This is a genomic window from Rubellimicrobium roseum (genome assembly GCF_006152145.1).
In the GTDB taxonomy this organism is placed as follows: domain Bacteria; phylum Pseudomonadota; class Alphaproteobacteria; order Rhodobacterales; family Rhodobacteraceae; genus Rubellimicrobium; species Rubellimicrobium roseum.
Genome location: NZ_VDFV01000030.1, coordinates 1 through 48,282, shown reverse-complemented (window position 1 = coordinate 48,282; position 48,282 = coordinate 1). Strand labels below are relative to the sequence as shown.

At 70.0% G+C, this 48,282-nt stretch carries 42 protein-coding genes; 21 read left to right on the top strand and 21 right to left on the bottom strand.

Features of this window, described 5'->3' with window-relative positions; genetic code table 11:
- Positions 1-48 precede the first annotated feature (48 nt).
- Both FHG71_RS23630 and FHG71_RS16125 read right to left on the bottom strand, forming a co-directional pair.
- A complete protein-coding gene (locus FHG71_RS23630) occupies positions 49-213 on the bottom strand; it encodes a hypothetical protein (protein ID WP_218014121.1) in 165 nt (54 codons plus the stop codon).
- Positions 214-1,280: 1,067 nt separating this feature from the next.
- Positions 1,281-3,053, bottom strand: coding sequence for a hypothetical protein (locus FHG71_RS16125; RefSeq protein WP_139082732.1), 1,773 nt, complete (start codon positions 3,051-3,053; stop codon positions 1,281-1,283).
- Positions 3,054-3,403: 350 nt separating this feature from the next.
- On the opposite strand from FHG71_RS16125, the gene FHG71_RS16120 reads away from it, so the two are divergent.
- Complete coding sequence (locus FHG71_RS16120; RefSeq protein ID WP_139082731.1) at positions 3,404-4,795, top strand: phosphohexomutase domain-containing protein; 1,392 nt, start codon at positions 3,404-3,406, stop codon at positions 4,793-4,795.
- Between the two features lie 10 nt (positions 4,796-4,805).
- Here the strand turns inward: FHG71_RS16120 and FHG71_RS16115 are convergent, their stop codons facing one another.
- From FHG71_RS16115 to FHG71_RS16105, 3 genes are all read right to left on the bottom strand, one after another.
- The gene (locus FHG71_RS16115; RefSeq protein ID WP_139082730.1) at positions 4,806-5,552 is read right to left on the bottom strand and encodes a metallophosphoesterase; all 747 of its coding nucleotides are present in this window, start codon (positions 5,550-5,552) and stop codon (positions 4,806-4,808) included.
- Between the two features lie 78 nt (positions 5,553-5,630).
- On the bottom strand, positions 5,631-6,620 hold the full coding sequence (locus FHG71_RS16110; protein ID WP_139082729.1) for a ribonuclease Z: 990 nt from the start codon (positions 6,618-6,620) through the stop codon (positions 5,631-5,633).
- On the bottom strand, positions 6,617-7,366 hold the full coding sequence (locus FHG71_RS16105; protein ID WP_139082728.1) for a DUF4336 domain-containing protein: 750 nt from the start codon (positions 7,364-7,366) through the stop codon (positions 6,617-6,619). The genes FHG71_RS16110 and FHG71_RS16105 overlap by 4 nt, the downstream gene beginning before the upstream one ends.
- Before the next feature lie 116 nt (positions 7,367-7,482).
- Between FHG71_RS16105 and FHG71_RS16100 the strand changes: the two genes are divergently transcribed.
- Positions 7,483-8,316: an SDR family NAD(P)-dependent oxidoreductase gene (locus tag FHG71_RS16100; RefSeq protein ID WP_139082727.1), complete on the top strand. Its 834-nt coding sequence runs from the start codon at positions 7,483-7,485 to the stop codon at positions 8,314-8,316.
- Here FHG71_RS16100 and FHG71_RS16095 read toward each other — a convergent pair.
- The 8 genes from FHG71_RS16095 to adh all read right to left on the bottom strand — a co-directional run bounded on the left by FHG71_RS16095 (position 8,313) and on the right by adh (position 13,419).
- Positions 8,313-9,272 carry a DUF808 domain-containing protein gene (locus FHG71_RS16095; RefSeq protein WP_139082726.1) on the bottom strand — a complete coding sequence of 320 codons (960 nt, stop codon included), beginning with the start codon at positions 9,270-9,272 and terminating at the stop codon, positions 8,313-8,315. The two genes, FHG71_RS16100 and FHG71_RS16095, sit on opposite strands and share 4 nt — an antisense overlap.
- 145 nt (positions 9,273-9,417) lie before the next feature.
- Positions 9,418-9,603, bottom strand: a complete 186-nt coding sequence (locus tag FHG71_RS16090; RefSeq protein ID WP_139082725.1) for a hypothetical protein — start codon at positions 9,601-9,603, stop codon at positions 9,418-9,420.
- 1 nt (position 9,604) lies between these two features.
- Positions 9,605-9,790, bottom strand: a complete 186-nt coding sequence (locus FHG71_RS16085; protein ID WP_139082724.1) for a hypothetical protein — start codon at positions 9,788-9,790, stop codon at positions 9,605-9,607.
- A gap of 11 nt (positions 9,791-9,801) precedes the next feature.
- A complete protein-coding gene (locus FHG71_RS16080; RefSeq protein ID WP_139082723.1) occupies positions 9,802-10,074 on the bottom strand; it encodes a hypothetical protein in 273 nt (90 codons plus the stop codon).
- 101 nt (positions 10,075-10,175) lie between these two features.
- The gene (locus tag FHG71_RS16075; RefSeq protein WP_139082722.1) at positions 10,176-10,535 is read right to left on the bottom strand and encodes a response regulator transcription factor; all 360 of its coding nucleotides are present in this window, start codon (positions 10,533-10,535) and stop codon (positions 10,176-10,178) included.
- On the bottom strand, positions 10,532-11,401 hold the full coding sequence (locus FHG71_RS16070; RefSeq protein ID WP_139082721.1) for a S1C family serine protease: 870 nt from the start codon (positions 11,399-11,401) through the stop codon (positions 10,532-10,534). Before FHG71_RS16070 ends, FHG71_RS16075 begins: the two co-directional genes overlap by 4 nt.
- Before the next feature lie 70 nt (positions 11,402-11,471).
- Positions 11,472-11,828, bottom strand: a complete 357-nt coding sequence (locus FHG71_RS16065) for a DUF779 domain-containing protein (RefSeq protein ID WP_139082720.1) — start codon at positions 11,826-11,828, stop codon at positions 11,472-11,474.
- 73 nt (positions 11,829-11,901) lie between these two features.
- Positions 11,902-13,419, bottom strand: coding sequence for an aldehyde dehydrogenase (gene adh, locus FHG71_RS16060; protein WP_139082719.1), 1,518 nt, complete (start codon positions 13,417-13,419; stop codon positions 11,902-11,904).
- Positions 13,420-13,613: 194 nt separating this feature from the next.
- On the opposite strand from adh, the gene FHG71_RS16055 reads away from it, so the two are divergent.
- Together FHG71_RS16055 and FHG71_RS16050 are read left to right on the top strand one after the other, a co-directional pair.
- Positions 13,614-15,683: a 4Fe-4S binding protein gene (locus tag FHG71_RS16055; RefSeq protein WP_139082718.1), complete on the top strand. Its 2,070-nt coding sequence runs from the start codon at positions 13,614-13,616 to the stop codon at positions 15,681-15,683.
- On the top strand, positions 15,683-16,558 hold the full coding sequence (locus FHG71_RS16050; RefSeq protein ID WP_139082717.1) for an FAD:protein FMN transferase: 876 nt from the start codon (positions 15,683-15,685) through the stop codon (positions 16,556-16,558). Before FHG71_RS16055 ends, FHG71_RS16050 begins: the two co-directional genes overlap by 1 nt.
- 76 nt (positions 16,559-16,634) lie before the next feature.
- Here the strand turns inward: FHG71_RS16050 and FHG71_RS16045 are convergent, their stop codons facing one another.
- Complete coding sequence (locus FHG71_RS16045) at positions 16,635-17,537, bottom strand: substrate-binding periplasmic protein (protein WP_139082716.1); 903 nt, start codon at positions 17,535-17,537, stop codon at positions 16,635-16,637.
- 4 nt (positions 17,538-17,541) lie between these two features.
- Positions 17,542-18,231, bottom strand: coding sequence for a cytochrome c-550 PedF (gene pedF, locus FHG71_RS16040; RefSeq protein ID WP_139082715.1), 690 nt, complete (start codon positions 18,229-18,231; stop codon positions 17,542-17,544).
- 177 nt (positions 18,232-18,408) lie between these two features.
- On the opposite strand from pedF, the gene FHG71_RS16035 reads away from it, so the two are divergent.
- The 9 genes from FHG71_RS16035 (at position 18,409) to FHG71_RS15995 (ending at position 29,184) form a co-directional block, all read left to right on the top strand.
- Complete coding sequence (locus tag FHG71_RS16035) at positions 18,409-19,593, top strand: ABC transporter substrate-binding protein (RefSeq protein WP_139082714.1); 1,185 nt, start codon at positions 18,409-18,411, stop codon at positions 19,591-19,593.
- Positions 19,594-19,688: 95 nt separating this feature from the next.
- Positions 19,689-20,651 (top strand): YVTN family beta-propeller repeat protein, encoded by a 963-nt coding sequence (locus FHG71_RS16030; RefSeq protein ID WP_139082713.1) that lies wholly within the window; start codon positions 19,689-19,691, stop codon positions 20,649-20,651.
- A gap of 2 nt (positions 20,652-20,653) precedes the next feature.
- Positions 20,654-21,376 (top strand): ABC transporter ATP-binding protein, encoded by a 723-nt coding sequence (locus FHG71_RS16025; protein ID WP_139082712.1) that lies wholly within the window; start codon positions 20,654-20,656, stop codon positions 21,374-21,376.
- The gene (locus FHG71_RS16020; protein WP_139082711.1) at positions 21,373-22,164 is read left to right on the top strand and encodes an ABC transporter permease; all 792 of its coding nucleotides are present in this window, start codon (positions 21,373-21,375) and stop codon (positions 22,162-22,164) included. Before FHG71_RS16025 ends, FHG71_RS16020 begins: the two co-directional genes overlap by 4 nt.
- Positions 22,165-22,247: 83 nt before the next feature.
- Positions 22,248-22,784 carry a tetratricopeptide repeat protein gene (locus tag FHG71_RS16015; protein WP_139082710.1) on the top strand — a complete coding sequence of 179 codons (537 nt, stop codon included), beginning with the start codon at positions 22,248-22,250 and terminating at the stop codon, positions 22,782-22,784.
- A 344-nt stretch (positions 22,785-23,128) separates the two neighbouring features.
- Positions 23,129-24,895, top strand: a complete 1,767-nt coding sequence (locus FHG71_RS16010) for a PQQ-dependent methanol/ethanol family dehydrogenase (RefSeq protein WP_139082709.1) — start codon at positions 23,129-23,131, stop codon at positions 24,893-24,895.
- A gap of 135 nt (positions 24,896-25,030) precedes the next feature.
- Positions 25,031-25,726, top strand: coding sequence for a response regulator (locus FHG71_RS16005; protein ID WP_139082708.1), 696 nt, complete (start codon positions 25,031-25,033; stop codon positions 25,724-25,726).
- 68 nt (positions 25,727-25,794) lie between these two features.
- A complete protein-coding gene (locus FHG71_RS16000; protein WP_139082707.1) occupies positions 25,795-26,964 on the top strand; it encodes an FIST N-terminal domain-containing protein in 1,170 nt (389 codons plus the stop codon).
- Between the two features lie 3 nt (positions 26,965-26,967).
- A complete protein-coding gene (locus tag FHG71_RS15995) occupies positions 26,968-29,184 on the top strand; it encodes a PAS-domain containing protein (protein ID WP_139082706.1) in 2,217 nt (738 codons plus the stop codon).
- On the opposite strand, the gene FHG71_RS15990 is transcribed toward FHG71_RS15995, so the two are convergent.
- A complete protein-coding gene (locus FHG71_RS15990) occupies positions 29,135-29,716 on the bottom strand; it encodes an SRPBCC family protein (protein WP_139082705.1) in 582 nt (193 codons plus the stop codon). The two genes, FHG71_RS15995 and FHG71_RS15990, sit on opposite strands and share 50 nt — an antisense overlap.
- Before the next feature lie 3 nt (positions 29,717-29,719).
- Positions 29,720-32,854, bottom strand: coding sequence for a PAS domain-containing protein (locus tag FHG71_RS15985; RefSeq protein ID WP_218014120.1), 3,135 nt, complete (start codon positions 32,852-32,854; stop codon positions 29,720-29,722).
- A 303-nt stretch (positions 32,855-33,157) separates the two neighbouring features.
- Here FHG71_RS15985 and FHG71_RS15980 point away from each other — a divergent pair, with 303 nt between their 5' ends.
- The 5 genes from FHG71_RS15980 (at position 33,158) to FHG71_RS15965 (ending at position 39,306) form a co-directional block, all read left to right on the top strand.
- The gene (locus tag FHG71_RS15980) at positions 33,158-34,387 is read left to right on the top strand and encodes an aminopeptidase (RefSeq protein WP_139082703.1); all 1,230 of its coding nucleotides are present in this window, start codon (positions 33,158-33,160) and stop codon (positions 34,385-34,387) included.
- A 381-nt stretch (positions 34,388-34,768) separates the two neighbouring features.
- Positions 34,769-36,325 carry an OpgD/OpgG family glucan biosynthesis protein gene (locus FHG71_RS15975; RefSeq protein ID WP_139082702.1) on the top strand — a complete coding sequence of 519 codons (1,557 nt, stop codon included), beginning with the start codon at positions 34,769-34,771 and terminating at the stop codon, positions 36,323-36,325.
- Positions 36,325-36,477 (top strand): hypothetical protein, encoded by a 153-nt coding sequence (locus FHG71_RS23625; protein ID WP_176559452.1) that lies wholly within the window; start codon positions 36,325-36,327, stop codon positions 36,475-36,477. The genes FHG71_RS15975 and FHG71_RS23625 overlap by 1 nt, the downstream gene beginning before the upstream one ends.
- A gap of 2 nt (positions 36,478-36,479) precedes the next feature.
- Positions 36,480-38,156 (top strand): glucans biosynthesis glucosyltransferase MdoH, encoded by a 1,677-nt coding sequence (gene mdoH / locus FHG71_RS15970; RefSeq protein WP_139082701.1) that lies wholly within the window; start codon positions 36,480-36,482, stop codon positions 38,154-38,156.
- Entirely contained in the window at positions 38,149-39,306 is a 1,158-nt protein-coding gene (locus tag FHG71_RS15965) for an OpgC family protein (protein WP_139082700.1), read from the top strand. The genes mdoH and FHG71_RS15965 overlap by 8 nt, the downstream gene beginning before the upstream one ends.
- Here FHG71_RS15965 and FHG71_RS15960 read toward each other — a convergent pair.
- Together FHG71_RS15960 and FHG71_RS15955 are read right to left on the bottom strand one after the other, a co-directional pair.
- Entirely contained in the window at positions 39,303-39,932 is a 630-nt protein-coding gene (locus FHG71_RS15960; RefSeq protein WP_139082699.1) for a nucleoside/nucleotide kinase family protein, read from the bottom strand. The genes FHG71_RS15965 and FHG71_RS15960 overlap by 4 nt on opposite strands.
- A complete protein-coding gene (locus FHG71_RS15955) occupies positions 39,932-40,780 on the bottom strand; it encodes a sugar phosphate isomerase/epimerase family protein (RefSeq protein WP_139082698.1) in 849 nt (282 codons plus the stop codon). Before FHG71_RS15955 ends, FHG71_RS15960 begins: the two co-directional genes overlap by 1 nt.
- 1,095 nt (positions 40,781-41,875) lie before the next feature.
- On the opposite strand from FHG71_RS15955, the gene FHG71_RS15950 reads away from it, so the two are divergent.
- The 3 genes from FHG71_RS15950 (at position 41,876) to FHG71_RS15940 (ending at position 44,838) form a co-directional block, all read left to right on the top strand.
- Positions 41,876-42,517: a sulfotransferase family 2 domain-containing protein gene (locus FHG71_RS15950; RefSeq protein ID WP_139082697.1), complete on the top strand. Its 642-nt coding sequence runs from the start codon at positions 41,876-41,878 to the stop codon at positions 42,515-42,517.
- 132 nt (positions 42,518-42,649) lie between these two features.
- The gene (locus tag FHG71_RS15945) at positions 42,650-43,609 is read left to right on the top strand and encodes a glycosyltransferase (RefSeq protein WP_176559451.1); all 960 of its coding nucleotides are present in this window, start codon (positions 42,650-42,652) and stop codon (positions 43,607-43,609) included.
- Entirely contained in the window at positions 43,606-44,838 is a 1,233-nt protein-coding gene (locus tag FHG71_RS15940) for a glycosyltransferase (protein WP_139082695.1), read from the top strand. Before FHG71_RS15945 ends, FHG71_RS15940 begins: the two co-directional genes overlap by 4 nt.
- Before the next feature lie 390 nt (positions 44,839-45,228).
- On the opposite strand, the gene FHG71_RS15935 is transcribed toward FHG71_RS15940, so the two are convergent.
- Both FHG71_RS15935 and FHG71_RS15930 read right to left on the bottom strand, forming a co-directional pair.
- A complete protein-coding gene (locus FHG71_RS15935; RefSeq protein ID WP_139082694.1) occupies positions 45,229-46,896 on the bottom strand; it encodes an alpha-amylase family protein in 1,668 nt (555 codons plus the stop codon).
- Between the two features lie 21 nt (positions 46,897-46,917).
- On the bottom strand, positions 46,918-47,952 hold the full coding sequence (locus FHG71_RS15930) for an SDR family oxidoreductase (RefSeq protein WP_139082693.1): 1,035 nt from the start codon (positions 47,950-47,952) through the stop codon (positions 46,918-46,920).
- Positions 47,953-48,282: the final 330 nt, after the last annotated feature.

Genomic DNA, 48,282 nt, shown 5'->3' with positions numbered 1-48,282 from the left:
CATGGCCGCCCAGATAAGCAGGCAGACCCGCCGCGCGAGCCCCCTCGCTCATGGGTTACGCAACAACGCCAGGTTGTTACGATCGTTGGTGATGCCGCGCGGGCCGTCTTGTACGATGGTGGCACCGGTCGCGTAGAGAATGGTTGCGGCCTGCGCGCCACCGGTCATTCCCAACGCTAACGACAGCGCCAGTAACCCTGCTTTCAGTTTCATCATTTACTCCACATAGTTGACGTTGGATGGGCGACACCACTCTCACTCCGATCCGTCGTTATCGGCACCAGCGAGCAGCAAAGAGGATAAAGCTTGTTAAAATCTTGACGTTGACGCTGTAGACCCCTGCGACGGACCTGGTCCGTCGGGGCGGCTTCCCGAGCCGACGTTGGAGGGAGGCATTCGTGATCGAACGCGTCTGATCTGGCCGCCATCGCCGGTGGTCGTGAACCCGGCTGGCGGCCAGCGGCTTCGGGCGCCTCAGAAGTACGGTCCCACGAGCGCACCGATGGCGGGGCCGCCGCGAAGGTGCGAGGCTTGGCCCGGTCCAAGGAAAGGTCGGCCCCCGCTTCCTTCGCAGCGCTGTCGCATCCTTGATCGGCTCCAGGCCCCTGAACTCGGGCACGCCCAGCCCGGCGTGTCATGGCACGATCAGCGAGCCACCTTCGATTGTCTCCGGCGAGGAGAGCGAGGGCGCCGTCGACGACCGCGACCAACGGGAGATCCGCCGCAGGTCACTGATCTTGGAGCCCACCCAGGTGTCCGAATACGGCCGTCGCGCATCTTGGCATCGGCCGGGCGAGCAGGCCATCCGTGCCGCACGAATATCCGGACAAGACACGAGAGGAGGTCATGGAGAGAGCGCCGCATCTGCGCCGAAGACACGCCTTCGGCCACGTGCGGATCGTCGGAAGCTTGGCGCCCTGCCACGACATCGAATCTCCGACTCCGACTCGCCCTGCAGTCGGGCTCCCAGGGTCAATCACCGCTCCACGCAGGCAGCCGTGGTCGGGCTCATCGGTCATGTGATCGCCTCCGTCCCGTTCTGCAGGCGGGAGACGCGCCCGACAACGGCCATGAGGTCCGGGGCAAGGTCCACCGGCTTGGTCGGCTTCCTGGCCAAGTCTCCAGAGTGGTGGACAGCTTCCCCTGCCCCATAGCGCCCACGCGGGCCAGAGGCGTCACGTGGTGCTCAGAGGCAGGGCACAACCCACGAACAGCCTGTCTCGCGTGATCGGTCAGGTTGCGCCTGGCCCTGTCGTGCCAGGGCCAGGCCTCGGCGGATTTCAGGCCATCGCCAACGCTCGCGAGTTGTAGAAGGACAGCGCCTCGGCCTCGGTGTCGAACTGCACCAGTTGGGCGTCGCGCAGCCGGAACACATGCGCCCCGCTGTTGCTGTTGATCCGCATGGCGATCGACCCGGTGGCGCCGGCCCTCGCGACACCGCCCATGGTGGTCCATTGGCCAAGCGGCGCGCTCAGGGCCGCGAATCCCGAGCTGAGCGTCGTGCCGCCCACGAGCGTGATGCTCGACGGCGCGCCACTGACCTGCTTCCAGTCCCAGGTGTAGACGTACCAGCGGCCATCCGTGACCCCGCCCAGGTTGAGGAACACCTGCTGATTGGCGCTTTGGCTGAACTGCGCGGCCTGCGGGTCGAAGGCCCCGTCGATGACCTGGGTGGATTGCAGCGGCTCCGTGCTCGGGCTGTCCGCCGGGATCGCCGTCGTGCCGCCGAAGGAGCGCGAGGCGCGCACCACGCCCGAGCCGGGCAGGCTGCGGGTCTGGTGGGTCCGGGGCGGGGCCCGATGGGCGGCGGCGAAGCTCCCGGCGGCGCGGGCGGAGCGGATCAGGCTGTCCACGACGACGGCCGCCCGCAGCCCGTCCACGTTCGCCCGCGTGATCTGAAGCACGCCGCCGTTGATGACCTCGATCTGGGTCTGGTCGTCGAAGAAGCAGGCGTCGAGGACCACCCTGGAATTGTCCACGGTCAGCTTGCGGATGGCCGAGGTTTCGATGAGCACGGCGGCGGCATCCTTGAGGTAGAAGTCGCGCGGCGCGTAGCTCAGGCCGTCGATGGTGACGTTGCCGCCGGTGGCGTTCTTCTCGCCCCAGAAGTTGCGGAACACGAGCGGCGTGTAGCTGGAGGCCCAGGCCGCGACGAAGACCCCCATGCCGGGGTTGTCCTCGACCACCAGGCCGTCGAACTCCGTGCCGCCGGTGCCCACCTGCGGGCTGTTGATGTAGATGGCGGCGGTGGAGCAGCCGGCGATCTCGCCGCCGTGCCACAGGTCGCAGCCGCCGTGCATGACGGGCGTGGTCTGGCCCACGGCGTGATAGCCGAAGTCGCAGTTCCGCACGCTCACGCTGCGGAAGATGTTGCCGATGTTGCCGAAGCGCTTGCGGATGCCGTGCCGGCAGTTGCGCAGGAAGGACGCCTCGACCGTCCAGCGCCCGGAGGCCTCGTCGTTGGTGCCGCCGTTGCTGAAATCGATCCCGTCCGAGAGGCGGGTGTTGCCGTCGATGGTGACGCCCCGCACGGCGCGATGCCGCCAGTGGTGGGTCGCATCGAGCCCGAGCGCCAGCACCCGTTCCGCGCCGGCGGCGGCGGTCAGCACGCCGCTGCCCTGCCCGTCCAGGCCAGAGGTGGTGAGCCGGAAGGCGTTGAGGCGGTAGGAGCCGGGCGCCAAGATCCTGTGGCGAGCCAGCGCGATCCGGGCGGCGTTGAAGGCCGCCGTGTCGTCGGCAGCCCCGTTGGCGAGTGCGCCGAATGCCTCGGGGCGCTCGCCGGCGGCGACATAGAGCCTGACGCCCCCGGCCGTCGTCACGTGATGATCGGTGGCCGTGGCGGCGGCGACCTGGTAGCGGAAGCCTTCGGTCTCGACCAAGTCGCCCGCCTGCACCATGCGGCTGCCCTGTCCGTAGGACAGGGTCTGGTCGGCCAGCAGCGCTGCCACCGATGCGAATCGGCGGCCGGCGCGCAACTCGGTCAGCGCGGCATTGACGCGGGCCCCGAGTTCGGCGCCGGTGAAGGTCGTGGCAGGAAGGTTGGCCAGCGTCATGTCAGGCCTCCAACGCGCCGGGCGCGACCGGGTACTGCGGGATGATCTGGAAATCGGTCATCGGTGTTCCTCCTTGAACGATCCCAGGGTAGGAATGGCCGATTAATTCTTTCCTATAGCACCGCGCGTTCCATTCACGTGATCTTAACGAATGTTCCGACGAGCCACGGAAAGCCGCCCGGCAAGTGATTCGCAGTGAGGCCGGCGCCGCTGCCGGGGACCTCCGGGCCGGTGCGACGCTGGCGCGCGAAGCTATGGGCGACGGGACCTCGCTACGCTAGGAGGGCGCGCCGGGGCCGGCCCGCGAGGCCGGGCACCCGGCGTCGGATCAGGGCAGCGACGAGGATGAGATGGCTCCCAAGTTCGGAACGAGCGGCCTGCGCGGGCTGGTGACGGAGCTGACGCCCGATCTGGTGGCGGCGCATGTGCGGGCCTTTCTGGCCGCCTGCGATACGGGGGCGGCGCTGTTCGTGGGCCATGACCTGCGGGACAGCTCGCCTGCGATCGCGCGCGTGGTGGCGGAGGCGGCGCGGGCCTGCGGGCGCGACGTGGTGGACTGCGGCGCCCTGCCCACGCCCGCGCTGGCGCTGGCCGCGCGCGAGGCGGACGCGGGCGCGGTCATGGTGACGGGTAGCCATATCCCGGCGGACCGTAACGGGTTGAAGTTCTACCTGCGCGGCGGCGAGGAGATCGCCAAGGCCGACGAGGCCGCGATCCTGGCCGCGCTGGGCGGGGCCGCGGCGGCGCCCGGCATCCCCGGATCGCTCCGCGCGGACCCCGAGGCGGGAGCCCGCTACGTGGCGCGCTACGTCTCGGCCTTCGGTCCCGACGCGCTGGCCGGACGGCGGCTGGGCCTTTGGGCGCATTCGGCGGTCGGCCGGGACCATCTGGCCGAGACGCTGCGCGCGCTTGGGGCCGAGGTGGTCGAGATCGATCGCTCCGAGACCTTCGTTCCGGTGGACACCGAGGCCGTGGACGCCGTGGTGCGGACACGGCTGAAGGGCTGGGCCGAGGAGCTGCGGCTTGACGCCATCGTGTCGACGGACGGGGATTCGGACCGGCCGCTGCTGGCGGACGAGGCCGGGCGCGTGGTGCCGGGCGACGTGCTGGGCCAGATCGCCGCCGCCGCCTTGGGCGCGGGGGTGGTCGTGACGCCGGTCTCCTCGAACAGCGGGGCCGAGGCCGGGGGGCGCTTCGCCCGCGTAGCGCGCACCCGGATCGGCTCGCCCTTCGTGATCGCCGCGATGGAGGAGGCCGCAAGGGCCGAGCCTTCGGCGCGGGTCGTGGGCTACGAGGCGAACGGGGGGTTCCTGCTGGGCTTTGAAGCGCGCGGGCCGGCGGGTTCCCTGCCCGCGCTGCCCACGCGCGACGCCGTGCTGCCGATCCTGGCGGTGCTGGCCGCGAGCCCGGATGGAGTCGCCGCGCGCGTGGCCGAGGAGCCCGCGCGCTTCACGGCGGCGGACCGGCTGCAGGAGATCCCGGTGGAGCGGTCGGCGGCGCTGGTGGCGGGGCTCGCGGACCCTAGAGGGCGCGCGGGGCTGCTGGACGGGCTGGGCCTGTCGGGCGAGCCGGTGCTCGATCTGACGGACGGCGTGCGGATGGGCTTTGGCGAGCGTGTCCTGCACGTGCGCCCGTCCGGCAACGCGCCCGAGCTTCGGCTCTATGTCGAAGCCGAGAGCCCGGAAACGGCCGAGGACCTGCTGGCGCGCGGGCTGGAACGGCTGCGCGCCGCCCTGGCCTGACCGGGCCGGCTCAGGTGGACAGGAAGCGCAGCTCGCCGGGCCCGATCAGGGCCGCCGTGAGCCGCCCGGTGGCGTAGGCCCCGGTGTCGATGGCGACGCGGCCCGCCTCGGCCAGGGGCTCGGGGACGATCGTGTGCCCATGGACGATCCAGAGCCCGTCCACGCGCGGCGTCTCCGCGAAGCGGGGATGCCCCCATAGCAGCGCGCGGCGGTCCTGCTCCTCCATCGGCAGGGCGGGGTCGGCGCCGGCATGGGTGACGGCGACGTTGCCCGAGGCCCAGTGGAGCGGCCGGGCCTGCACCCAGCCGATCAGCTCCTCGCCCATCGCCACGGCCAGGCGGTCGCGCGCCTCGTAGAGCGGCTCGGGCCCGGAGGTGGGCGTGAGGCCGCCCACGCCGAAGCTCGCGAGCGTCTGGAGGCCGCCATTGGCCAGCCAGCGCCGCCCCTCGCGCGGCGGGTCCTCGAGGAAGCCCAGGCACATGGCCTCGTGGTTGCCCTTGAGGCAGACGAGGTCGGGCCGGGCCGGGAGGCGGCGCAGCACCGCCGCGCTGCCCTCGCCCCGGTCCAGGTAGTCGCCCACGAGGATCACGCGGTGGTCCGGGGCCTCTCGCCCCAGGCGGTCGAGAAGCCGCGCGAGGAGGTCGTCGCGCCCGTGGACGTCGCCGATGACGGCCAGCGGCTCGGCAGGCGCGAGGGGGGCGTCGAAGGGCACAGGCGCCGCGCGGCGGCGGCCGAAGAGATCGAGAAGCCGTTTCATGGGTCCTGTCGCGGTCCGTTCGGGGGCCACGTTACGCGGCAGCGCGGCGGGGGCCAGCCCGAAAGCACGGACATCGGCCTAGCCCCCGCCCGAGAAGGCCGCCTCGGCCTCGGCGCGCAGGGCGTCGGGCTGGTCGGCGTAGCGGGGTGAATGGTGGAAGACGGCGATACGACGGGCCCCGGCCGCCCGCGCGATCTCTCCGGCGGCGCGCGCGGTGAGGTGGAGGCGCTGCGCGGCGAGGGCGCGGTCCTCGTGCAGGAACACCGCCTCGATGAAGAGGAGATGGGCGTCGCGGGCCAGCGTGGCGATGCGGGCGGCGTTCTCCGAGGTGGGCGCCGCGTCGGTCGCATAGGCGATGCGCTGGCCGGGCGCGATCTGCAGGGCCTCGGCCTTCAGGTCGCCAAGCGGGACCGTCCGGCCCTCATCGACGGCGACGGGCGTGTCGTCGGGGGCCTCGGCGCGGACGGCGGTCTTGGCGGCGTTGAGCCAGGGACCGGCCACGAGGCCCAGCAGGTCGAGTCCGTCGGCGCGGACGTTCACGCGGCGCCGCTCCTGCAACGCGAAGGCGAGGCAAGGAAGGCCATGATCGAGCACCGTGCATTCGATTTCCAGGTCGTCCTCGGCCAGCACGAGGCCCGGGGCGAGGCCGGGCTCGCCACCCGGTGTCGGGCGAAAGGCGTCGCGGGCGCGGAAGGCGGTCCAGGGGCCGAGGCGGTCGGTGTATTCGGCCACGAGAAGCGTGACGTCGGCCGAGCCCTCGCCCAGGAGGTTCCAGGCATAGGCGTCGAGCTTGGCCCGCACTCCGCCGATCAGGCCCGGCGGCCCGACGAGGCGGAGCGTGCCAGGACGGTTGAGCCGCAGGCGCAGCAGCAGGTCGAAGCCCACGAAGTGGTCCATGTGCCGGTGCGAGACGAAGACGTCGGTGACGCGCAAAAGCTCGCGCGGGGTCAGGGCCGACAGGTCGCCCAGGTCGAACAGCATCGCCCGGCGGCCGAAGAGGAAGTCGAGATACACGCCCGGATCGCCGAAGGGCCCGTTCACCAGCCGCGGCTGGACGAGCCAGCTCAATCGAGGAGCCAGCGGAGCGAGCGGCGCAGGCGGGCGGTGCCGTCGCTCTGGAACCAGGCGCCATGGGCGAAGATCACACGCTCGGGCTGCCAGTCGAGCAGGCGGCGGGCGGTGAGCTTGGCCTCGGTGCGGCGCAGGTTGGCGGCGAAGCGGTAGTGCGGTGGCGCCATGCCCTCGGGCGCCATGGCACCCGAGGCTTGTACCGCCGGGCGCAGGAGGGGGTTGAGCTTGTCGGGCTCGAAGTTCTCCACGAGGTCGGTCAGGACCAGCGTGCGCGAGGCCCGGTGGAGGAAGGCGACCTCCGACAGGCCCAGCCCGCCCTTCAGGAGCGCCTGGTCGAGGTCGTCCTTCCATTCGTCGGGCGGCGCGAGCCCCAGGTCGCGGTCGAGCCGCACGCCCGACAGGCGCACCTGCCAGCGGTCGCGCAGCCCCGGCGCGGCCCAGGCCGTGGCATTGGGCAAGTGGCGCTGCCATTCCTTGAGGTGCGTCCAATGGGCGATGTTGGGCGCGACCAGATGCGCGATGGGGCCGATGCGCTCGATCTCGGCGCGGAGCCTCGCGCTGTAGAGCGTAGGCGAATGCAACCAGACCTGCCCCGTGCCCAGCCGCACCACCGTCATGCGGAGGGGGATCGGGATCAGGGCCACGTGCATGGGACCGCCGTCCACGACCCAGATCCCCTCGGCCACCGGCTTCGGGGTGTCGAGCGGCGGATACACGACCCGGCTGCGATCGTCGGTGGACATGGGCGGCTCCCTTCCTGTTCCCTTCCAACGGCGAAGGCGCCGGCAAGGTCCCTGGGCGGTCCCCGGCGGTGGCCTAGATTCGCCGCAACCGCGTGGGAGCAGGCAGGGAGGTGCGCATGGGCGTGTTCGAGGAAGGCCGGTCGGCCGTCATCACCGGGGCGGCGGGGGGCATCGGCCTCGCCATCGCGCGGGCCTGCCTGTCGCGGGGCATGCGCGTGACGATCGCCGACCGCGATGGCGAGCGGCTGGAGCGGGCGGCGGTCGCGCTGTCCGAGGCCGCGCCGGGCCGCGTGGCGCACGCGGTCTGCGACGTGAGCGACGCAGCTTCGGTCGAGGGCCTGCGCGACGCGGCGCTGGCCATGCACGGGCCGGTGGATCTCCTGGTGAACAACGCGGGCATCGGCCGGGCGTCCAAGCCTTGGGGCGATCGCGCCGCCTGGGAGGCCACGCTGGGCGTGAACCTCTGGGGCGTGGTGAACGGGCTCGGGGCCTTCGTGCCGGGGATGATCGAGGCGAAGCGCGAGGCGGCGGTGGTGAACCTCGGCTCCAAGCAGGGGATCACCAATCCGCCGGGGAACGCGGCCTACAACGCCTCCAAGGCGGCCGTGAAGGCCGTGACCGAGCAACTCGCCTGGGAGTTCCGGCAGATCGAGAGGGCACGGCTCTCGGCGCATCTTCTGGTGCCGGGCTTCACCTTCACCGGCATGACGGCGGGGGACGCCACCGAGAAGCCCGCGGGGGCCTGGACGCCCGATCAGGTCGCGGAGCGGATGATCGAGGGCGTGGAGGCCGGGCAGTTCTACATCATCTGCCCCGACAACGAGGTGGACTGGGCCACCGACCGCAAGCGGATCGCCTGGGGCGCGGGCGACGTCACCGAGGGGCGCCCGGCGCTGTCGCGTTGGCACCCCGACTTCGGCGACGCCTTCAAGGAATTCCTGGGGCGCTAGTGCCCCTCGCCATGCGCGGGGGCGGGCTTGACCATGCGCAGGACGCCCAGGATCGCCGCCCCCAGCGCGAAGCCGACCACCGCCGAGCCCAGAGCCCGGAGCACCCAGTCGAGCGCGGCCTCGAAAGGCCCCGTGACCCCGGCAATGGCATGGGCGAGGCCGTGGATGACCTCCTCGGGCCCGTGCCAGCCGAACTCGGCCAGGCCGTGGATGACGATCCCGCCGCCGACCCAGAGCATGGCCACCGTGCCGACGACGGACAGGAGCGACAGGAAGGACGGCATCCCCACGACAAGGCCCCGTCCGATGGCCCGGCCCAGCCCCGTGCGGGCGCCGCGCGCCATGGCCGCGCCGATATCGTCGGCCTTCACGATCAGCGCCACGGCCCCGTAGACGCCCACGGTGATGACGAGGCCCGTGACGGCCAGCACGACGGCGCGCGTGAGCAGGTCCGGCGCCTCGATGGTGGCTAGCGCGATGGCCATGATCTCGGCCGACAGGATCAGGTCGGTGCGGATCGCGCCGCCGATCTTCTCCTGCTCCAGCTCCTCGGGAGTTTGGGCGATGTGCTCCACCCGCTCGGCCGCGTGGTCGTCATGGGGCAGAAGGAGATGCAGGAGCTTTTCGGCGCCTTCGTAGCACAGGTAGGCGCCGCCGATCATCAGGATGGGCGTGATCGCCCAGGGCAGGAAGGCCGACAGGAGGAGCGCGGCCGGCAGCAGGAAGATCAGCTTGTTCTTGAGCGAGCCCAGCGCGATGCGCCAGATGATGTGCAGCTCGCGCTCGGCGGCGAAGCCCACCACGTAGCGGGGCGTCACGGCGGCATCGTCGATCACCACGCCCGCGGCCTTGCCCCCCGCCTTGACCGTCTGCGCGGCCACGTCGTCCAGCGTCGCCGCCGCTACCTTGGCGATGGCCGCCACGTCGTCCAGAAGGGCGAAGAGTCCCGATGCCATGGCCTGCCTTCCTGCCTGGGCCCGCGTCCGGCAGGCCGTTCCCACGTTTCCGTGAAGAGATAAGGCCGGCCCGCTGGCGGGACCAGCCCCCATGACGAAGGCCCCGCGACCGTCCGGCCGCGGGGCCTTCGCCGGCGCCGTGCGCCTACTTGTACTTGGGATCGCGCGAGGACTTGAGGTCCTGCTCGCCCCCGCCGGTGGACTCGCGGCTGTGCTTGCTGCCGTCGTCCGGGCCCGGCTTCTTGGGATCGGGCGGATCGTTGGCGTTCTCGTGGCTGGCGCCGGGACCGCCCTGGCGGATGGTGTTGGGGCTCTTGGAGGAGGTGCTCATGTCAGCGATCCTGCTGGTAGCCCTGGTGGGTCGTGTTCACCTTGCTGTTGCCGGCCTGCCCGATCTTGTCGGGGTTGGCCTTCTGGGCGTTGCCGACGTTCTGGCCATGATCCTCGGGATGGGCCTCGGACACGGGGCCTTTGTCGCTCTGGTTGCCGGGCGGGATGGGGGGCATCTTGCTGGACATGGGTTGGCTCCTCAGGTCGTCTCGTTCTCGTCGCCATCGATGGGCCGGGCGACATCGGCGGGCTCGTCCTCGTCCGCGCGGCGGTTGGCGGCATGGTCGCTGTACTGCATCGTCTGGACCATCTTGCTGTCCAGGCCGCGGTCATCGGAATGTTGGGCCTTGTCGCGATTGCTCAGGACCATGTTCGCGGGGATCTCGGCGGTGTCGAGCGTCGACATCGCGCCCGTGCCATCCCCCTTGCCCTGCGATCCCGGGCCGAAGTGCTTGCGGCTTGCATGTGCCATCTTGGGCCTTCCTCCATGAACGCGCCGGGCGTGGCCCGTCGCCGTGTGGTTCAACCTCTGGGAGGAACGGGGGTTCCGGCCGACGAAGCGTCAGGCGCGGCCTAGAGGTGGATGACGCCCGTGCGGGCGGCGTGGGCGACGGCGTCCGTCCGGCCGGTGGCGTCCAGCTTGTCGATGACGCGGCCCACGTGGAACTTGGCCGTGTGGACCGAGATGCCGAGCCTCCGCGCGATCTCCTTGTTCGACGCGCCCTCGGTGAGAAGCGCCAGCACCTCGCGCTCGCGCGCCGTCAGGCCGCCGTCGCCGGCGGGGGTCGGCGCGGGCGCATCGGTGATCGTCGCATCGGCGGACTCGCCCTCGCGGACGAGCGTCAGGCCGGGGACGCCCGCCAGCACCTCGGCCAGCCGCTCGGCCAGCTCGGGATCGGTCACCCGGAGGGAGAGCGCGAGGGGGTCGCTCACGGGGCGGGGCGCTCCCCGATGGTCAGCGTCGCGCTCAGGGGCTGGCCGCCACGCAGGAGGCCGAGCTCCACCGTCCGGCCGACGCTGTCGGGGCCGAGGCGGGCCATGACGGAGCGCATCCCGCGCAGGGGCTCGCCGTCCCAGCGGGCGATCACGTCGCCTTGCCGCACATCGGCCCGCCGACCGGGGCCGTCCGCGTCGACGCTGACCACGATGACGCCCCGCTCCTCGCTGCCTTCCAGCCGGACGGGCTGGAGCCCGAGGCCGAGATAGCCCCGTCCGATGCGGCCGTGCTGGGCGAGATGCGACACGACCCTCTCGATGGTGGTCGCGGGAATGACCAGCGTGGAGCGGCGGGGCCCGAAGACCGCCATGCCGAAAGGCTGGCCCTCGGCCGTGATCGCCAGGCCGCCCTCGGCGGCGCGGGGGAGCCGCAGGTCGAGCCCGAGCCGGGCGTCGATGGTGCCGCCCCGCAGGGACCGCCAGGCCGGCCCGACCGCGCCCACGAGGCCCAGCGCCGCCAGAGGCCCCTCGCCGCCCCGCCCGACGGCAAGGGCCAGTTCGCCCAGCGCGGGAACCTGGGGCGACAGCGGCACGGGTGGCGGCAGCGTGCCCTCCACCCGCAGGAGCGCCACGTCGGTCGAAGGGTCGCGGCCTGCGACGGTGGCCGGGGCGCGGGTGCCGTCGGGAAGGATCACGGCCACTTCGCCTTCGGCGTCCAGCGCCTCGTCGGCGGTGACGACGTGGCCCTCGCGCCAGACGAAGCCCGAGGACCAGGACCGGGCGCCCAGGACGCCGACGACGCCGGGGGCGTATCGCGCGGCGAGCGCCGAAAGGCTGCGGGAAAGTTCGGACAGATCGCTCATGGTGCCCTCCTTGCGGGTTGCACCAGAGCTAAGGGACCCTGCCCCGCACGCCCACTGCCCGGACGGGCAGTCAGGGCCGCAGGCAGATGGTGGACCGCGTCAGGAACCGCCGCTCGCGCCCGTTGTCGAGGCTGAACATGCCCCCCCGGCCCTTCACCACGTCGATCAGGAGGTCGGTGTGCTTCCACGCCTCGAACTGGGATTCAGAGATGTAGAAGGGCATCCCCCCGATCTCGCCCATCTTCACGTCGCGGTCGCCGACCAGGAAATCCCCTTGCGCGTAGCACATGGGCGAGGAGCCGTCGCAGCAGCCGCCCGACTGGTGGAACAGCACCGGACCGTGGTCGGCCACGATCTCGGCCAGGAGTTGGAGCGCCTCGGGGGTGGCGCTGACCTTGTCGAGCGCCGGGGTCGTCATGTCGTTCATGGCCTCGTCCTTCCAAGGAAAAGGGCGCGCGGGGTGTGCCCCGCGCGCCCGCGCCTCGATCCTAGCCCGAGGATCAGAAGAAGCCGAGCTTCTTGGGCGAGTAGCTGACCAGCATGTTCTTGGTCTGCTGGTAGTGGGCCAGCATGTCGAGGTGGTTCTCGCGGCCGATCCCCGACTGCTTGTAGCCGCCGAAGGCCGCGTGGGCCGGATAGGCGTGGTAGCAGTTGGTCCAGACGCGGCCCGCCTGGATCGCGCGGCCGAAGCGGTAGCAGGTGTTGGCCTCGCGCGACCAGACGCCGGCGCCCAGGCCGTAGAGCGTGTCGTTGGCGATGTGCAGCGCCTCGTCCTCGTCCTTGAAGGTGGTCACGGACACGACCGGTCCGAAGATCTCCTCCTGGAAGATCCGCATCTTGTTGGTGCCCTTGAACACCGTGGGCTTGACGTAATAGCCGTTCGCGAGGTCGCCCTGGAGGTTCGCCCGCTCGCCGCCCGCCAGCACCTCGGCGCCTTCCTGGCGGCCGATGTCCATGTAGGACAGGATCTTCTCGAGCTGCTCGGACGACGCCTGCGCGCCGATCATGGTCGCCGGGTCGAGCGGGTCGCCCTGGACGATGGCGTTCACGCGGGCCAGCGCGCGCTCCATGAAGCGGTCGTAGATCGATTCATGGATCAGGGCGCGCGACGGGCAGGTGCAGACCTCGCCCTGGTTCAGCGCGAACATCACGAAGCCTTCGATGGCCTTGTCGAAGAAGTCGTCGTCCTCGCGGGCCACGTCCTTGAAGAAGATGTTCGGGGACTTGCCGCCCAGCTCCAGCGTGACCGGGATCAGGTTCTGCGACGCGTACTGCATGATGAGCCGGCCCGTCGTCGTCTCGCCGGTGAAGGCGATCTTGGCGATCCGGTTCGAGGACGCGAGCGGCTTGCCGGCCTCGAGCCCGAAGCCGTTGACGACGTTGAGCACGCCGGGCGGCAGCAGGTCGGCGATGAGCTCGACCCAGAGCATGATCGAGGCGGGGGTCTGCTCGGCGGGCTTGATGACCACGCAGTTGCCGGCGGCGAGCGCCGGGGCGAGCTTCCAGGTCGCCATCAGCAGCGGGAAGTTCCACGGGATGATCTGGCCCACGACGCCCAGCGGCTCGTGGAAGTGGTAGGCGATCGTGTCGTGGTCGATCTCGGAGATCCCGCCCTCCTGCGCGCGCACGACGCCGGCGAAGTAGCGGAAGTGATCGATGGCGAGCGGCAGGTCGGCGGCCGTCGTCTCGCGGATCGGCTTGCCGTTGTCCCAGGTCTCGGCGGTGGCGAGGAGGGCGAGGTTCTCCTCCATGCGGTCCGCGATCTTGTTCAGGATCACCGCGCGATGCGCGGCCGAGGTCTTGCCCCAGCTATCCTTGGCGGCATGGGCGGCGTCGAGCGCGGCCTCCACGTCCGAGGCGTCCGAGCGGGCGATCTCGCACAGGACCTGGCCGGTGACGGGCGAGGTGTTCTCGAAGTAGCGGCCGGCGTTCGGGGCGACGAACTTGCCGCCGATGAAGTTGTCGTAGCGCGTCTTGTAGGGCGAAGCCGCTACGCGAAAATGTTCGACCTTGTTCATGTTCTTCTCCCTGCGCCGCCTCCTCGCGGCCACGGCCAAACGTTGACACGCGGGGTGAGCTGTTTCAGCCACGACAAAGGTCTTAGCCGATTTTGGGCGGCTCTTTGCCGTTACGGAAAGCCGCTTTGGGGGCCCGCCGATTCGCGACCAAGGTCGGATGTCGGGGCGGGCGGGCCGTTCCTATCCTGCCCCGCATGGCCGTGCTTCTTCGCCTGTTCGCCCTTTTGTTCCTCGCCACCGCCGCCCGCGCCGAGGTGCTGGACCGCGAGGCGCTGGGGGCCTTCGTCCGCCCGCCCATGTCCATCGGCGAGCCGGTGAACGACCGGGGCGTGTGGGAGCTCCTGAACTCGGGCGGCGCGCTCGCGGGCTACGTCTTCGAAACCGAGCCCATGGCCCCCCTGCCCGGCTTCTCTGGCGCGCCGGTGAACCTCTTCGTGGCCATCGACCTCGACGGGCGCTTCATCGACGTGAAGCTGATCGACCACAACGAGCCCATCTTCGTCTCGGGCCTGGGCGAAGCGCCGTTCCGGGCCTTCCTGGAGCAGTATCGCGGGCTGTCCATCGCGCAGCCGATGGTGGTGGGCACGCCCTATGGCGACGCGGAGGCGGGCGGGGCGCTGGTCTATCTGGACGGCGTGACCAAGGCCACGGCCTCGGTCCGCATCGCGCACGAGTCGATCCTGGCCGCCACGCGCGAGGTCGCGCGCGAGAAGATGCAGGGCCTGGCCGCCGCCCCGCCCGCTGCGCCGGACCCGGCTTACGCCGAGGACCTGACCTGGGACGACCTCGTGGCCGAGGGCATCGCCTCGCGCAAGGTGGTGACCAACGCCGAGGTGGACGCCGCCTTCGCCGGCACCGTCTGGGCCGACGACGACCCGGAGGCGCAGGCCGACCCCGAGGGCATCTATCTCGATCTCTGGATCGTGGACCTGGGGCCGCCTTCGATCCGCGCGGCGGTCCTGGGGGCGGAAACGCAGGAGAAGCTGGACCGCCTGCTGGCGATCTCGCCGTCGGAGGAGCCGATCCTCGTCATCGACGCGGGCCGCCACGGGCTCGTGTCCGGGGACTTCGTGCGGAACACCGCGCCCGACCGGCTCACGGCCTCGCAGGACGGACTGCCGGTGGCGCTGCGGGACGCGGACATCTCGGTGGACCTCCTGCCCGGCGTGCCCGAGGGGACGGCGATGATCCTGCGCACCGACCGGCGGCTGGGCTTCGACCCCTCGCGCCCCTGGGTGCTGGAGGTCGAGGCCGTGCGCGAGCACGGGATGTTCCAGCCCGAACTGGGCCGCGTGGCGCTGGAGGCCCCGCATGCCACGCCCGAGCGGTTCTTCGTGCGCGAAGGTGAGGCCGCGCCGCTCTCGCCCGCGATGGAGGCGTTGCGGAGCCGCGCGACCGACCTCGCGCTCCTCGGCGGGCTGCTGGCGGTCCTGCTTCTGCTCGTGGGGCCGCTCATGCACCGGGTGGCGCGGAAGGGCTGGCTCACGCCGGTCCGGCTGGGCGTGCTGGCCGTAGTCACGGGCTTCGTGGGCTGGTGGGGCCAAGGGCAGCTCTCCATCGTCACGGTGCTGGGAACGATCCGCACGGCCTGGGAGGGCGGGAGCTACGCCTTCCTGCTCTACGACCCCTTCGGGCTCGCGGTCTGGAGCGCGGCCATCGTCGGCTTCGTCCTTTGGGGGCGCGGGCTCTTCTGCGGCTGGCTCTGCCCCTTCGGAGCGCTGCAGGAGTTCGCGCATCATGGGGGCCGCTGGCTGCGCCTGCCGCAGTGGGAGCCCTCGGCGGCGTGGGACCGCCGGCTGAAGGGGGCGAAGTACGTGCTGCTCGCGGGACTGGTGGCCACGGTGGTCCTGTCGCCCGCCCATGTGGACAAGGCCGCCGAGGTCGAGCCCTTCAAGACCGCCATCACCACCTTCTTCGTCCGCGACTGGTTCTATGTCGTCTATGCGGCCTTCTGGCTGGTGCTGGGCACGGTGATGTTCAAGGGCTTCTGCCGCTATGTCTGCCCGCTGGGCGCGGTCATGGCCATCGGGGGGCTCCTGCGGGGCCGCGACTGGATCGCGCGTCGTGCGGAATGCGGCTCGCCGTGCCAGCTCTGCAAGGTCCGCTGCCGCTACGGGGCGATCGAGGCGAGCGGCAAGATCGACTATTCCGAATGCTTCCAGTGCCTCGACTGCGTGCAGATCCTCGACGACCCGAAGCAGTGCGTGCCCAGGATCCTGGCCGCGCGCGGCCCCCGCGCCGTTCCGCAGCGAAAGGCCGCCTGATGCACCGCCGCCGCGCCCTCACCATCCTCGCCGCCACCGCCCTCTGCCCCCTGCCCTCGCGCGCCGAGGAGACCCGGATCGCCTTGGGCGCCGAGGCGCGCATGACCCTTCATGGCCCGCCGGAGGTGACGGCCCGCGCCCGCGCCCGCGCCTGGGCCGAGATGGAGCGCATCGAGCGCGTCTTCAGCCTCTACGACCCCGGCTCCGCGCTGTCGCGGCTCAACGCGGCCGGGCGGCTGAACGCGCCGCCGCCCGAGCTGCTGGAGGTGCTGGCGCTGGCCGGACAGCTCCATGTGGCGACCGGGGGGCGCTTCGACCCGACCGTGCAGCCGCTCTGGCTCGCCCACGCGAACGGCGGCGACACGAAGGCGGCGCGGCGCCTCGTCGATTGGGACGGGGTGACGGTGAGCCCCGAGGCGGTGACGCTCCGTCCCGGCCAGGCGCTCACGCTCAACGGGATCGCGCAGGGCTACGCGACCGACCGGGTGACGGCGGTGCTGGCCGAGGAAGGCCTGATCCATGCGCTGGTCGAGATCGGTGAGTTCCGCGCGCTTTCCGGCCCCTTCCGGTTGGGCGTCGAGGACCCCGCGCACGGGCGGCTCGGTCAGGTCACGCTGGACGGCACCGCCTGCGCCACCTCCTCGCCCGGCGCCATGATCCTGCCGGACGGCGCGGGCCACATCCTCGATCCTCGTGGCGGCGCGCCCCTGTGGTCCACGGTCACCGTCGTGGCGGCGCAGGCGGCGCTGGCGGACGGGCTTTCCACCGCGCTCTGCCTTGCAAATGCCGCCGAGGCCCGGCGCATCCTCGACCGCCTTGGCCCCGGCCTGCGGGCGACGGCCGTCACGACCGCCGGCGACCTCTTCACGCTCTGACAAAAAAGGCGCCCCGGACCTTGGGTCACGGGGCGCGCAGTCGGGTCCGACAGGGAGGAGAAACGGACCTGAAATCCTAACGCTCGGGCGGCGTGAACGAGAGCCCCGCCTCCTGGAAGAGGGCGGCGATCCGCCCATCGGCCAGCGCCGCCGCCACGGCGTCGTCGACCGCATAGCCGAGGTCCCGGTGCGCGTGATGCACCGCGAGCCCCACCGTCCACTTGTGCATCGCCAGTCCCGGCAGCGGCGGCGTGGCGACCGCCACTCCCTCGCCCGCCGCGGCCTCCAGTTGCGCGCGCGGCCCCATGGCGGCGCCAATCTCGCCCCGGTTCACGGCCTCCACCGCCCCCTCGATCGAGGCGAAGCGCCGGATGTTGGCGTTCATCTGCCCGCCCGCGAAGCTCGCCAGGTAGAAGTCCGCGATCGTGTCGTTCTCCACCGCCACGAGGTCGAAGCGGAAATAGGCGGGCGTGGGCGGGTTCTCGGGATAGGCGTCCTTCCGGTAGGCGATGGCCACCTGCTCCTGGTAGGCCTGGCCCGTGAAGACCACCTGCTCCACCCGGCAGGCGAAGTTGCTGTCGTAGGGCACGTGCAGCATGACGTTGGCGACGACGTTCTCGCCCGCCCCCATCGGCAGCCCCTGCCAGACGTTGAAGCGCAGGTCCGCCTCCAGGTTCTCGCCCGAGGAGACGAAGCGGAAGCGCGGCTCCACCCCCAGCGCCTCGGCGATGATCCGGCCGATCCCGATGTCCAGACCCTTGGGCTCGCCCCCCTCCTCCCAGGAATAGGGGGGAAGGCCCTCGTAGACGGCGAACTCGATCCAGCCCCGCTCCACGATGTCGTCGAGGCTTTCGCCCACGAAGTCGCGGTCGGCGTTCTGCGGCCGCTGGCCGGGCACGACCCCCTCGCACCGCGCGAGGGCCGCCCCCGGCAGGCCCAGAGCCGCCAGCAGGACAAGAAGAGAGGCGCGCCGGCGCATGAGCCTACTGGGCCGCCGAGAGCGAGACGGAGATGAGCTCGGCCGCCTCGTGGAACTTCTCGGGGCTGCCGTCGATCACGCGGGCCGCGTGGGCCGCCGCGCTGTCGGCGACGGGCGCGCCCGAGAGCGTCTCGAAGCCCGCGTTCAGTTCCATCAGCTCGGCCTTGACCGCCTCGACGTCGGCGCCCGACGGGTCCTCGGCCAGGGCGGCAAGCTTGTCGCGCATCTCGGTCAGCTTGGGCGCGGCCTCGGCCACCTGCCGGTCGTCCGGGCGCGTCTCGATGTAGGAGCGGATGGCCCAGGCGGCCTTCTGGCCCAGGATCTCGCCAAAGGCGGGCATCTTGGTGATGCCGTTCTGGGTCATGCCGTGCTGGAACCGCTCGGCGTACCATTCGTCACCGTATTCCTCGGCCTCCAGGAAGCGCAGGTCGGGGGCGAGCCCGCCCGAGATCACCTCCAGCCCGTGGCAGCGCGCGCAGTTCTGGTTGTAGCCCGAGGCGCCGACGCGGATCGCCTCCTCGAACACCTCCGGCTCCATGGCGCGGTAGGGGTTCTCGGTCAGCCATTCCTCGCCCACGTCGGGCAGGGTGTCGGTGTTGACCGCCTGCGGGGCCACGTCGCCATGGGCGAACGCGAAGGTCGCGACGGCGACAAGGCCGGCGGCGAGCGGCCAGCGGGCACGGATGAGCGTCATGGGGGCCTTCCTCCTCGGGGCGCCGTCTTGGGGGGCGCGGTTGAGGAAAAGCATGGCGGAAGGTCAGGTGCGCTGCCATTCGACCTTTGGTGGAAACGCGCCCTTCCGGCCTCCGACCATGGTCGCGGTTCGGCCGGGGCGGGCCGCCGCTATCCTGCCCCGCAAAGGGAGGAAACCATGCGACGACCCGCCCGCGCGGCGGCCCTTCTCTGGGCCGTCCTCGCCGCCTCCTCGCCGCTCGGGGCCGAGGAGATGCCGGTTCCCATCGCCTACCTGCGCCAGCAGGTCGAGCGTCCCCCCGTGCTGTCCGACCTCGACCCGATCCCTGAGGACGAGGGGATCGCCGGGGCCCGGCTCGGGCGCGACGACAACGCGACCACGGGCCGCTTCCTGGGCCACGACTACGTGCTGTCGGTCGCCGAGGTGCCGCCGGGCGAGGATCTCCTGCCCGCCGCGCGCGAGGCGCTGGCCGGCTCGCGGCTCCTGCTCGTGGACGCGCCCGCGGCGGCCCTCCTGCGCCTGGCCGACCTGCCCGAGGCGCAGGGCGCGCTGATCCTGAACGTGGGCGCCCCTGACGACGGGCTGCGCGGCGCCGACTGCCGGGCGAACGTGCTGCACGCCCTGCCCTCGCTCGCCATGCGCGCCGACGCGCTGGCGCAGTTCCTCCAGCTTCGCCGCTGGACTTCGGTGGCCCTCCTCGAAGGCCCCTTTCCCGATGACCGGGCCTGGGGCGCGGCGCTGCGGGCCTCCACGGCCAAGTTCGGCCTGACCCTGGAGGACGACCGCCCCTGGGACTTCGACGGGGACCTCGGCCGCACCGCGCAGGCCGAGGTGCCGATGCTGACGCAGGACTTGACCGACCACGACGTGCTGCTCGTGGCCGACGAGACGGGCGACTTCGGGCGCTACGTCCTCTTCAACACCTGGGAGCCGCGACCCGTCGCGGGCTCCGAGGGCATCACGCCTGTCGCCTGGTCCCCCGTGCTGGAGAACTGGGGGGCCTCGCAGCTCCAGTCCCGCTTCGGGGACCTCGCGGGCCGCCCCATGCGCCCCAAGGACTACGCCGCCTGGGCCGCCGTCCGCAGCTTGGGCGAAGCGGTGACGCGCACGGGATCGGCCGACCCCCAGGCGATCCGCGCCTATCTCCTGTCGCCCGACTTCGCGCTCGACGGCTTCAAGGGGCGGGCGCTGTCCTTCCGCGACTGGGACGGACAGCTTCGCCAGCCGATCCCGGTCGTCAGCCCCCGCGCCATGATCGGCATGGCCCCCTTCGAGCCCTTCCTGCACCAGTCGGACGAGCTCGACACGCTGGGCACCGACCGGCCCGAAAGCGCCTGCACGGCCTTCGGAGCGGCCGGATGAGGCGTCAACCTTCCGGTAACCCGACCGCGCGGTGGTGGAAGGACCTGTTAACCTTCTCCTGCGACTCTTCCCTCATGACATGTCGAGGTCCCGCCATGAGCCGCCTGCTCCTGTCCTGCGCCACCCTTCTCGCCGCCCCCGCCTGGGCGGGCGAGATCTGGGTGACGAACGAGTTGGACGACACCATCAGCGTCATCGACACCGGCACGCTGGAGGTGGTCCGCACCATCGAGACGGGGGAACGTCCGCGCGGGATCACCTTCGCCCATGACGGCAGCGTGGTCTACATCTGCGCCTCGGACAGCGACGCCGTGCAGGTGATGGACCCCGAGACCGGCGAGATCCTCCATGACCTTCCCTCGGGCGAGGACCCCGAGCAGTTCGCGCTGGCCCCCGACGGCCGGCATCTCTGGATCGCCAACGAGGATGACGCCATCAGCACGGTGGTGGACGTGGAGAGCCGCCGGGTCGTGGCCCAGATCGACGTGGGCATCGAGCCCGAGGGCATGGCGGTCTCGCCCGACGGCAAGGTGGCCATCACCACGAGCGAGACGACCAACATGGCCCACTGGATCGACACGGCGACGCACGAGACCTTCGCCAACACGCTCGTGGACACCCGGCCCCGCCACGCCGAGTTCACCGAGGACGGCGGCCGGCTCTGGGTGTCCTCCGAGATCGGGGGCACGGTGACGGTCTTCGACACGGCCACGCAAGGGGAGCTCGCGAAGATCCGCTTCGAGATCGCGGGCGTCCACCCCGACAAGATCCAGCCCGTGGGCTTCGAGTTCACGGCGGACCACGGAACGGTCTTCGTGGCGCTGGGGCCCGCGAACCACGTCGCCGTCGTGAACGCTACCACCTACGAGGTCGAGGACTACATCCTCGTGGGCCGCCGCGTCTGGCACATGGCCTTCGATGCGAACGGCGAGAAGCTCTTCACCACCAACGGCGTGTCGGGGGATGTGACGGTGATCGACGTGGCCTCGCGCGAGGCGCTGCAATCCATCAAGGTCGGCCGCTTCCCCTGGGGCGCGGCCCTTCGGCCGGGGACCTGAGCATGGACGCCGGCCTGCGGGTCCAGGACCTGAGCTACCGCTACGGCGCGAAGGTGGCGCTCGACGCGGTGAGCCTTGCGGTGGAGCCGGGCCGGTTCTGCGCGCTGCTGGGCCCCAACGGCGCGGGCAAGTCGACGCTGTTCGCGCTGCTCACGGGCCTTCTGGCGGCGCCCGCGGGCGCGGTGCACGTGGCGGGTCACGACATCCGGACCCATCCCACGCGGGCGCTCGCGCGCATGGGCGTGGTGTTCCAGGCGCCGACGCTCGATCTCGACCTCACGGTGGCGCAGAACCTGCGCTACTTCGCGGCCCTCCAGGGCCTGTCGGGGCGCGCGGCCTCTGGCCGCATCGAACGCGCGCTCGACCGCCTGGGCATGGCCGAGCGCGCGAACGAGACGGCGCGGGCGCTCAACGGCGGCCACCGCCGCCGCGCCGAGATCGCCCGCGCGCTCCTGCACGATCCGGCCGTTCTGCTGCTGGACGAGCCCACCGTGGGGCTGGACGCCTCTGCCCGCGCCGCCATCACCGCCCATGTGCACCAGCTTGCGCGCGACGACGGCCTCACCGTCCTATGGGCCACCCACCTTGTCGACGAGGTGGAGCCGACGGACGAGCTGGTCATCCTGCATCAGGGCCGCGTGCTGCGGCAGGCCACCGCCGGTGCCGTGGCGCGCGGGGCGCCTCTCACGCAGGTCTTCCTCGATCTGACGCGGGCCGCCGCATGAGCCCCCACCTGATCGCGCTGCGCGCCATCGTCGCCCGCGAGGCCCTGCGCTTCCTGCACCAGCGCAGCCGCTTCTTCGCCGCCCTCGTCCGCCCGCTCGTCTGGCTCGTGGTCTTCGCCGCCGGGTTCCGGGCGGCGCTGGGGCTCTCGATCACCCCGCCCTACACGACCTACATCGAGTACGAGACCTACATCGTTCCGGGCCTTTGCGGGATGATCCTCCTGTTCAACGGCATGCAATCGTCGCTCAGCCTCGTCTACGACCGCGAGATGGGCTCCATGCGGCTCCTGCTGACCGCACCCCTGCCTCGCTGGTGGCTCCTGCTGTGCAAGCTGCTCGCCGGGACGGCGGTGGGCGTGCTCCAGTGCTACGCGTTCCTCCTGATCGCCGCGCTCTGGGGCGTGCGGCTACCAGCGCTGGGCTTCCTGACGGTGCTGCCCGCGCTGGTCGTGGCGGGGCTGATGCTGGGGGCGCTCGGGCTGGCGCTGTCCTCGCTCATCCGGCAGCTCGAGAACTTCGCGGGCGTGATGAACTTCGTGATCTTTCCCATGTTCTTCCTCAGCTCGGCGCTCTACCCGCTCTGGCGCATGGAGGAGGCGAGCCAGCTCCTGCGCGACATCTGCGCGGTGAACCCCTTCACCCAGGCTGTCGAGCTGATCCGCTTCGCGCTCTACGCCCAGCCGAACGGACCCGCGCTGGGCTGGACGCTGCTCGCGATGGCGGCGTTCCTGGGCCTGTCCCTCTGGGGCTACGACCCGGCGCGCGGGATGATGCGGCAGAAGACCTGACCGTTTCTACGACCCCAGGACGGATGACCTGCATGTTCTGCCGCCTTAGCTTCGGCCCAGACCCCCGGGACAAGGAGATCCCCATGATCCTGCGCGCCACCGCCATGATCCTCCTCGCCACCCCGGCGCTCGCCGAGGATCTCGACCAGTACGGGACCACGAACCCCGATGAGATGACGCTCGACCGCATGGTGGAGAACGCCCGGCGCGGGCAGACCGACATGACGACCTGCGCCTCGGGCTACCTGATGACCAAGTCCGGCCAGCACGCCATCGCGCGCGAGACCTTCGAGGCCTGCGCCGAGTCCGGCTACACCGGCGCGATGACCTGGATGAGCTACCTCGAGGACAACGGCTTCGGCGGCGACACCAATCCGGACGCGTCGACCGAGTGGAACCGCCGCGCCGCCGAGGCGGGCGATCCGATCGGGATGTTCAATCATGGGCTGGACCTGTTGCGCGGGCACGGGACGGCGCTGGACGAAGAGGCCGGCCGGGCTCTGGTGGACCGGGCCGCCGAGGCGGGCGTGACGGACGCGCAGCGGCTGGTGGCCTCGGGTTACGACCTGGACGTGGTCACGCCCGACGCCGACAACTGGAAGTACGCGCCCCTGTTCTGACAGGCCCGCCTATCTGGCACCTCCGCCGTCGGACAAGGTCATGCGGGACGGCTGGCCGAGTCGCCAGCGCGGAACCGACCCAGCAGTCCAGCCCCCCTGTCGAGGTCAGCGCCGGAGCGCCCCGGATCGTGCGTCCCATGGAGTGAATGACCGTTCCAGGACACCCCGCGCGAGCCGCCCTGCGACACGCTTCGGGTCACTACGACCAAAGCCGCAGCCCGGGTCGGGCCGTTTACGACCAACGTGGCATATCCCGGCCCGTCCCGCCGCCCAATACTTCCTCCTGCAGGCCAGCCTTCGCCAGGGGCGTTCGGACAAGGCCATGACGGCACAGGGAGGATCACATGAGACGTTTGATGCTGGCCGCGACGGTCAGCCTTCTGGCGGTCGGGGCCGCGCAGGCCCAGGTCACGGCCGAGGCCATCGCCAACGACGCGACCACCGTGGGCGACGTCGTGACCAACGGCATGGGGCAGACGCTCCAGCGCTACAGCCCGCTCGAGACGCTGAACCGGGACAACGTGCAGAACCTCGTGCCGGCCTGGGCCTTCTCGCTGGGGGGAGAGAAGCAGCGCGGGCAGGAGTCGCAGCCGCTCGTCTATGACGGCATCATGTACGTCACCGGGTCCTACTCCCGTCTCTTCGCCATCGACATCGCCACCGGCAAGGAGATCTGGCAGTACGACGCCCGCCTGCCCGAAGGCATCCTGCCCTGCTGCGACGTGGTGAACCGGGGCGCCGCGCTGCACGGCGACAAGGTGATCTTCGGCACGCTCGACGCCCGTCTCGTGGCGCTCGACCGCAAGACCGGCGACGTAATCTGGAACAAGGAGATCGCGGACTACAAGGCGGGCTACAGCTACACCGCCGCGCCGCTGATCGTGAACGACCTCGTCATCACCGGCAACTCGGGCGGCGAGTTCGGGATCGTGGGCGAGGTGCAGGCCCGCGACGTGGAGACGGGCGAGATCGTCTGGACCCGTCCCACCATCGAGGGCCACATGGGGACGCTCAACGGCCAGCCTTCGACCATGACCGGCACGCTGAACGCCACCTGGCCGGGCGACATGTGGCGGACCGGGGGCGGCGCGACCTGGCTGGGCGGCTCCTACGATGCCGAGACCGACACGCTCATCTTCGGGACCGGCAACCCCGCGCCCTGGAACAGCCACCTGCGCAACGCGGGCACGCCTGTCGAGGGCAACGCAGGCGACAACCTCTACGCCGCCTCGCGCCTGGGGATCGATCCGGCCACCGGCGAGATCAAGTGGCACTTCCAGACCACCCCGCGCGAGGGCTGGGACTTCGACGGCGTGAACGAGGTCGTGGCCTACACTGACCGCGAAGGGAACGGCCGCCTGGCCACCGCCGACCGCAACGGCTTCTTCTACGTCCTCAACCGCGAGGACGGCGCCTTCCTGCGGGCCACGCCCTTCGTGTCCCAGATCAGCTGGGCCGAGGGCATCGACGAAACCGGCCGGCCCATCTACGTCGAGGACAACCGTCCGGGCGATCCCAGCGCCGCGGCCGAGGGCGAGAAGGGCGAGACCGTCTTCGCCGTCCCGTCGTTCCTGGGCGGCAAGAACTGGATGCCCATGGCCTTCAGCCAGCGCACCGGCAACTTCTATGTGCCCTCGAACGAATGGGGCATGGACATCTGGAACGAGCCCGTCACCTACCGCGAGGGCGCGGCCTACCTGGGGTCCGGCTTCACCATCAAGCCGATCTTCGAGGACCACATCGGCAGCCTCAAGGCGATCGACCCCGACACGGGCGAGATCAAGTGGGAGTACAAGAACGAGGCCCCGCTCTGGGGCGGCGTCATGACCACGGCGGGCGGCCTCGTGTTCACCGGCACGCCCGAAGGCGAGTTCATCGCGCTCGACGACGAGACAGGCGAGATCCTGTGGTCCTTCCAGACCGGTTCGGGCATCGTCGGCCAGCCCATCACCTGGGAGCAGGACGGCGAGCAGTACGTGACCGTGGTCTCGGGCTGGGGCGGCGCGGTGCCGCTCTGGGGCGGCGAGGTCGCCAACCGCGTGAACTACCTCAACCAGGGTGGCATGGTCTGGACGTTCAAGCTGCCCCGGCAGTTGGCCTCGGCGGGCTGACCCCCTTCCGCCACGCCTGTTGATGACCGGCGCGCACCGCAAGGGGCGCGCCGGTTCCCTTTTCATCGGCTGCGACCTTGGTGGAGTAGGCGGCGAGGGCATGGGCTGCTAACCTGAAGCCGACACAACCCCAGGATGACGCCCATGCTGGCCAGCCCCCTCGCTCCCCGTCCCCGGACCTTCGCGGCGGCGCTGATCGTGGACGACCACCCCCTCTTCTGCGATGCGCTCTCGATGACGCTGCGCGCTGTGGCCGGCATCGGCCGGACCGAGACGGCCGACACGCTGGCCGGGGCGCTCGACCGGCTGGAGGCGGGCGAAGCGGTGGACCTCATCGTGCTCGATCTCAACCTGCCGGACGTGAGCGGGCTCGACGGGCTGATCCGGCTGCGCGCGGCGGCCGGAGAGGTGCCGGTGGTGGTCGTGTCGTCGATCACCGACCACCGCATGATCGCGGCCACCTTGCGGGCCGGCGCGGCGGGCTTCGTGCCCAAGCACAGCCAGCGCGAGATCTTTCGCCGGGCACTCGACCGCATCGCTACCGGTCACGTTTTCGTGCCTGAGGGTGTCGTGATCGAGGAGGAAGGTCCCGTCACCGGGCCCGAGGAGGTCATCCGCCGGCTCCAGCAACTCACCCGCCAGCAGGCGCGCATCCTGGAACTGATCTGTGAGGGCAAGCTAAACAAGCAGATCGCCTACGACCTGTCCATCGCTGACGCCACGGTGAAGGCCCATGTCACCGCGATCATGCGCAAGCTGGGCGTCCAGACGCGGACCCAGGCGGTGCTGCTGGCGCGCGAAGTCAGCTTCGCCACGATCTTGCACGATTGAGGTCCTTGCCGCTACGCTCCCCGGCGAACCGAGCTAGAACGACAAGCGGTTCCCTGGGGAGGAGGATCATGACCAGGAGCGAGGCCCTGCGCCTTGCGCCCGACCCCGGCTTGGCCCGGGTGCGAACGGCGCAGGTTGCCCACGACGAAGCCGGGGCGGTGCCCCGCCTCGCGGAGGCGCTGGGGCGTGACCTGGCCTTCGTGGCGCTCTTCGTGACGCCACTTGCGGATTTCGCCGCCATCATGGCCGAAGCCGCCCGGATCTATCCGGACAGCGTGGTGGTGGGCTGCACCACCGCGGGCGAGTTGGGGGCGGGCGGCTACGTCGAGGGCGCCATCGTGGCGCTGGGGCTGCCGCGCGGGAACTTCGTGGCGGTCCCGGTGCTGGTGCCGAATCTCGACGACCTCGACAGTGAGTTGTTGGTGGGCGACATGATCCGCGCCCGCACGGCGCTGGTGGCCACCGAGCCGCGCTGGACCAACGAATTCGCTTTCCTCGTCGTGGACGGGCTATCGGTCCGCGAGGACGAGTTGGTCTCCACCCTCGCGGCGGGCCTCGGACCGGTCCCGCTCTTTGGCGGCTCGGCCGGGGACGGCAGCCACTTCCGCGAGACCTATGTCGCCTTGGGCGGCGAGGTGATGCGCCACGCGGCGGTGGCCTGCATGATCCGCACCGACTGCGAGGTGCAGGTCTTCACGCTGAACCACCTGCGCCCGTCCGGCACCCGCATGGTCGTCACCGAGGCCGAACCCACGCGCCGCATCGTCCGTCAGATCAACGCCGAGCCCGCCGCGCGCGAATACGCCCGCGTACTGGGCAAGGACCCCGAGGACCTGACGGCCCTGACCTTCGCCGCCCATCCCGTCGTGGTGCGCTTCGGCGGCGCCCACCACGTCCGCGCCATCCAGCGGGTTCTCGACAACGGCGACCTCGTGTTCTTCTCGGCCATCGACGAAGGGCTGGTGCTGACGCTGGCCGAGCCCGACAACATGGCCGAGCACCTGGAGCAGGAGCTTGCGCGCATCCGCCGAGGGCGCGAGCCCGAGGCGATCTGGGCCTGCGACTGCATCCTGCGCCGGCTGGAGGCCGAGCAGACCCAGCAGACCCGCGCCCTGTCGTCGATCCTGTCCAAGAACCGCGTCGTGGGTTTTTCGACCTATGGCGAGCAGATCAACGGGATGCACGTCAACCAGACCATGACCGGGGTTGCCATCTTCCCGCCGTCGGGCGACGCCTGACCCATGACCGCCGCCGCGCTGATCGACCCGACCGAGCCGCTCGAGCGGCAGAACCAGAAGCTCCTGCGCATCTGCGAAGCGTTGATGAAGCGCGTGGAGCAGGGTGACGACGACCGGGGCGCGGCCTACGGCCAGTTCCAGCGTGCGGTGATGCTGGAGGATCAGGTGCGCGAGCGCACGCGCGACCTGGAGCATGCGCTCGACCTCCTCAACGAGTCGAACGCCCGACTGGCCGCCGCCATCCGCGAGACGGAGCGGGCGCGTTCGGACCTCGCCGGCGCCATCGAGACGATCCAGGAAGGCTTCGCGCTCTTCGATCCCGACGACCGGCTTGTGCTGTGCAACTCGCGTTTCGCCATGCACCTGCCCGACATCCGCCACGCGCTCAAGCCCGGGCTGGGCTTCGCCGAGTATGTCGATCTCGTGAGCCGCAGCGCCTTCCTCGACCTGCCCCCCGGCATGTCGCGCGAGGAATGGTCGGTCAACCGCATGGGCCACCACGGCGAGATGCACGTCGTGTTCAACGTCCGCATGGTGGGCGAGCGCTGGGTGCAGGTGAGCGAGCACCGCATGGCCGCCGGGCAGACCGTGGTCATGCAGACCGACGTGAGCGACATCATCCGCGCCGAGCGCGAGGAGCACGGGCGGATGCTCGACGACCAGGCGCGGCTGATCCGCGCCACGCTCGAGCACATTGACCAGGGCGTCTGCATCGTCGATCCGCGCGGACGGCTTGCGGGGTTCAACAGGCGGCTGGCCTCTCTGATCGGGCTCCCGCTCACGCATCTGCGTGTGGGACTCGACTTCGACCTCGTGCTGGAGCGGCTCCTGTCGGAAGCGCGGCTGAGCGACGATCTGCCCCCGCGCGAGGTGCTGGCCTGGGCGCGGCGGACCGGCGGGCGCCTGCCCCTGCGGTTCGAGCTGCGGCGCGGCGAGGGCCGTTGGTTCGATGTGTTCGCCGAGGAGATCCCCGACGGCGGCTTCGTGCTGAGCCTCACGGACGTGAGCGCCGAACGCGAGGCAGCGCTCGCGTTGTCGGAGGCCAACGAGCGGCTGGAGGCGCGCGTGACCGAGCGGACGCTGGAGCTGGAGGACGCGCTCGCCGTGGCCGAGCGGGCGAACGCCAGCCGCTCGCGTTTCGTCGCCGCCGCGAGCCACGATCTTCTCCAGCCGCTTTCGGCCGCCAAGCTCTACCTGTCCTCCATCGAGGAGGAGCTGCCCGAGGCCGGCCACCGCGAGGTCGTCACCAAGGCGCAGAACGCCCTCAGCTCGGTGCAGGACATCATCGGCGCGCTCCTCGACATCTCCAAGCTCGAGTCGGGCCGCGCGAGCGCCGACATCCGCACGGTGGAGCTGGGGGCGCTTCTCACCCAGCTCCGCGACGAGTTCGCGCCGGCGGCAGCCCTCAAGGGCTTGCGCCTTTCGGTGCGCCCCTCGACGCTGCGAGTCACGACGGACCCCACCTACATCAAGCGCATCCTGCAGAACCTCCTCGGCAACGCCATCCGCTATACGGATCGGGGGCGCATCCTGGTGGGCGCGCGACGCATGGGATCGAGCGTGCGGCTCGGGGTCTGGGACACCGGTCCCGGCATTCCTGAAGCCGAACAGGAAAATGTGTTCAAGGAGTTCCACCGCCTGGGCCGCCGCGCCTCGGCCAGCGAAGGGCTGGGACTGGGGCTTGCCATCGTAGATCGAGCCTGCGCCATGCTGGGCCACCCGCTGACGTTGGCCTCGGTGCCGGGGCGGGGCACGGCCTTCACCGTGACGGTGCCACTGGCCGAGCGAGCAGGTCATCTGCCGGCCGAGCCGCGCCGGGCGGGCCGGGGCGAATGGCGGCATGACGGACTGACCGTGCTGATCATCGAGAACGACGGCGACATGCGGCGGGCGCTGGCGCTTCTTCTGGAAAGCTGGGGCGTCCGGGTGCTGGACGCCGGTGGCGCCGACGAGGCGCTGTTCCTAGTCAAGGAGCCGGACAGCCGGCCCGATGCGCTGCTCGTGGACTTCCAGCTCGACGACGGCGAGACGGGAACGCGGGCGATCCAGCGGCTGCGGCGCAAGCTCGGGCGCGTCCCCGCGCGGCTCGTCACCGCGAACCGCACGCCCGAGGTCCTGGCCGAGGCCCGCCGCTTGGGAGTCGAGACGCTCTACAAGCCCCTCGATCCGCTCATGCTGCATCTGTTCCTTGGATCGCTGGCGCTCGGGCGGAGCGGCTGAAGGTCAGGCGCGAGGGTCCGGGCGGCGGAGGGAGGCGGGCGCGCTCGGTCTCGGTGGCGGCGCGTCGGCGGACTTCTAGGCGCAGGCTCTCTTCGCCCTGGCGCATGGCCCAGAGGTGGTTGGCCGTGAACAGGGGCCGCAGGAGCCAGGTCAAGGCGCGCAGGACGGGCTTCCGCGCCTCCACGTCCCAGTCGTAGCGGATCACCGCGACGGCCCCCTCCTGCGCGAAGGTCCAGGTGCCGCGGCCCGTGAAGTCGCCCTCGGGGACCAGCACGACGCGGCGGGGCGGGTCGACCTCGGTCACGCGGAAGCGCCAGCGCAGGGTGTAGGGCAGCCAGCCCTTCGTGTGGAGCGCCACGACCTTGCCCACCCCCAAGGCGTCGCCGGGAGCGATCTCCTCGGCCGACAGATAGACCGAGGGCCACCAGGTGCTCAGACCCCCGATGTCAGCCAGCACCGCGCCCACCTCCTCCAGGCTGGCCTCGACGCGCCAGATGGTCACGATCCGGTAGCGGCTGGATGGAAACGGCATGGATCAGCCCCGGAGCGCCGCGTGGATGCGGCGGGCGAGGAGGTCCATGTCGAAGGGCTTGGTCACGATCGACATCTGCCGGTCGAGATGGCCGTTTCCGACCACCGCGTTCTCGGCGTAGCCGGTGATGAACATGATGGGGAGGTCGGGCCGCAGGACGCGCGCCGCATCCGCCACCTGCCGCCCGTTGAGGCCACCTGGCAGGCCCACGTCGGTGATGAGCAGGTCGATCCGCGCGCCCGACTGAAGAAGGCGCAGCCCCGAGGGGCCGTCCTCGGCCTCGAGCGCACCGTAGCCCGACTCGTCCAGCACCTCGCGGATCAGCATGCGGATCATCGGCTCGTCGTCGATCACCAGCACCACCTCTCCGTCGCCCGGGACGGGCGCGGCGGGGCGAGGCGCAGGGGCCGATTCCTCCGCGCGCTGGTGACGCGGCAGGTAGATCGTCATGGTCGTGCCCTGCCCCGGCTCGGAATAGACCCGGACCTGCCCCCCGGACTGCCGCGCGAAGCCGTAGATCATCGACAGGCCAAGCCCGGTCCCCTGCCCCAGAGGTTTCGTGGTGAAGAAGGGATCGAAGATCTTGGCCACGATCTCGGGCGTCATGCCCGTGCCGGTGTCGGTGACGCTGAGCGCGATATAGGGACCGGGATCGAGGTCCAGAGGCAGCGCCATCCGCGGATCGAGCCAGCGGTTCGCCGTTTCGATGGTCAGCCGCCCGCCGTCCGGCATGGCGTCGCGGGCGTTGATGCAGAGGTTGAGGAGCGAGTTCTCGAGCTGGTGGGGGTCGACGAGCGTGGGCCAGAGGTCGCCGGCCCCTGCGACGTCCAGTTCGACCGCCGGGCCCACGGTACGGCGGATCAGCTCCTCCATCTCCATCACCAGACGGTTGACGTCGGTGGGCCGGGGATCGAGCGTCTGGCGGCGCGAGAAGGCCAGAAGGCGGTGGGTGAGCGAGGCCGCGCGCTTGACCGCGCCTTCGGCGGCACCCAGGTAGCGCGCCACCGTCTCGGGGCGGCCCTGGTCGAGGCGGGTGCGGATCATCTCCAGGCTGCCGCCGATGCCGGTCAGGAGGTTGTTGAAGTCGTGCGCGAGCCCGCCGGTGAGCTGGCCCACCGCCTCCATCTTCTGGCTCTGGCGCAGCGCCTCCTCGGCTTCGAGGAGCTGGCGGGTGCGCTCCTGCACGCGAATCTCCAGGGTTTCGTTCAGCTCGCGCAGCGCATCGGCAGTGGCACGGAGCGCAGCCTCGGCGCGGGCGCGCTCGATATGGGCCCAAGAGCGATCCGTCACCTCGCGGATTACCGCGCGCTCGGCAGCCGTCCAGCGGTGGGGCACGGCATGGTGCACCGCCATCAGGGCCGTGAGGCGCCCGTCGCGCCGCAGCGGCACGCAGATCGTGGCGCGGATGCCGATGCCTTCGAAGGTCGCAGCCGCCTCGGGTGCGAGTTCGGCGCGGGCGTCCTCGATCACCAGCGGCCGCCCAGCGCGCAGCTCGCGCTCGGCCTCGACCCCGAAGGCCGCGAGCCGGTAGCGTCCGACGATGCTCTGTGCGCCCGGCGCCGCCCAGTCGCCGCGGATGTCGAAGCCGTCCTCGTCGGGGTCCATGTCGGCATAGGCGCAGATCGTTGCACCCAGATGCAGGCCCAGGCGTTCGGTGGTGATCGCCATGACGGCGTCGGCGTCGCCAGCCGTCGCCGTCGCACGCCCTAGCGCGTCGAGGAAGCGCAGGCGGTCGTTGGCGTCGCGCAGCGCGCTCTCGGCGCGGCGCCGCTCGATGGTGGCGCGGGTGCGCTCGGCCACGTCGCGCAGGAAGGCGATCTCATCCGGGCGCCAGCGCCGCGGCGTGGCGTGGTTGATGTAGAAGAGCGCGACCGTGCGACCGCCCTCCACCATCGGCACGTTGACGACGGCCTGGGCGCCGATCGCCTTGAGCGCCCCGGCGGTGGCCCTGGTGCGGGGGTCGGACTCGGCGTCCGCGAAGGCGACCGTCTCGCCGCGAAGGAGTTCCTCGATGTAGGAGCCGAAGTCGCGGAAGCGCAGCCGCCCGGCAAGGCTGCGGACGCCCGGTGCGTTCCAGTCGCGCTCGATGGCGATGGTTTCCGTGAGGGAGTCCACGGTGCCATAGCCCGCGCGGTCCACGCCCAGCGTCTCGGCCAGGATGCGGCCGGCGACGAAGGAGATGTCGCCCGGATCGTCGAGGTCGCGCAGGTCGTCGTTGAGCCGCAGGAGCGCCTCGCGCATCAGCTCGGCGCGGCGCGCCTCGGTGACGTCGAGCGACACACCGGCGAGGAGCAGGGGCGTTCCGTCCTCGGCGTAGCGGGGGCGGCCCCGGACGGCGACCCAGCGGAGTTCGCCGTCGGGCAGGACGACGCGGTAGCTCGTGTCGTACTCGGTCCGGTCCGCGACGCTGGCCGCCATCGCCGCCTGCATGGCGGCGCGGTCGTCGGGATGGATGGCGGCCAGCAGGTCGGCGGAGTCGAAGGGCTGGTCGGGATCGCGGCCGAAGGTCGCGCGGCAGGTGGGCGAGGTGGTCAACTCGCCGCTCAGGAGGTCGAGGCTCCAGGCCCCGAAGCGGCCGGCGTCGAGCGCGAACCGCAGTTCCTCATCGCGGGCCTGCTGCTCGCGCAGTCGACCGTTGAGCTCGGCCAGCAAGGCGGCGTTGCTGGACTCGAGGCTCGCGAGCTTTTCGCGCTCCAGCGTGACGTCGACCTGGCTCGCGAAGAAGTAGGCCAGATCGCCATGGGCGTCGCGGACAGGGGCGAGGAGCAGGCGATTCCAGAAGGGTTCGCCGTTCTTGCGGTGGTTGCGGATGTCGATCTCGATGGAGCGGACGGCCGCGATGGCCTCGCGGATGCGGGACAGCGCGGCGGGATCGGTGTCGGGACCCTGGAGGAAGCGGCAGTTACGGCCCAGGATCTCGTCGCGCTCGTAGCCGGTGAGCCGACAGAAGGCGTTGTTGACGAAGACCACCGGATTGTCGGGCAGCCGGGGGTTGGTGATGATCATGGGCATCCGCGTCGCGCGCACGGCCGCGACGAAGGGGTCGGTGCCCGCGTCAAACCCCGTGATCTCGGCATGAATGCGCCGGGAGTCGCGGAGCGCCTCCTCGGGCGGAAGTCGGTCGATCGGCTCGCTCAAGCGATGCTCTCGGTTCTTGTCCCGGCGGACGCGTGTTCCTGCCCCGGCCGGTTCGCGGGAACCGGCGACGTGCTGATGCACAGATAGCGCGCGGGCCGGTTCCACCAAGGGCTCGCGATCGCAACGGCCCGTTTCGCTGGGGGCGAGGAAAGGAATGAGAAAAGAGACAGGGGCGGATTGAGTCATGGGGGCACCCTACCATCGTTCCGAGGGTGTTGCGCGAATCGGGGGAGGACCGCGCGTTGCCCCTCCTTACCGAGGCGTTTAGCTTGGTTGCTCGAACATGAACGCTGGAGATGCCACATGCCCGATGACGCCCTGATCGACCGCTATGCCGAACTTGCGGTGCGCTCCGGCCTGAACCTCCAGCCGGGGCAGCAGCTCGTGCTGACGGCGCCGCTGGAGGCCGCGCCGCTGGTGGCCCGCGTCGCCGAGCACGCCTATCGGGCGGGGGCGAGCCTGGTCACGCCGCTCTACAACGACGACGCGGTGACGCTGGCGCGCTTCCGCCATGCCCCGGACGAGGCCTTCGACGTGGCGGCGGGCTGGCTTTACGACGGGACGGCTGCGGCCTTCCGGGGCAACGCCGCGCGGATGGCCATCGCGGGGGACGACCCTGCCCTGCTGTCCGGGCAAAACCCGGACAAGGTGGCGCGGGCCAACCGGGCGCGGTCGCGCGCCTACAAGCCGGCGATGGAGCTGATTACGAGCTTTGCCATCAACTGGTCCATAGTGGCCTATCCCACGCGCGCCTGGGCGCGGTCGGTCTTTCCGGACCTGCCCGAGGATGAAGCGGTGGAGCGGCTCTGGGGAGCGATCCTGGCCTGCACCCGCGCCGACCAGCCGGATCCGGTGGCGGCCTGGAAGGCGCACGCGGCCGAATTGGACCGCCGGGCCACGTGGCTCAACGAACGGCGCTTCCATTCCCTGCGCTACCGCGGGCCGGGGACGGACCTGACGCTCGGGCTGGCCGACGACCACGAATGGCTGTCGGCCGGGGGCAAGGCGCAGAACGGGGTCTACTGCCTCGCCAACATCCCGACCGAAGAGGTGTTCACCATGCCCCACCGCGACCGCGCCGAGGGCACGGTGCGCTCGACCAAGCCGCTCTCGTATCAGGGAACGCTGATCGACGGCATCCGGGTGCGTTTCGAGGGAGGCCGTATCGTCGAGGCCCGTGCCGACCGCGGCGAGGAGACGCTCCAGAGCCTCCTGTCCACCGACGAGGGCGCGGCGCGGCTGGGCGAGGTGGCGCTGGTGCCGCAGTCCTCGCCCATCTCGCAGTCGGGCCTTCTCTTCAACAACACGCTCTACGACGAAAACGCGGCGAGCCACATCGCCGTGGGCCAGGCCTATCCCAGCACCATCCGGGGCGGCGCGACGCGGCCGGCCGAGGAGTTGGCCGAACGGGGCATGAACCGGAGCCTCGTGCACGTGGACTGGATGATCGGCTCGGGCGAGATCGACGTCGACGGTGTCCATGCCGACGGGCGGCACGAGCCTGTGATGCGCGCGGGCGAATGGGCGAACTGAAGCCCGGAGTCGGGGCAGCGCGAAGCCGTGCCCCGACATCACGCCGCAACGTCCGAAGCGTGTCAGGCATGGTTTAGGGCGCTGTTATCTGATATCGGAGCGCCGTAAGGACCTACGGGCCGTGCTTTGGCCCCCGCACCGGTTTCGCCGGGGCTGTCTTCTTGTGCGTTTTGCCCTGCGATTTCTGCATCCCCGGTATGCGCCTGCTAGAAGGCTCATGCGCTGGGGAGCAGGAAAACCTAGTTTTCTCCGAGGGGGTTAGGCGCCGTGGCATAGGCGGCGCTCTGCCGAGGGTGGGCACCCCCCCTTGCAGGTGCAGCATTCTCCCGCAAGTGATCCGGCAAGCCGCGACTGGCCCGACATTCCTGCGAATCCGAGATCATGCCTTCCAATGCCCTGACGACCCCCACGCGGCGGGACCTCCTGAAACTTGCGGCGCTCGCGGCGCTGCTGCCCCACCTTGCCGGGCGGGCAGAGGCGCAGGCCGCGCAGCCGTTCTCGTTCGACGGGCTCACCGAGGAGATGCGGGCGCTGGCGGGTCAGCCCTACGTTCCGGCCGACACACCCGAAGGCTGGTGGAGCCCGCTCGACTACGACGGCTACCGTCTGATCCGCTTCCGCGACGACCTGGCACGCTGGTCCGAGGGGCCCGACGCCTGGCGGCTTCATGCCTTCCACATGGGCTGGCTCTTCCCCGAGCCCGTGCGGCTGTTCGACGTGTCGGACGGCACCGCGCACGAGATCGCGTTCAGCACCGACGACTTCCAGTATTTCGGGGAACTGACCGACCAGGTGCCGGAGCATGGCGACCTGCCTGGCGTCGCCGGCTTCAAGCTCAATTGGCCGCTCAACGACGCCGATCGCTGGGACGAGGTCGTGTCCTTCGTGGGAGCGAGCTACTTCCGCGCCCTGGGCCAGGGCAACGTCTACGGAGCGAGCGCGCGGGGCCTCGCGCTCAACACCTGGACTATGACGCCCGAGGAGTTTCCCCGCTTCTCGCGCTTCTATCTGTCGCGCGAGGGCGAGGTGGCCACGGTCCATGCCACTCTGGAGGGGCCGAGCCTCGCCGGGGCCTACCGCTTCGTGATCCGGCCCGGAGCCGTGACCGAGATCGACGTGACCGCGCGTCTGTTCTTCCGCTCGGCCGTCGAGGAACTGGGCGTGGCGCCGCTGACCTCGATGTTCCTGTTCGCGGGGCAGAACCGGGGGGAGTTCGACGACTACCGGCCGAACGTGCATGACAGCGACGGGCTCGGGATCGCCAAGGCCGACGGCGACCGCGTGTGGCGGCCGCTCAACAACCCCGAGCGGCTGGCGTCGAGCTACTTCGCCGAGACCTCGCCCCGCAGCTTCGGGCTCTACCAGCGGATGCGCGACTTCGAGAGCTATCAGGACCCCGGCGCGCGCTATGATCTGCGTCCCTCGATTGAGGTGGTGCCGCAGGGCGACTGGGGCGCGGGCGCCGTTCGGCTGGTGGAGATTCCCTCGGACCTGGAGGCCAACGACAACATCGTGGCCATGTGGGTGCCCGAGGCGAAGGTCGCCCCTGGCGACGCGCGGGAGTTCGCCTATACTCTGCGTTGGGGCGACCTGACCCCGGACCCCGATGGCCCGCTCGCCGTTGTTGCGGAGACGCGCGCTGGCGCGGGGGGCGTGTCGGGGGTCGAGGCGTTGGAGAACGCGCGCAAGTTCGCTGTGGATTTCCGGGGCGGGACGCTGGCCTCGCTGGAGGCGGGCGCCCCGGTGGAGCCGGTCGTCACGCTGTCGGGCGGCCACGTGCTGTCGCAGGTGCTGGAGCGCCTGCCCGAGGGGAGCGACTGGCGCGTCGTGTTGGACGTGGCCGCGCCCAAGGACTCCGTCGTCGAGATCACCCTGCACCTCGCCAGCCCCGACGCGCGGCTGAGCGAGACCTGGGCCTATCAGTGGGTGAACGTCTGATGCCCGACGGGAGTCAACATTTCATCCTGGACGAGACGGACCTCGCGCAGAGGCTCGCGCCGCCCGAGGCGCCGCTGGCCATGCCACCGCAGGTGCTCGAACGCCGCTATCGGCGCCGCTGGCTGGGCCTCCTGTCATTGGGCGCGCTCTGAGCATGACCGGCCGGACCGCCCTCCTCCGCGCCGCCACTCTCGGGGCGGCGGCGGTCCTCGCGTCCGTCGCGCTCGGGCTCCTGCTCTGGGGCGAGGAGCCGGGGGCGCTGAGCGTCGTGCAGGGGTTGTCCGTGCTGGTCGCCACCTTCTGGCTGGCCTTCGGCGCGGCGCTGTCGGTGCTGGGGTTGGGCCCGCGCCCCTCGGCCCCGCCCGAGGGCGAGTTCCGGGGGCGGGCGGTGATCTTGGTCCCCATCTGCAACGAGGAGCCGCGCGAGATCTTCGCCCGCATTGCGGCGATGGACGCCGACCTGCATCTGGTGGGCTTGGGGGGTCAGGTGGACATCGCCGTCCTGTCGGACACCCGCGACGGGGCGCTTGCGACCCTGGAGGCGCGGCTCTTCCGGCGCCTCGTGCACGAGACCGGCGGTGAGGGGCGGCTGTTCTATCGGCGCCGCACCGACAACCGCGGCCGCAAGGCGGGAAACATCGAGGACTTCATCCGCCGTTCGGGCGGGGCCTACGACCACGCCATCGTTCTCGACGCCGACAGCCTGATGACGGGGCGCACGATCCGCACGATGCTGCGGCGGATGGAGGGTGATCCGCGGCTGGGGCTTCTTCAAACGGCGCCCGCGATCGTGGGAGCGCGGTCCCGGTTCGGGCGGATGATGGCCTTCGCAGGGGCCTTCCACGGGCCGGTCTTCGCACGCGGGCTATCGCGGCTGCAAGGCGAGGTCGGGCCGTTCTGGGGCCACAACGCCGCCATCCGCGTGCGCGCCTTCGCCGAAAGCTGCGGCCTGCCCGTGCTGTCGGGGCCGCCGCCCTTCGGCGGGCATGTCCTGAGCCATGACTATGTGGAGGCGGCGCTGCTCGCGCGGGCGGGCTGGACGGTGCGGCTCGACCCCGACCTTGAGGGCTCCTACGAGGAGGGGCCCGAGAACATCGTGGCCTATGCCAAGCGCGACCGGCGCTGGTGCCAAGGCAACCTGCAGCACGCGCGGATCATGCTGGCGCCGGGGCTGAAGGGTTGGAGCCGCTTCGTCTTCGCGCAAGGGATCTTCGCCTATCTGGTGCCCGTCCTGTGGCTCGGATTCGTGCTGACGGGACTGGCGGGGGTGATCGACACCAAGGGGATCGGCCACCTCGCGGGGCTCGTGCTCGCGCTCCTGTTCGGGCCTAAGGTCTTTGTGACTCTGGCCGCCCGCGACCGGGCGGCGGGTTTCGGCGGCTGGCCCCTGCTCGGGGCTTCGGTGATGGCCGAGACCCTGCAATCGGCGCTGATCGCCCCGGTGCTCCTCATGTTCCAGGCGCGTTCGGTGCTGCAGGTGCTGATGGGGCGCGACGGCGGTTGGCCCGCGCAGGCGCGAGGCGACAGCACGCTGAGCTTGACCGAGGGTTGGCGCGCGGGCTGGTGGATCACGCTCTGGGGCGCAGGTCTGCTCGCGTCGGCGGTCCTTCTACAGCCGGGGCTCCTGCCCTGGCTCCTGCCGCTGGGCGGGCCCATGCTGGCTGCGCCTTGGATCATCGCCTGGACCTCGCGCCCGCCGCGATCGCGGCTGTTCACCACGCCCGAGGAGTTGGTCGCCCCTGGCGTGCTGGCCCGCGCTGGCGACGAGCGGCGGCGCTGGTCGCGGCCCGAGCTGGCGCTGGGCGCCCTGCGGCAGGTTCATCATGCGTGAACTGGGCCCCGGCGAGGTGCGCGCGGCGGTCCCCGTCGGGCGTCCCCGCAGCCCGCGCGATCCGCGGCTCGACGTGCTGCGAGGCATCGCGCTGGTGATGATCTTCATCAACCACGTCCCGGGCAACTTCTACGAGAACCTTACCTCGCGCAGCTTCGGCTTCTCGGACGCGGCCGAGGGCTTCGTGCTGATGTCGGGCGTCTCGGCGGGGCTGGCCTATGGCCTGGCCTTCAAGCCCGGCGGGCAGGCCTGGACGGGGCTCGCACGGATCTGGGGACGGGTCTGGACGCTCTATCTCGTGCACGTGCTGGTCACGGCACTGGCCTTCGCCATCGCGGCAGGGCTCGCGCTCTGGGCCAACATCCCCGGCCTTCTGCACTTGAACGGCATCGAAGGGATATATCTGCACCCGCTCCAGACGCTCTTCGCGCTGCCGCTGCTGATAGACCAGTTGGGCTACGCCAACATCCTGCCGCTCTACTGCGTGCTGCTGGCGGTGACGCCCGCGCTCCTTTGGGCGGCTTGGCGCGCACCGCGCGCGCTGCTCGTGGGCTCGGTCACGCTATGGTTCGTGGCGGGGCAGATGCGGTGGAACGTGCCCACCTGGCCCATCGAGCGGGGCTGGCAGTTCTCGCCCTTCTCCTGGCAGATCCTGTTCGTGATCGGGCTCTTCACGGGGCTCCGGCTCAAGGAAGGGCGGCGCTTCGTGCCGGCGAAGGCTTGGCTGCTATGGCTTTGCGGAGCGTTCCTGCTGCTCGTCCTGATGTGGCGCTGGGTCCCGCCGGTGAGCGAGGCCATGAACCACGGGATGTGGCTCCTGAGTGAGGCGGGCGCGCCTTGGGTGCTCGTCAACCACCAGAAGGTCTGGGAGACGGCGCCGCGGCTCCTGCATGCGCTGGCGCTGGCCTATCTGCTGGCGACGCTGCCCGTCGTTCGGCGGGTCTGCGCCTCGGCGGTGGGCGCGCCCTTTGCGCTTCTGGGGCGACACGCCCTGCCCGTCTTCGCGCTGGGCTCGGTTCTCGCGTTCCTGCTGCAGGGGATCAAGACCGAGACGGGCGAGGACCTGCTTCTCGACAGCGCGATGCTGGGGGCCGGGCTCTGGCTCCAGTTCGCGCTGGCCTTCGCCAAGGACCGCTGGCCGGCCCGCTAGGGACGGACCACGAAGTCGGCGGGCGCGCTTTCCTGCGCGACGACGCGGCCGTTGGGCAGGTCATTGCCGTCGAGCTTCCAGGCGATCTCGTCCTCGGTGAGGTTGTACCCTTGCCACCGCCGGCGGAGACGCGCGCGTAGTTCGTCCTCGGGCACCTCGATCATCACCGTCACATCGAAGAGCGGACGGAGCGAGTCCCAGGGCGCGCGCCGCAGGAGGAGGTAGTTGCCTTCCGAGACGATGACGCGAACCGAGGCGGGGATCAGCCGGGCTCCGGCGCGGGCGATCTCGATGTCGCGGTCGAAGACGGGGACGGCGATGGCCTCCTCCTCGTTCGACCGGAGGCGCACGAGAAGGTGGCGCAGGCCACCCACGTCGAAAGTCTCGGGGGCGCCCTTCCTGGGTCGCAGGCCGGCGGGGACGAGATGGAGGTCGTCGTAGTGGAAGCCGTCCATGGGCAGGAGCGCGGCCAAGCCGGGAGCCCCGGCGTTGAGCCGCGCCACCAGCGCCTCGGCCAGGGTGGATTTGCCTGAGCCCGGCGCGCCCGCGATGGCGCAGATCATGCGGTCGGAAGTGGCGCGCGCGGCCAGAAGTCCCGCGAGGGTGTCGAGGTCAGTCGGTTCCATCAGACGAGCCTGTATTGCCGTGCCTTGTTGCGGAGGAAGGGGAGACCGCGGTCCATCACCTCCTCGAAGCTGTCGGCCACGGGGCGCCAGACCGCAAGCCCGTAGGCGATCTCGGGAGGCATGTTGATGAAGCTTTCCATCGCAAGCCCGCCCGTGAAGCCGATGGCGGCGAGGGTGGCGAAGACCTCGTCCCAGTCACAGGTCCCCTCGCCCGGCGTGCCGCGGTCGGACTCGGAGAGGTGAATGTAGCGGAGGTGCTCGCGCGCATCGAGGATGCCATTTCCGGCCCCCTTCTCTTCGATGTTCATGTGGTAGGTGTCGAGATGGATGAAGATGTTGTCGGCGCCCACCTTCTCGATCATCCACTTCGCCTGTGCGGCGGTGTTGACGAGGTGGTTCTCGTAGCGGTTGACCGGCTCGATGCCGAAGGCGAGCCCGAGCCCCTTGGCGTACCGGGCAGCGGCGTCCAGCACGCGGGCGATGTTGTCGTATTCCGGCGCCGTCGGCGGCCGGCCCGAGCGCTGGCCGATGCCGCCATAGGTCACACCCGACACCGCCTCGGCCCCCATCGCGGCGGCGGTGTCCAGGACGAGTTTCAGATGGTCGATGGCGCCTTCGGGGTTGACGGAGGCCCAGACGGGTTCGGGCAGGCCCAGCGAGCAGACGGCGCGCAGGTCGTAGCGGTCGAGGAGGTCGCGGGTGTGCGGCGCATCGACAATGGCAGGATCGAGGAGCGCGATCTCGATGAAGTCCATGCCGTAGGCCGCGGCGGCGGGAATGGTTCGTTCCGCCCCTGCCCGATCCCAGCGCATCGTCCACATGCTGGTGTGGACGCCGAAGCCTCGCATGACTCCCCCTTCCTGGACTCGTTGGACTTACGCCAACGTTGGGGTTATGCGATCAGGGAACGCACCTTGCGTCAAGCGCAGAGTGGGGGCACCCTTCGGGCTGGGCCACTGCCGCACTCGTGACGGAGTCGGTGTGGTTGCTAAATTTGCGACCCGCGCGACAGTGCGCCTAGAACTGTACCGATCGCAATCCATTCCGATGTCGCTCTGACCGGCCTCCATCAGGTGGAAAGGAGAATGTCGGTGCAGCACGGGCCGCGCAGCTACCGAGAGGCTGGCGAAGCGGGTACGGGTAAAGCCGCTGGTTGCCGGCAAGCGTTGGGATGCTTTCTTCACGGCCAAGGCGGGACGTTCCTTGAAGGAAGCGTGTAGACGGACGGCCTCGAAAGGCAGGCGCCAGCTTTCGACGATAATCTCCGTTTCTCACAGGCTGCCGGCATGCTCCTTCAGGAGCAGTTCGTTCTCGAGCCGGGCACGGAGCGCCGCCACATACCCATTTTCCTGCGATTGTATTGGCCTTGTCTTTGGGACCTTCGGTTGTGGGTCTGCGGCCATTTGCGTGGTGGCAATTCGGGCTTGTCGGCCGAGCGCCGGCCATGGCGCTAGATGAACCAAATGTTTCTGGCAGATCGGCCGAAAGTCGGGACGGGCAAGGCGGAGCTGCCCGACGGATGAAAGGTCCCGACCCCAGGTCTATGTCCTTCATCGTCCGGACAAGGCGCGTGGCCGAGCGGTTCCAGAATCAGCACGAATGTCTGCGCCAAGAAGGCGCCGAGCCGGGCGAACTTGTTCCAGACGCCGAGCGAGCCAAGCGGGCTCGCGTGGCCATGGCGAAAGCGGAGGCAGCAGTGACCAGCTTGACCTAGACAGCCCAGGACGATCATGGCCGCGGCCCTGCCGTTGACCGGCACGGCCGTAGCAGCTAAGACGGCTCCACTTCAGGATCGGTCGGCGTGGCCAGTCGTCAGAGCCTGAGGCGAACCTTCTCGGGCAGCAGGCCCTGGCCGACATGAAGTGCGCCCGGAAACAATTCCGGATGCGTACGGCGCCGCTGCATGTCCGGTCCACCCTGCCGGAAGGAGTCCAAGCCCGCCGATGCCGCTGTTTCGCCACGCCGAAGAAATTGTTCTTTTCGTTCACATCCCGAAGACCGGCGGATCGACTGTTGAGAACGTCCTGCGCGCATCCGGGGCCAAGCAGGCTCTGAAGGCGCCGAAGTCGGTCGGCTTCTCCCACTGCACGCCTCAGCATATGCATTGGGAAGTCACGCGACAATGGATCCCTCGCCGATTCTACGACTACAGCCTTGCGATCGTTCGTAACCCCTTCGCTCGGCTCGCAAGTGAGTACCGCTGGCGCGAGAAGTTCGCGAAGTCGCCACTTGCCCCTTTCGACCGCTGGGTGGAGTCGCAGTTTCGCAACTACGTGGACAACCAGTTCATCCTCGACAACCACATTCGCCCGCAGCACGAGTTCATCGGGGATGATGTGGAGGTCTTCCAGCTGGAGGACGGCCTCGACAAGCCGCTTCAGGCCTGCCTGACGCGGCTGGGCCTGTCGGCGAAAACGGAGTCGATTCCACGGGCAAACCAGTCCAAGTCTGGCACGATCAACGCCAGTTCGGCGACGGTCGAACGCATCGCCGAGTTCTACGCCGAAGACTTCACCACGTTCGGCTATTCGGCGACCGAGATACCCGAGGGAGTCTTCAACACGCCCGAGTGCCGTGTCGCCTGACGGGACAACGGCGCTTCGCGCCATCCCTGCCCTTGTGCTTGCGGCCCGCATGGGCTCGGCCTATCCGGTACTCTCTGCCCGGCTTCGTCTGTCGTAGCCCGACGTCCCGAGTCTCAGATGCAAATGAAGGCCATGAGCCACGACCTTGATGTCCTGATCCCGCACTATCGCGATCCAGCGGGGCTGCGAAGCTCGCTGGACTCGATCACGCAACAAACCTGGGGAGGGCGGATCCGGGTGGTCGTCGTGGATGACGGCTCGCCCGAGGAATCCTTCGCCGAGGCAGAGGTCGAGTGCGAGCACTTCCGAGCCTTGGGCCGCCATGACCTCGTGCTCCTGCGCAACGACCGCAATCTCGGCCGTCCACGCACCCGCAACCGCCTGATCGACGCCATCCAATCGCCTTATGTAGCCTGGCTGGACGCCGGTGACATTTGGTATCCCGAGAAGCTCACCCGGCAGTTCGAACACCTCGCCAACCTGTGCCTGAACGGCAGGGATCCGAACCGGATCTGGGTGACCTGTGCCTACGATTGGTCCCAGGCGGACAAGACGCGGACGCTCACCCAGGACACCCGGGGCGATCAGTTGCGCTCGCTCCTCATCGGGTCGAACCTGCGGGCCTATCTCTGGACTCTCCTTGGCACCGCCGAGGCCTTCCGCATCGCGGGCCGCTTCGACGAGCGGCTGCCCCGTCTTCAGGACCTCGATTATTTCATCAACTTCGTGCGCGCGGGCGGCCAGATCTCGTCGCCGCGCGGACGCGAAGGACTTTGTTGCTACTTCAAGTCCCACCTCGGCCGGAACGCAGCCGAGATCCACGCCTGCTACAAGCTGATCCTGGCCAAGAACGCGCCAGCCCTGAAGCGCTATCCCCCGTCCCTGGCCTCCGAACTCCACTACAAGGCCGCCCGCCTCGCTTCGCAGTTCGCCAAGAGCAACGACAGGCCCTACGCGGCCACGCTCTTCCTGCTGCGAGGCGCGCTGGGCAGCCCGCGCCACACGGCACGAATGGTTGTGGGGCTCGCGCGGCGGCGGCTTAAGGGCGCCCCGGCCAAGCCTGCGAGCCTGCAACAGGACGCCCAATCGTGACGGTCCCTGCACGAGTGCAGGGCCGCCGAATCCTGCTGATCATCCAAAAGCTCGCCGAGCGCAGCGGTGGTGCCGAGCGCGTCCTGGTTGAGACTGCGAACGCCTTGGCGCGACGCGGCTATCAGGTTGAGATCGTGACGTGCGAGTATCGCGGTCGGCCGCCCTTCTATCCGGTGGTACCGGGCGTGATCCTGTCGAATCTTCGCAAACCCGAGCGTTCCCGCTGGCAGCGGCCCGTCGATAGAGCCCGCCGACTGGTCGAGCGCGCGCACGACGTCCCGGGCCTCGACCGGCTCGCCTGGCTCAGCCGGCATGGCGCCTTCTGGCGTCGGTTGGGCACTCATATCGAGGCGACGCGTCCTGCGGCTGCGGTGGCCTTCATGCCGCCTGCCATCACCGCGCTGGCGCTGGCGCGGACCACCTATCCGGTGCGCCGAGTGGCCTCCATGCACAACGCGCCCGAACAGGACTTCCTCAACCCGTCCCGCTGGGATCCGAGCAGGCTCGACCGCCGGCGTCGCTTGGAGCTCATGTCGCGGATGGACCGGATCGCTGTGCTCCTGCCGGAATACCGCGACTGGTATCCCCCGCACCTGCGCCGTGCCGTGGCGGTCCTGCCCAACGCCGTGACCCCCGTGCCCCTGCATCTGCGCGCGAAGCCGCGCGACAAAGTGGTGCTCTCCGTGGGACGGCTGGCCAGTGTCAAGCGGCACGGACTGCTCATCGACGCTTGGACCCGCCTTGCACCGTCCTTCCCTGATTGGGAACTGAAGATCTTCGGCGACGGTCCTCTGCGATCCGAGCTTCAGTCACGCATCGACGCCGCAGGCCTGACGACCGCTCACCTCATGGGCCACAGTGGCGAGATTGCCGAACAGTACCAGTCCGCCGCGATCCTCGCTCACCCGGCCGAGTTCGAGGGCTTTCCCCTTGCCGTGACCGAGGCGCTGGCCTCCGGCCTGCCGGTGATCGGCTTTGCCGACTGCTCGGGCCTGAATCGTCTCGTCCGGGATGGTGAGAACGGTGTACTCCTGCCAGACCAAGGCGACCGGCTGGACAACCTCACCACGGCGTTGGGGTCGCTCATGGCCGATGCCCCCCGGCGCGAGGCCCTGGGCGCCGCCGGCCCTGCCAGCGTCGAGCCCTACGCCCCCGAAGTCATCCTCGACCAGTGGGAGGAGCTTCTCTTCGGCGATGACCTTCCGGGACTGCCCGATGCCGGACGCTGAGACCTCGTCTTGGACTTGTGTCGCGCTATCGGGGTTGGCGTCCCAGGTTCGATCTGAAGGAAAAGCTGAAGAACCGGGCGCGGTGGAATTCCGCCCCGGTCAAGGCAACTGACGATCCGGGCATCACGGCAGGCTGGATGAAACGCAGCAACGACATCGACGCCAGCCGGCGCGTCGCAGGTGGTCGGTTCAGGGCGCTGTGGCCGGAACCAGCTTCCAAGAAGAGGTCGCGACACCAAGAGCGTTGTCGTTCCGTCGCTCGACGCGCTCGGGTTGCGGATCACCGCACGAGTTCATCATGGCTCAGATCGCAACCTGACCCAGTCCGGTCATTGGTGGACAAGCAGAGATGCGCCAGGTCACTGTTCAAGGCGTGACCACCTGCATCACCTACTCGCCCACCTCGTTCCGGTACAGCAGGTCGTCAAGCCCGCCACACCGGAACCAGCGATACCCGTAGCCTTGGAGCAGGATGCAGTGCCGCCCTGACTCGTCGGCCGTGCTGTGCTCGCCCGAAAGAAGATTGACCAGACAGCGATGCCGGTCCTCCTCGCCCGCATGGAACCGCACCTCACGCGGCGCATGGGTCAGGTTGTGCAGGACCACGACGGAATTGCCGCGCCAGTCGTAGCGCAGCACAAGGAACGCAGGGTCGCGGACGGAAAGCACCGTCACGCTGCCCCAGCCGATCTCCGGGACTTCCTTTCGGGTCCTGATCATCCGCTCCATCCAGTTGAGGAGCGAGTTGGGAACGCGGCGCTGCGCGGCGACGTTGATATGACCCGTGCCATAAGGCCCGTCTTCGATTACGGGTGCGACGGGCCGCTCGTTCCTGGTGAAGTCGCCCTGCGGACCACCGGACCATTGCAACGGCGTGCGGCCCGACTCGCGTTCGGGCAAGGACAGGTCGTCGCCCATCCCGATCTCGTCCCCATAGCGGAGCACGGGCGTGCCAGGCAGGGTGAAGAGCAGGCTGTAGGCGACTTCGATCCTGCGCCGGTCCCCGTCGAGCATGGGGGCCAGCCGACGACGGATGCCTCGGCCGAAGGCGCGCATCTCGGGGTCCGGCGCGAAGGCGGCAAAGACCTTCTCGCGGTCCTCCTCGGCCAGGCTGCTCAGGTCGAGCTCGTCGTGATTGCGGAGGAACTGGGCCCATTGCGCCCCGTCGGGAATGTTCGAGGTCGCCTTGATGGCTCTCGCAAGTGGACGGGCGTCCTGTGTCGCCAGCGACAGGAAGAGGTTCTGGTTGACGTGGAAGTTGAACACCATGTGCAGTCGGTCGCCCTGGGGCCCGAAGTATTCCACGCTTTCCTTGGGTGGGATGTTGGCTTCGGCCAGAAAGACGGCGTCGCCTTGGCGCCATTGCAGGAACCGCCGCATGAGGCGCAGCAGGTCGTAGCGCCGTCCCGCCTCCACGCCCTCTGCAGCCCGGACGCCGATCAGGAAGGGCACGGCATCCACCCTGAAGCCGCTTACCCCGAGTTGCAGCCAGAAGCCGATGATTTTCAGGAGCTCGGCCTCGACCTCCGGGTTTGTGACGTTCAGGTCGGGCTGGAAATCGAAGAAACGATGGAAGTACCAGGCCCCGGCGGCCTTGTCGTAGGTCCAGGTCGACTCCTGCAGACCCTTGAACACGACGCCTTCGTCAGCGTCGGCGGGCTTGGTGTCGGACCAGACGTACCAGTTGCGAAAGCGCGAGGCGGGGTCCTTGCGCGCTTCATGGAACCATGGGTGCTGGTTCGAAGTGTGGTTCAGCACGAGGTCCATGAGGACCCGGATGCCCCGCTGCCGGGCGGCCTGCGTGAATTCGACGAAATCCCCGAGGCTTCCGAAGCGGGGATCGACGCCGTAGTAGTCCGCGATGTCGTAGCCATGATCGCGACGGGGCGAGGGCTGGAACGGCATGAGCCAGATCGTCGTGATGCCTAGGCCCTGCAGATAGTCGAGCCGCCGCAGGAGACCGCGAAAATCGCCTATTCCGTCGCCGTCCGAATCAAGGAACGTTTCCAAATTCAGACAGTAGATGACGGCGTTCTTGTACCAGAGCTCGTGCGTCATGCTGAACCTGCCTCGCGCCGGTCAAGCCCGAGGCCGCTGGACTGGCGAAGCCGAACTCCGCCCCCAGGCTGCCCCCAGCGCGAAGCCTCCGGCCGCCAAGGCCCCGACCGCCGCGATGGCGCCGACCTTCAGCCACACCGGATTGAACGCCGTCACGCCGTCCGATGCGATGTCGTCGAAGCGGCCCCGCGCGCCGAAGTCCCGCTCGCGGTCGAGGGGCTCGAACAGGTTGTCGGGCCGTTCGCGAGCCTGATCCTCGGTCTGCTGGCCGGAATAGCCCTGGGTCGACAGCATTCGGTCCACGAGCCGCGGCGCGAAGGCATCACCCAAAATCGCCTTCGCCGCCGAACCGCCGAGCCAGATCTCGCGAGGCGCACTCAAGGCAGCCCTATAGACCTCTCGCGCGATCGCCTCGGGCTGGAACACGGGCGGCACGGGCATCGCCCGCCGTGGCATCTTGTTCCGCGCCCAGTCGAACTGCGGCGTGTTCACTGCGGGAAGATGCACCTCGGTCACGCGAACCGGGCTTCCTTCGTGCAGAAGCTCGGTCCGGAGCGCATCGAGGAAACCGCGGGTGGCGAACTTCGCCGCGCAATAAGGTGCCTGCAGCGGGATGCCGCGGTAAGCCAGCGCCGACCCGATGCTGACGATGGTTCCCTGCCCCTCGCCCCGCATATGGCGCAACGCGGCCATGACGCCATGGACCTGACCCAGATAGGTCACGTCGGTCACCCGGCTGAACTCCTCGGGCGTCGTGTCCGACACGGGGGAGAGGACCGTTGCCATGGCGGCGTTGATCCAGACGTTGATCCGGCCGAACCGGTCGGCGAAGCGGTCAGCCGCCGTGCCGACCGCCTTGGCCTCGGCGACGTCGGCCGGCAGGACGAAGGCCCTGCCGCCCAGCCGCTCGACTTCGGCGCGCGCCGCCTCCAAGCCGGCTTGCCCTCGCGCCACGAGGCCAACGGACCAGCCGTGCCGGGCGAATTCGCAGGCGACGGCGCGGCCCACGCCGGCCGAGGCTCCGGTGATGACGACGGCTCGGGGATTATGTGCCATCGTGTCCTCGCTGGCTGACATGTGCGGCGCTTCAGTTCCAGGGACGAACGACAAGGGCGGGCAGGCGTTCCCTTCCAGGCAGCACGATGGCGAGCCCTGCCATCCTCGGCCATCGGACCCCTTCGGGCTTCAGGCACGGGCGAGTCGTGGGAGGAGTCGCGTCGGCCGCCTTGCCGATCCCGCGATGGAGCGCGGATGATGGTGGAGCCGTTGCGCCTCGTTCCCCCACGACCCAAGGGGATGCCTTCCGGCTCCGGTTCGAGGCGTTGTTGCGTAACCCATGAGCGAGGGGGCTCGCGCGGCGGGTCTGCCTGCTTATCTGGGCGGCCA

Bases quoted from the DNA above. Each gene is read 5' to 3' on its own strand.
- FHG71_RS23630 (WP_218014121.1), bottom strand. From the start codon at position 213: ATGAAACTGAAAGCAGGGTTACTGGCGCTGTCGTTAGCGTTGGGAATG.
- FHG71_RS16125 (WP_139082732.1), bottom strand. From the start codon at position 3,053: ATGACGCTGGCCAACCTTCCTGCCACGACCTTCACCGGCGCCGAACTC.
- FHG71_RS16120 (WP_139082731.1), top strand. From the start codon at position 3,404: ATGGCTCCCAAGTTCGGAACGAGCGGCCTGCGCGGGCTGGTGACGGAG.
- FHG71_RS16115 (WP_139082730.1), bottom strand. From the start codon at position 5,552: ATGAAACGGCTTCTCGATCTCTTCGGCCGCCGCCGCGCGGCGCCTGTG.
- FHG71_RS16105 (WP_139082728.1), bottom strand. From the start codon at position 7,366: ATGTCCACCGACGATCGCAGCCGGGTCGTGTATCCGCCGCTCGACACC.
- FHG71_RS16100 (WP_139082727.1), top strand. From the start codon at position 7,483: ATGGGCGTGTTCGAGGAAGGCCGGTCGGCCGTCATCACCGGGGCGGCG.
- FHG71_RS16095 (WP_139082726.1), bottom strand. From the start codon at position 9,272: ATGGCATCGGGACTCTTCGCCCTTCTGGACGACGTGGCGGCCATCGCC.
- FHG71_RS16090 (WP_139082725.1), bottom strand. From the start codon at position 9,603: ATGAGCACCTCCTCCAAGAGCCCCAACACCATCCGCCAGGGCGGTCCC.
- FHG71_RS16085 (WP_139082724.1), bottom strand. From the start codon at position 9,790: ATGTCCAGCAAGATGCCCCCCATCCCGCCCGGCAACCAGAGCGACAAA.
- FHG71_RS16080 (WP_139082723.1), bottom strand. From the start codon at position 10,074: ATGGCACATGCAAGCCGCAAGCACTTCGGCCCGGGATCGCAGGGCAAG.
- FHG71_RS16070 (WP_139082721.1), bottom strand. From the start codon at position 11,401: ATGAGCGATCTGTCCGAACTTTCCCGCAGCCTTTCGGCGCTCGCCGCG.
- FHG71_RS16065 (WP_139082720.1), bottom strand. From the start codon at position 11,828: ATGAACGACATGACGACCCCGGCGCTCGACAAGGTCAGCGCCACCCCC.
- adh (WP_139082719.1), bottom strand. From the start codon at position 13,419: ATGAACAAGGTCGAACATTTTCGCGTAGCGGCTTCGCCCTACAAGACG.
- FHG71_RS16055 (WP_139082718.1), top strand. From the start codon at position 13,614: ATGGCCGTGCTTCTTCGCCTGTTCGCCCTTTTGTTCCTCGCCACCGCC.
- FHG71_RS16050 (WP_139082717.1), top strand. From the start codon at position 15,683: ATGCACCGCCGCCGCGCCCTCACCATCCTCGCCGCCACCGCCCTCTGC.
- FHG71_RS16045 (WP_139082716.1), bottom strand. From the start codon at position 17,537: ATGCGCCGGCGCGCCTCTCTTCTTGTCCTGCTGGCGGCTCTGGGCCTG.
- pedF (WP_139082715.1), bottom strand. From the start codon at position 18,231: ATGACGCTCATCCGTGCCCGCTGGCCGCTCGCCGCCGGCCTTGTCGCC.
- FHG71_RS16035 (WP_139082714.1), top strand. From the start codon at position 18,409: ATGCGACGACCCGCCCGCGCGGCGGCCCTTCTCTGGGCCGTCCTCGCC.
- FHG71_RS16030 (WP_139082713.1), top strand. From the start codon at position 19,689: ATGAGCCGCCTGCTCCTGTCCTGCGCCACCCTTCTCGCCGCCCCCGCC.
- FHG71_RS16025 (WP_139082712.1), top strand. From the start codon at position 20,654: ATGGACGCCGGCCTGCGGGTCCAGGACCTGAGCTACCGCTACGGCGCG.
- FHG71_RS16020 (WP_139082711.1), top strand. From the start codon at position 21,373: ATGAGCCCCCACCTGATCGCGCTGCGCGCCATCGTCGCCCGCGAGGCC.
- FHG71_RS16015 (WP_139082710.1), top strand. From the start codon at position 22,248: ATGATCCTGCGCGCCACCGCCATGATCCTCCTCGCCACCCCGGCGCTC.
- FHG71_RS16010 (WP_139082709.1), top strand. From the start codon at position 23,129: ATGAGACGTTTGATGCTGGCCGCGACGGTCAGCCTTCTGGCGGTCGGG.
- FHG71_RS16005 (WP_139082708.1), top strand. From the start codon at position 25,031: ATGACGCCCATGCTGGCCAGCCCCCTCGCTCCCCGTCCCCGGACCTTC.
- FHG71_RS16000 (WP_139082707.1), top strand. From the start codon at position 25,795: ATGACCAGGAGCGAGGCCCTGCGCCTTGCGCCCGACCCCGGCTTGGCC.
- FHG71_RS15995 (WP_139082706.1), top strand. From the start codon at position 26,968: ATGACCGCCGCCGCGCTGATCGACCCGACCGAGCCGCTCGAGCGGCAG.
- FHG71_RS15990 (WP_139082705.1), bottom strand. From the start codon at position 29,716: ATGCCGTTTCCATCCAGCCGCTACCGGATCGTGACCATCTGGCGCGTC.
- FHG71_RS15980 (WP_139082703.1), top strand. From the start codon at position 33,158: ATGCCCGATGACGCCCTGATCGACCGCTATGCCGAACTTGCGGTGCGC.
- FHG71_RS15975 (WP_139082702.1), top strand. From the start codon at position 34,769: ATGCCTTCCAATGCCCTGACGACCCCCACGCGGCGGGACCTCCTGAAA.
- FHG71_RS23625 (WP_176559452.1), top strand. From the start codon at position 36,325: ATGCCCGACGGGAGTCAACATTTCATCCTGGACGAGACGGACCTCGCG.
- mdoH (WP_139082701.1), top strand. From the start codon at position 36,480: ATGACCGGCCGGACCGCCCTCCTCCGCGCCGCCACTCTCGGGGCGGCG.
- FHG71_RS15965 (WP_139082700.1), top strand. From the start codon at position 38,149: ATGCGTGAACTGGGCCCCGGCGAGGTGCGCGCGGCGGTCCCCGTCGGG.
- FHG71_RS15960 (WP_139082699.1), bottom strand. From the start codon at position 39,932: ATGGAACCGACTGACCTCGACACCCTCGCGGGACTTCTGGCCGCGCGC.
- FHG71_RS15955 (WP_139082698.1), bottom strand. From the start codon at position 40,780: ATGCGAGGCTTCGGCGTCCACACCAGCATGTGGACGATGCGCTGGGAT.
- FHG71_RS15950 (WP_139082697.1), top strand. From the start codon at position 41,876: ATGCCGCTGTTTCGCCACGCCGAAGAAATTGTTCTTTTCGTTCACATC.
- FHG71_RS15945 (WP_176559451.1), top strand. From the start codon at position 42,650: ATGAGCCACGACCTTGATGTCCTGATCCCGCACTATCGCGATCCAGCG.
- FHG71_RS15935 (WP_139082694.1), bottom strand. From the start codon at position 46,896: ATGACGCACGAGCTCTGGTACAAGAACGCCGTCATCTACTGTCTGAAT.
- FHG71_RS15930 (WP_139082693.1), bottom strand. From the start codon at position 47,952: ATGGCACATAATCCCCGAGCCGTCGTCATCACCGGAGCCTCGGCCGGC.